This is a genomic window from Klebsiella spallanzanii, from assembly GCF_902158555.1.
Taxonomy (GTDB): domain Bacteria; phylum Pseudomonadota; class Gammaproteobacteria; order Enterobacterales; family Enterobacteriaceae; genus Klebsiella; species Klebsiella spallanzanii.
Genome location: NZ_CABGGS010000043.1, coordinates 56,701 through 113,372 on the forward strand (window position 1 = coordinate 56,701; position 56,672 = coordinate 113,372).

Annotated in this window: 57 protein-coding genes (2 of these 57 only partly in view); 22 read left to right on the plus strand and 35 right to left on the minus strand. The window is 53.8% G+C overall.

What is annotated here, in order from left to right:
* The 11 genes from nusA to FN082_RS20930 form a co-directional block, all read left to right on the plus strand.
* Window positions 1-1,075: the 3' portion of a transcription termination factor NusA gene (nusA, locus tag FN082_RS20880; protein ID WP_139540680.1), read on the plus strand. Its footprint begins 413 nt before the window's first position; only the last 1,075 of its 1,488 coding nucleotides appear in the window; its start codon lies beyond the left edge, outside the window; it ends in the stop codon at window positions 1,073-1,075.
* A gap of 24 nt (window positions 1,076-1,099) precedes the next feature.
* Window positions 1,100-3,790: a translation initiation factor IF-2 gene (gene infB, locus FN082_RS20885; protein ID WP_139540679.1), complete on the plus strand. Its 2,691-nt coding sequence runs from the start codon at window positions 1,100-1,102 to the stop codon at window positions 3,788-3,790.
* 91 nt (window positions 3,791-3,881) lie between these two features.
* A complete protein-coding gene (gene rbfA / locus FN082_RS20890; protein WP_004106092.1) occupies window positions 3,882-4,283 on the plus strand; it encodes a 30S ribosome-binding factor RbfA in 402 nt (133 codons plus the stop codon).
* Window positions 4,283-5,227 (plus strand): tRNA pseudouridine(55) synthase TruB, encoded by a 945-nt coding sequence (truB, locus tag FN082_RS20895; RefSeq protein WP_142982293.1) that lies wholly within the window; start codon window positions 4,283-4,285, stop codon window positions 5,225-5,227. The genes rbfA and truB overlap by 1 nt, the downstream gene beginning before the upstream one ends.
* A gap of 147 nt (window positions 5,228-5,374) precedes the next feature.
* Window positions 5,375-5,644: a 30S ribosomal protein S15 gene (rpsO, locus tag FN082_RS20900; protein ID WP_002918244.1), complete on the plus strand. Its 270-nt coding sequence runs from the start codon at window positions 5,375-5,377 to the stop codon at window positions 5,642-5,644.
* Between the two features lie 241 nt (window positions 5,645-5,885).
* Window positions 5,886-8,024, plus strand: a complete 2,139-nt coding sequence (gene pnp, locus FN082_RS20905) for a polyribonucleotide nucleotidyltransferase (RefSeq protein ID WP_142982294.1) — start codon at window positions 5,886-5,888, stop codon at window positions 8,022-8,024.
* Between the two features lie 107 nt (window positions 8,025-8,131).
* Window positions 8,132-9,016: a lipoprotein NlpI gene (nlpI, locus tag FN082_RS20910; RefSeq protein ID WP_139540677.1), complete on the plus strand. Its 885-nt coding sequence runs from the start codon at window positions 8,132-8,134 to the stop codon at window positions 9,014-9,016.
* Between the two features lie 102 nt (window positions 9,017-9,118).
* A complete protein-coding gene (yrbN, locus tag FN082_RS20915) occupies window positions 9,119-9,199 on the plus strand; it encodes a protein YrbN (protein ID WP_085903200.1) in 81 nt (26 codons plus the stop codon).
* Window positions 9,192-11,159: a DEAD/DEAH family ATP-dependent RNA helicase gene (locus tag FN082_RS20920; RefSeq protein ID WP_139540676.1), complete on the plus strand. Its 1,968-nt coding sequence runs from the start codon at window positions 9,192-9,194 to the stop codon at window positions 11,157-11,159. Before yrbN ends, FN082_RS20920 begins: the two co-directional genes overlap by 8 nt.
* Window positions 11,160-11,303: 144 nt before the next feature.
* The gene (gene mtr / locus FN082_RS20925; RefSeq protein ID WP_139540675.1) at window positions 11,304-12,548 is read left to right on the plus strand and encodes a tryptophan permease; all 1,245 of its coding nucleotides are present in this window, start codon (window positions 11,304-11,306) and stop codon (window positions 12,546-12,548) included.
* Window positions 12,549-12,646: 98 nt separating this feature from the next.
* The gene (locus FN082_RS20930; protein ID WP_139540674.1) at window positions 12,647-13,588 is read left to right on the plus strand and encodes a LysR family transcriptional regulator; all 942 of its coding nucleotides are present in this window, start codon (window positions 12,647-12,649) and stop codon (window positions 13,586-13,588) included.
* Here FN082_RS20930 and FN082_RS20935 read toward each other — a convergent pair.
* The 15 genes from FN082_RS20935 to ubiU all read right to left on the minus strand — a co-directional run bounded on the left by FN082_RS20935 (window position 13,551) and on the right by ubiU (window position 26,820).
* Entirely contained in the window at window positions 13,551-13,982 is a 432-nt protein-coding gene (locus FN082_RS20935; protein WP_142466707.1) for a HutP family protein, read from the minus strand. The genes FN082_RS20930 and FN082_RS20935 overlap by 38 nt on opposite strands.
* Window positions 13,983-14,027: 45 nt before the next feature.
* Window positions 14,028-14,798 (minus strand): malonate transporter subunit MadM, encoded by a 771-nt coding sequence (gene madM, locus FN082_RS20940; RefSeq protein WP_139540672.1) that lies wholly within the window; start codon window positions 14,796-14,798, stop codon window positions 14,028-14,030.
* Window positions 14,798-15,193 (minus strand): malonate transporter subunit MadL, encoded by a 396-nt coding sequence (gene madL / locus FN082_RS20945; protein WP_142462620.1) that lies wholly within the window; start codon window positions 15,191-15,193, stop codon window positions 14,798-14,800. The genes madM and madL overlap by 1 nt, the downstream gene beginning before the upstream one ends.
* A gap of 265 nt (window positions 15,194-15,458) precedes the next feature.
* Window positions 15,459-15,677, minus strand: a complete 219-nt coding sequence (locus FN082_RS20950; RefSeq protein WP_139540670.1) for an acetyl-CoA carboxylase biotin carboxyl carrier protein subunit — start codon at window positions 15,675-15,677, stop codon at window positions 15,459-15,461.
* A 20-nt stretch (window positions 15,678-15,697) separates the two neighbouring features.
* Window positions 15,698-16,384, minus strand: coding sequence for a malonate decarboxylase holo-[acyl-carrier-protein] synthase (mdcG, locus tag FN082_RS20955; RefSeq protein ID WP_139540669.1), 687 nt, complete (start codon window positions 16,382-16,384; stop codon window positions 15,698-15,700).
* Complete coding sequence (locus FN082_RS20960; protein ID WP_142982295.1) at window positions 16,381-17,484, minus strand: acyl carrier protein; 1,104 nt, start codon at window positions 17,482-17,484, stop codon at window positions 16,381-16,383. Before FN082_RS20960 ends, mdcG begins: the two co-directional genes overlap by 4 nt.
* 17 nt (window positions 17,485-17,501) lie before the next feature.
* Window positions 17,502-18,383 (minus strand): biotin-independent malonate decarboxylase subunit gamma, encoded by an 882-nt coding sequence (gene mdcE / locus FN082_RS20965; protein ID WP_142982406.1) that lies wholly within the window; start codon window positions 18,381-18,383, stop codon window positions 17,502-17,504.
* The gene (locus FN082_RS20970; protein WP_139540667.1) at window positions 18,383-19,312 is read right to left on the minus strand and encodes a biotin-independent malonate decarboxylase subunit beta; all 930 of its coding nucleotides are present in this window, start codon (window positions 19,310-19,312) and stop codon (window positions 18,383-18,385) included. Before FN082_RS20970 ends, mdcE begins: the two co-directional genes overlap by 1 nt.
* Window positions 19,305-19,637 (minus strand): malonate decarboxylase acyl carrier protein, encoded by a 333-nt coding sequence (mdcC, locus tag FN082_RS20975; RefSeq protein WP_139540666.1) that lies wholly within the window; start codon window positions 19,635-19,637, stop codon window positions 19,305-19,307. Before mdcC ends, FN082_RS20970 begins: the two co-directional genes overlap by 8 nt.
* Before the next feature lie 11 nt (window positions 19,638-19,648).
* Complete coding sequence (gene mdcA, locus FN082_RS20980; protein ID WP_139540665.1) at window positions 19,649-21,316, minus strand: malonate decarboxylase subunit alpha; 1,668 nt, start codon at window positions 21,314-21,316, stop codon at window positions 19,649-19,651.
* Between the two features lie 12 nt (window positions 21,317-21,328).
* Window positions 21,329-22,537: a Na+-transporting malonate decarboxylase, carboxybiotin decarboxylase subunit gene (gene madB / locus FN082_RS20985; RefSeq protein ID WP_139540664.1), complete on the minus strand. Its 1,209-nt coding sequence runs from the start codon at window positions 22,535-22,537 to the stop codon at window positions 21,329-21,331.
* Window positions 22,538-22,692: 155 nt separating this feature from the next.
* Window positions 22,693-23,583: a triphosphoribosyl-dephospho-CoA synthase gene (locus FN082_RS20990; RefSeq protein WP_142982296.1), complete on the minus strand. Its 891-nt coding sequence runs from the start codon at window positions 23,581-23,583 to the stop codon at window positions 22,693-22,695.
* 203 nt (window positions 23,584-23,786) lie between these two features.
* A complete protein-coding gene (locus FN082_RS20995) occupies window positions 23,787-24,794 on the minus strand; it encodes a luciferase-like monooxygenase (protein WP_139540662.1) in 1,008 nt (335 codons plus the stop codon).
* 143 nt (window positions 24,795-24,937) lie between these two features.
* Complete coding sequence (locus FN082_RS21000) at window positions 24,938-25,816, minus strand: U32 family peptidase (RefSeq protein WP_139540661.1); 879 nt, start codon at window positions 25,814-25,816, stop codon at window positions 24,938-24,940.
* 8 nt (window positions 25,817-25,824) lie between these two features.
* Complete coding sequence (gene ubiU, locus FN082_RS21005; RefSeq protein WP_142982297.1) at window positions 25,825-26,820, minus strand: ubiquinone anaerobic biosynthesis protein UbiU; 996 nt, start codon at window positions 26,818-26,820, stop codon at window positions 25,825-25,827.
* 221 nt (window positions 26,821-27,041) lie between these two features.
* On the opposite strand from ubiU, the gene ubiT reads away from it, so the two are divergent.
* Window positions 27,042-27,566 (plus strand): ubiquinone anaerobic biosynthesis accessory factor UbiT, encoded by a 525-nt coding sequence (ubiT, locus tag FN082_RS21010; protein WP_139540660.1) that lies wholly within the window; start codon window positions 27,042-27,044, stop codon window positions 27,564-27,566.
* Entirely contained in the window at window positions 27,560-28,063 is a 504-nt protein-coding gene (locus FN082_RS21015) for a GNAT family N-acetyltransferase (RefSeq protein WP_139540659.1), read from the plus strand. Before ubiT ends, FN082_RS21015 begins: the two co-directional genes overlap by 7 nt.
* Here the strand turns inward: FN082_RS21015 and FN082_RS21020 are convergent.
* On the minus strand, window positions 28,050-28,343 hold the full coding sequence (locus tag FN082_RS21020; RefSeq protein WP_180349644.1) for a GIY-YIG nuclease family protein: 294 nt from the start codon (window positions 28,341-28,343) through the stop codon (window positions 28,050-28,052). The two genes, FN082_RS21015 and FN082_RS21020, sit on opposite strands and share 14 nt — an antisense overlap.
* A 46-nt stretch (window positions 28,344-28,389) precedes the next feature.
* Here FN082_RS21020 and FN082_RS21025 point away from each other — a divergent pair, with 46 nt between their 5' ends.
* From FN082_RS21025 to FN082_RS21035, 3 genes are all read left to right on the plus strand, one after another.
* Window positions 28,390-28,827, plus strand: coding sequence for a YhbP family protein (locus FN082_RS21025; protein WP_139540657.1), 438 nt, complete (start codon window positions 28,390-28,392; stop codon window positions 28,825-28,827).
* Window positions 28,828-28,917: 90 nt separating this feature from the next.
* Window positions 28,918-29,562, plus strand: a complete 645-nt coding sequence (locus FN082_RS21030; RefSeq protein ID WP_142982298.1) for an NAD(P)H-binding protein — start codon at window positions 28,918-28,920, stop codon at window positions 29,560-29,562.
* A 46-nt stretch (window positions 29,563-29,608) separates the two neighbouring features.
* Window positions 29,609-30,649 carry a permease gene (locus tag FN082_RS21035; protein WP_142982299.1) on the plus strand — a complete coding sequence of 347 codons (1,041 nt, stop codon included), beginning with the start codon at window positions 29,609-29,611 and terminating at the stop codon, window positions 30,647-30,649.
* Window positions 30,650-30,698: 49 nt separating this feature from the next.
* Here the strand turns inward: FN082_RS21035 and dolP are convergent, their stop codons facing one another.
* The 4 genes from dolP to FN082_RS21055 are packed head-to-tail and all read right to left on the minus strand — an operon-like array spanning window position 30,699 to window position 34,346.
* Window positions 30,699-31,274: a division/outer membrane stress-associated lipid-binding lipoprotein gene (dolP, locus tag FN082_RS21040; protein WP_064358306.1), complete on the minus strand. Its 576-nt coding sequence runs from the start codon at window positions 31,272-31,274 to the stop codon at window positions 30,699-30,701.
* Between the two features lie 9 nt (window positions 31,275-31,283).
* On the minus strand, window positions 31,284-31,874 hold the full coding sequence (gene diaA, locus FN082_RS21045; protein ID WP_002918211.1) for a DnaA initiator-associating protein DiaA: 591 nt from the start codon (window positions 31,872-31,874) through the stop codon (window positions 31,284-31,286).
* Between the two features lie 22 nt (window positions 31,875-31,896).
* Window positions 31,897-32,283, minus strand: a complete 387-nt coding sequence (locus FN082_RS21050) for a YraN family protein (protein WP_142982300.1) — start codon at window positions 32,281-32,283, stop codon at window positions 31,897-31,899.
* Window positions 32,241-34,346, minus strand: a complete 2,106-nt coding sequence (locus FN082_RS21055; protein WP_142982301.1) for a penicillin-binding protein activator — start codon at window positions 34,344-34,346, stop codon at window positions 32,241-32,243. The genes FN082_RS21050 and FN082_RS21055 overlap by 43 nt, the downstream gene beginning before the upstream one ends.
* A gap of 63 nt (window positions 34,347-34,409) precedes the next feature.
* Between FN082_RS21055 and rsmI the strand changes: the two genes are divergently transcribed.
* Window positions 34,410-35,270 (plus strand): 16S rRNA (cytidine(1402)-2'-O)-methyltransferase, encoded by an 861-nt coding sequence (gene rsmI, locus FN082_RS21060; protein WP_142982302.1) that lies wholly within the window; start codon window positions 34,410-34,412, stop codon window positions 35,268-35,270.
* A gap of 58 nt (window positions 35,271-35,328) precedes the next feature.
* Here the strand turns inward: rsmI and FN082_RS21065 are convergent, their stop codons facing one another.
* The 14 genes from FN082_RS21065 to FN082_RS21130 all read right to left on the minus strand — a co-directional run bounded on the left by FN082_RS21065 (window position 35,329) and on the right by FN082_RS21130 (window position 50,286).
* A complete protein-coding gene (locus FN082_RS21065) occupies window positions 35,329-36,411 on the minus strand; it encodes a fimbrial protein (RefSeq protein ID WP_142982303.1) in 1,083 nt (360 codons plus the stop codon).
* Window positions 36,412-36,422: 11 nt separating this feature from the next.
* A complete protein-coding gene (locus FN082_RS21070) occupies window positions 36,423-38,948 on the minus strand; it encodes a fimbria/pilus outer membrane usher protein (protein WP_142982304.1) in 2,526 nt (841 codons plus the stop codon).
* A gap of 56 nt (window positions 38,949-39,004) precedes the next feature.
* Window positions 39,005-39,697 carry a fimbrial biogenesis chaperone gene (locus FN082_RS21075; RefSeq protein ID WP_142462635.1) on the minus strand — a complete coding sequence of 231 codons (693 nt, stop codon included), beginning with the start codon at window positions 39,695-39,697 and terminating at the stop codon, window positions 39,005-39,007.
* Between the two features lie 61 nt (window positions 39,698-39,758).
* Window positions 39,759-40,328: a fimbrial protein gene (locus FN082_RS21080; RefSeq protein ID WP_142982305.1), complete on the minus strand. Its 570-nt coding sequence runs from the start codon at window positions 40,326-40,328 to the stop codon at window positions 39,759-39,761.
* A gap of 319 nt (window positions 40,329-40,647) precedes the next feature.
* Window positions 40,648-41,421, minus strand: a complete 774-nt coding sequence (locus FN082_RS21085; protein WP_142982306.1) for a DeoR/GlpR family DNA-binding transcription regulator — start codon at window positions 41,419-41,421, stop codon at window positions 40,648-40,650.
* Between the two features lie 114 nt (window positions 41,422-41,535).
* Window positions 41,536-42,579, minus strand: a complete 1,044-nt coding sequence (gene gatD, locus FN082_RS21090) for a galactitol-1-phosphate 5-dehydrogenase (RefSeq protein ID WP_142982307.1) — start codon at window positions 42,577-42,579, stop codon at window positions 41,536-41,538.
* Between the two features lie 45 nt (window positions 42,580-42,624).
* Complete coding sequence (locus tag FN082_RS21095) at window positions 42,625-43,998, minus strand: galactitol-specific PTS transporter subunit IIC (RefSeq protein ID WP_139540649.1); 1,374 nt, start codon at window positions 43,996-43,998, stop codon at window positions 42,625-42,627.
* 5 nt (window positions 43,999-44,003) lie between these two features.
* Window positions 44,004-44,288, minus strand: coding sequence for a PTS galactitol transporter subunit IIB (gene gatB, locus FN082_RS21100; RefSeq protein ID WP_112213604.1), 285 nt, complete (start codon window positions 44,286-44,288; stop codon window positions 44,004-44,006).
* Window positions 44,289-44,314: 26 nt separating this feature from the next.
* Window positions 44,315-44,782 (minus strand): PTS galactitol transporter subunit IIA, encoded by a 468-nt coding sequence (gene gatA / locus FN082_RS21105; RefSeq protein WP_139540648.1) that lies wholly within the window; start codon window positions 44,780-44,782, stop codon window positions 44,315-44,317.
* Between the two features lie 14 nt (window positions 44,783-44,796).
* Window positions 44,797-46,068 (minus strand): tagatose-bisphosphate aldolase subunit GatZ, encoded by a 1,272-nt coding sequence (gatZ, locus tag FN082_RS21110; RefSeq protein WP_142982308.1) that lies wholly within the window; start codon window positions 46,066-46,068, stop codon window positions 44,797-44,799.
* 176 nt (window positions 46,069-46,244) lie between these two features.
* A complete protein-coding gene (locus tag FN082_RS21115; RefSeq protein WP_139540646.1) occupies window positions 46,245-47,060 on the minus strand; it encodes an HPr family phosphocarrier protein in 816 nt (271 codons plus the stop codon).
* Between the two features lie 10 nt (window positions 47,061-47,070).
* Window positions 47,071-48,483 carry a PTS fructose transporter subunit IIC gene (locus FN082_RS21120; protein ID WP_139540645.1) on the minus strand — a complete coding sequence of 471 codons (1,413 nt, stop codon included), beginning with the start codon at window positions 48,481-48,483 and terminating at the stop codon, window positions 47,071-47,073.
* A 10-nt stretch (window positions 48,484-48,493) separates the two neighbouring features.
* Window positions 48,494-49,408, minus strand: coding sequence for a 1-phosphofructokinase (gene pfkB / locus FN082_RS21125; RefSeq protein ID WP_139540644.1), 915 nt, complete (start codon window positions 49,406-49,408; stop codon window positions 48,494-48,496).
* Window positions 49,409-49,431: 23 nt separating this feature from the next.
* Window positions 49,432-50,286, minus strand: coding sequence for a tagatose bisphosphate family class II aldolase (locus FN082_RS21130; RefSeq protein ID WP_139540643.1), 855 nt, complete (start codon window positions 50,284-50,286; stop codon window positions 49,432-49,434).
* Window positions 50,287-50,638: 352 nt separating this feature from the next.
* On the opposite strand from FN082_RS21130, the gene FN082_RS21135 reads away from it, so the two are divergent.
* Both FN082_RS21135 and FN082_RS21140 read left to right on the plus strand, forming a co-directional pair.
* A complete protein-coding gene (locus FN082_RS21135; RefSeq protein WP_180349637.1) occupies window positions 50,639-51,433 on the plus strand; it encodes a DeoR/GlpR family DNA-binding transcription regulator in 795 nt (264 codons plus the stop codon).
* Between the two features lie 10 nt (window positions 51,434-51,443).
* The gene (locus FN082_RS21140) at window positions 51,444-52,391 is read left to right on the plus strand and encodes a sugar kinase (protein ID WP_139540641.1); all 948 of its coding nucleotides are present in this window, start codon (window positions 51,444-51,446) and stop codon (window positions 52,389-52,391) included.
* Window positions 52,392-52,442: 51 nt separating this feature from the next.
* On the opposite strand, the gene garD is transcribed toward FN082_RS21140, so the two are convergent.
* On the minus strand, window positions 52,443-54,014 hold the full coding sequence (gene garD / locus FN082_RS21145; RefSeq protein WP_139540640.1) for a galactarate dehydratase: 1,572 nt from the start codon (window positions 54,012-54,014) through the stop codon (window positions 52,443-52,445).
* Window positions 54,015-54,406: 392 nt separating this feature from the next.
* Between garD and FN082_RS21150 the strand changes: the two genes are divergently transcribed.
* The 3 genes in view from FN082_RS21150 to garR are tightly spaced (at most 28 nt apart) and all read left to right on the plus strand, a layout consistent with a single transcriptional unit that may run on beyond the window.
* Window positions 54,407-55,741: an MFS transporter gene (locus FN082_RS21150; protein WP_139540639.1), complete on the plus strand. Its 1,335-nt coding sequence runs from the start codon at window positions 54,407-54,409 to the stop codon at window positions 55,739-55,741.
* A 28-nt stretch (window positions 55,742-55,769) separates the two neighbouring features.
* Window positions 55,770-56,540, plus strand: a complete 771-nt coding sequence (gene garL / locus FN082_RS21155; RefSeq protein WP_139540638.1) for a 2-dehydro-3-deoxyglucarate aldolase — start codon at window positions 55,770-55,772, stop codon at window positions 56,538-56,540.
* Window positions 56,541-56,568: 28 nt separating this feature from the next.
* Window positions 56,569-56,672, plus strand: partial view of a 2-hydroxy-3-oxopropionate reductase gene (gene garR, locus FN082_RS21160; protein WP_142982309.1) — the 5' portion only. The gene runs 787 nt beyond the window's last position; 104 of the gene's 891 nt are visible here — the first part of the coding sequence; it begins with the start codon at window positions 56,569-56,571; its stop codon lies beyond the right edge, outside the window.

Below are 56,672 nucleotides of genomic sequence, written 5' to 3' on the forward strand. Positions count from 1 at the left end.
CACGGGCGTAGTGAAGAAAGTGAACCGCGACAACATTACGTTGGATCTGGGCAACAATGCTGAAGCCGTGATCCTGCGCGAAGACATGCTGCCGCGTGAAAACTTCCGTCCGGGTGACCGTATCCGCGGCGTACTGTACGCAGTTCGTCCGGAAGCGCGTGGCGCACAGCTGTTCGTGACTCGCTCCAAGCCGGAAATGCTGGTTGAACTGTTCCGCATTGAAGTACCGGAAATTGGCGAAGAAGTTCTCGAAATTAAAGCAGCGGCTCGCGATCCTGGCTCTCGTGCCAAAATCGCAGTGAAAACCAACGACAAGCGTATCGACCCGGTTGGCGCTTGCGTCGGCATGCGCGGCGCGCGCGTTCAGGCAGTCTCTACTGAACTGGGCGGCGAGCGTATCGATATCGTGCTGTGGGACGATAACCCGGCGCAGTTCGTGATTAACGCCATGGCTCCGGCTGATGTCGCATCTATCGTGGTAGATGAAGATAAACACACCATGGATATCGCGGTAGAAGCGGGTAACCTGGCGCAGGCGATTGGCCGTAACGGTCAGAACGTCCGCCTGGCATCTCAACTGAGCGGTTGGGAACTCAACGTGATGACCGTTGATGACCTCCAGGCTAAGCATCAGGCTGAAGCCCATGCAGCGATCGATACCTTCACTAAATATCTTGATATTGATGAAGATTTCGCCACACTGCTGGTTGAGGAAGGTTTCGCCACTCTGGAAGAACTGGCCTATGTGCCAATGAAAGAACTGCTGGAAATTGACGGTCTGGATGAAGCGACCGTTGAAGCACTTCGTGAGCGTGCGAAAAACGCGCTGACCACGCTGGCGCTGGCCAAAGAAGAAAGCCTGGGAGATAGCAAACCTGCCGACGATCTGTTGAATCTGGAAGGTTTGGATCGCGACCTGGCATTCACTCTGGCCGCCCGTGGTGTTTGTACGCTGGAAGATCTCGCCGAGCAAGGCATTGATGATCTGGCTGATATCGAAGGCTTGACCGACGAGAAAGCCGGAGAACTTATCATGGCCGCTCGTAATATTTGTTGGTTCGGCGACGAAGCGTAATAAACTGTAGCAGGAAGGAACAGCATGACAGATGTGACCATTAAAGCGCTGGCCTCAGAGATTCAGACCTCTGTGGATCGCCTGATACAGCAGTTTGCTGATGCAGGGATCCGCAAATCGGCTGATGATTCTGTGACCGCGCAAGAGAAGCAAACTTTGTTGACGCACCTGAACCGTGAACACGGCTCAGCGCCCGACAAGCTGACGCTGCAGCGCAAAACGCGCAGCACGTTAAATATTCCAGGTACCGGTGGAAAGAGTAAATCGGTACAAATCGAAGTCCGCAAGAAACGCACCTTTGTGAAACGCGATCCGCAAGAGGCTGAGCGCCTTGCCGCGGAAGAGCAGGCGCAGCGTGAAGCGGAAGAGCAAGCCCGTCGTGAGGCAGAAGAATCAGCCAAACGCGAGGCGCAATTAAAAGCTGAACGTGAGGCCGCAGAACAAGCTAAACGTGAACTCGCTGATAAAGCGAAACGTGAAGCCGCGGAAAAAGACAAAGTGAGCAATCAACAAACCGACGATATGACCAAAACCGCCCAGGCTGAAAAGATCCGCCGCGAGAACGAAGCTGCGGAGCTGAAGCGCAAATCGGAAGAAGAAGCACGCCGCAAACTTGAAGAAGAAGCGCGCCGTGTAGCGGAAGAAGCACGCCGTATGGCTCAAGAAAATGAAAAAAACTGGACTGAAGCGCCAGAAACCCCAGAAGAAACCACTGACTATCACGTAACGACTTCTCAGCATGCTCGCCAGGCTGAAGATGATAACGATCGTGAAGTTGAAGGCGGCCGTGGTCGTGGACGTAACGCTAAAGCGGCTCGTCCGGCGAAGAAAGGCAACAAACACGCTGAATCGAAAGCCGATCGTGAAGAAGCCCGTGCGGCCGTTCGCGGCGGTAAAGGCGGTAAACATCGTAAAGGTTCTGCACTGCAGCAAGGCTTCCAGAAGCCAGCTCAGGCCGTTAACCGTGATGTTATCATCGGCGAAACCATCACCGTTGGCGATCTGGCTAACAAGATGGCTGTCAAAGGCTCTCAGGTCATCAAAGCGATGATGAAGCTGGGCGCAATGGCGACCATCAACCAGGTCATCGACCAGGAAACCGCACAGCTGGTTGCCGAAGAGATGGGCCACAAGGTTATCCTGCGTCGTGAAAACGAGCTGGAAGAAGCGGTAATGAGCGACCGTGATACCGGCGCTGCGGCTGAACCGCGCGCACCGGTTGTGACCATCATGGGCCACGTTGACCACGGTAAAACCTCTCTGCTGGACTACATTCGTTCAACGAAAGTGGCCTCTGGCGAAGCGGGCGGCATTACTCAGCACATCGGTGCGTACCACGTTGAAACTGACAACGGTATGATCACCTTCCTGGATACCCCGGGCCACGCCGCGTTTACCTCTATGCGTGCTCGCGGTGCTCAGGCAACGGATATCGTGGTTCTGGTTGTTGCAGCAGACGACGGCGTGATGCCTCAGACCATCGAAGCTATCCAGCACGCGAAAGCGGCGGGTGTGCCGGTTGTGGTTGCAGTGAACAAAATCGATAAGCCTGAAGCCGATCCGGATCGCGTTAAGAACGAGCTGTCCCAGTACGGCATTCTGCCGGAAGAATGGGGCGGTGAGAGCCAGTTCGTCCACGTTTCTGCAAAAGCAGGTACCGGTATTGACGACCTGCTGGATGCAATCCTGCTGCAGGCTGAAGTTCTGGAACTGAAAGCGGTTCGTAACGGTATGGCGAGCGGCGCGGTTATCGAATCCTTCCTGGATAAAGGTCGAGGTCCGGTTGCTACCGTTCTGGTACGCGAAGGTACGCTGCATAAAGGCGACATCGTACTGTGTGGTTTCGAGTATGGTCGCGTTCGTGCGATGCGTAACGAACTGGGTCAGGAAGTTCTGGAAGCGGGTCCATCTATTCCCGTTGAAATCCTCGGTCTGTCAGGCGTACCGGCTGCCGGTGACGAAGTTACCGTTGTCCGTGACGAGAAGAAAGCGCGTGAAGTTGCGCTGTATCGTCAGGGTAAATTCCGTGAAGTTAAACTGGCTCGTCAGCAGAAATCTAAACTTGAGAACATGTTCGCTAATATGACTGAAGGCGAAGTTCACGAAGTGAACATCGTCCTCAAAGCGGACGTGCAGGGTTCTGTGGAAGCGATCTCCGACTCCTTGCTGAAACTGTCTACTGACGAAGTGAAAGTGAAGATTATCGGTTCCGGCGTAGGTGGTATCACCGAAACTGACGCAACCCTGGCCGCCGCCTCCAACGCGATTCTGGTTGGCTTTAACGTACGTGCCGATGCATCCGCGCGTAAAGTTATCGATGCAGAAAGCCTGGATCTGCGCTACTACTCCGTCATTTACCATCTGATCGACGAAGTGAAAGCAGCAATGAGCGGCATGCTGTCTCCGGAACTGAAACAGCAGATCATCGGTCTGGCTGAAGTTCGTGATGTGTTCAAATCACCGAAATTCGGTGCGATCGCGGGCTGTATGGTTACCGAAGGTACGATTAAGCGTCACAACCCAATCCGCGTACTGCGCGACAACGTGGTTATCTACGAAGGCGAGCTGGAATCCCTGCGTCGCTTCAAAGATGACGTTAACGAAGTCCGTAACGGCATGGAATGTGGTATCGGCGTTAAGAACTACAACGACGTTCGCGTTGGCGATATGATCGAAGTGTTCGAAATTATCGAGATTCAACGTACCATCGATTAATTGCTTAGTAGGCCGGGGAAGCGCAGCGCCACCCGGTGATACAAAATTAAAGGGGGCCGCGTGGCCCCCTTATTTGTCTGGAGAATTTATTATGGCGAAAGAATTTGGTCGCCCGCAGCGCGTGGCCCAGGAGATGCAAAAAGAGATCGCAATCATCCTGCAGCGTGAAATTAAAGATCCGCGTCTGGGCATGATGACGACCGTTTCCGGTGTCGAAATGTCCCGCGATCTGGCTTATGCCAAAGTGTTCGTTACCTTCCTGAACGACAAAGATGAAGCCGCTGTGAAAGCGGGCATCAAGGCATTGCAGGAAGCGTCCGGTTTTATCCGCTCGCTGCTGGGTAAAGCAATGCGCCTGCGTATCGTGCCGGAGCTGACTTTCTTCTACGATAATTCGCTGGTAGAAGGGATGCGCATGTCGAACCTGGTGACCAGCGTGGTGAAACATGACGATGAGCGTCGTGTTAACCCGGACGACAGCAAGGAGGACTAATGAGTCGTCCTCGTCGTCGCGGCCGCGATGTGCATGGCGTTCTGCTGCTGGATAAACCGCAAGGTGCATCCAGCAACGACGTGTTGCAGAAAGTAAAACGTATTTATAACGCTAACCGGGCAGGTCACACCGGTGCGCTGGATCCGCTGGCAACGGGCATGTTGCCGATTTGTCTGGGAGAAGCGACTAAGTTTTCCCAGTATCTGCTGGATTCTGACAAACGCTACCGCGTGATTGCGAAACTCGGCCAGCGTACGGATACCTCTGATGCTGACGGGCAGGTAGTGGAAGAACGTCCGCTGGCATTTAGCCCGGAGCAGCTTGCTGCGGCGCTCGACAGCTTCCGTGGGGAAACCCAGCAGGTGCCGTCGATGTATTCGGCGCTGAAATACCAAGGGAAAAAGCTGTACGAATACGCCCGCCAGGGAATTGACGTGCCGCGTGAAGCCCGGCCAATCACGGTCTATGAATTGCTGTTTATCCGCTATGAAGGCGATGAACTTGAGCTGGAAATCCACTGCTCGAAAGGCACCTATATTCGTACGATTATCGATGACTTAGGTGAGAAGCTGGGCTGTGGAGCGCACGTGATTTTCCTGCGCCGTCTGGCTGTCAGTAAATATCCCGTTGAACGTATGGTGACGCTTGAGCAACTTCAGGCGCTGGTTGAGCAAGCGAATGTACGGGATATCCCGGCCGCGCAGCTGCTGGACCCATTGTTGATGCCTATGGATAGCCCGGCGTCAGATTATCCGCTGGTTAATATTCCGGAAACCTCGGCGGTCTACTTTAAAAACGGCAATCCGGTTCGTACCTCGGGAGCACCGCGACAAGGACTGGTCCGCGTCACTGAGGGCGAAGAAGGGAAGTTTCTTGGGATGGGGGAAATTGACGATGAAGGCCGCGTGGCTCCTCGTCGCCTGGTGGTTGAATACCCTGCCTGAGTGCTTTTCTTGCGATAAATGGCTGCTGCGAGTAGAATATCGCCGCTTAATGCCCGCCAAAGTGTTTTAACATTTTCGGGCGTTATATCAGGGGTTGCTGAATTAGAGATCGGCACCCTTTCTTTCTTTTAATTTTGGAGTTCGAAAATGTCTCTAAGCGTTGAAGCTAAAGCAAAAATCGTTTCTGAGTTCGGTCGTGGCGAAAACGACAGCGGTTCTACTGAAGTTCAGGTTGCACTGCTGACTGCACAGATCAACCACCTGCAAGGTCACTTTGCAGAGCACAAAAAAGATCACCACAGCCGTCGTGGTCTGCTGCGCATGGTTTCTCAGCGTCGTAAACTGCTCGACTACCTGAAACGTAAAGATGTTGCACGTTACTCTGCGCTGATCGAGCGTCTGGGTCTGCGTCGCTAATTCTGCGAGTTTCAGAAGAAGGGGCCTCACGGCCCCTTTTTTCGACCGGGCGGCAGCAATTCACTAAAAACTCATGTATTGTTGCTATTGATGATCTTCGTGCAGAGGTTCGCGCGGCTAATGAGAGGCTTGACTCGCAAGGGCGGGTAAAGGTTGTCATTAGTCGCGAGGATGCAGAAGATCGGGTCATAAGATGTCTTATCGTGGATTTGACATCATCTATAGATAAAAGGATAGAATTTTGCTTAATCCGATCGTTCGTAAATTCCAGTACGGCCAACATACCGTAACGCTGGAGACTGGCATGATGGCGCGCCAGGCAACCGCCGCTGTTATGGTTAGCATGGATGACACTGCGGTATTCGTTACCGTTGTTGGTCAGAAAAAAGCGAAGCCAGGCCAGGATTTCTTCCCGCTGACCGTTAACTATCAGGAGCGTACCTACGCAGCTGGTAAAATCCCGGGTGGTTTCTTCCGTCGCGAAGGCCGTCCTAGCGAAGGCGAAACTCTGATCGCGCGTCTGATTGACCGTCCGGTTCGTCCGCTGTTCCCGGAAGGTTTCGTGAACGAAGTTCAGGTTATTGCTACCGTCGTTTCCGTTAACCCGCAGGTTAACCCGGATATCGTCGCGATGATCGGTGCTTCCGCAGCGCTGTCTCTGTCCGGCATTCCGTTCAACGGCCCAATCGGTGCCGCTCGCGTCGGTTATATCAATGACCAGTACGTACTGAACCCGACCCAGGAAGAGCTGAAATCCAGCAAACTGGACCTGGTTGTAGCAGGTACCGAAGCTGCAGTACTGATGGTTGAATCTGAAGCTGAACTGCTGAGCGAAGACCAGATGCTGGGCGCAGTCGTGTTCGGTCACGACCAGCAGCAGGTTGTTATTCAGAACATCAACGACCTGGTGAAAGAAGCCGGTAAACCGCGTTGGGACTGGCAGCCGGAAGTGGTTGATGCCGCGCTGAACGCGCGCGTTGCTGCGCTGGCTGAATCCCGCCTGAGTGACGCTTACCGCATCACCGACAAACAGGAGCGTTATGCTCAGGTTGATGTGATCAAATCTGAAACCATCGCGACGCTGGTTGCGGAAGATGATGCTCTGGATGCTAACGAACTGGGCGAAATCCTGCACGCCATCGAGAAAAACGTGGTGCGTAGCCGCGTACTGGCTGGTGAGCCGCGTATCGATGGTCGTGAAAAAGATATGATTCGTGGTCTGGACGTTCGTACTGGCGTTCTGCCGCGTACCCACGGTTCCGCTCTGTTTACCCGTGGCGAAACTCAGGCGCTGGTTACCGCGACTTTGGGTACCGCACGCGACGCGCAGAACATCGATGAACTGATGGGCGAGCGTACTGACTCCTTCCTGTTCCACTACAACTTCCCTCCGTACTCCGTAGGTGAAACTGGAATGGTTGGTTCTCCGAAACGTCGTGAAATTGGTCACGGTCGCCTGGCTAAGCGTGGCGTTCTGGCCGTTATGCCGACTATCGAAGAGTTCCCGTATACCGTTCGCGTGGTTTCTGAAATCACCGAATCTAACGGTTCTTCTTCAATGGCTTCCGTCTGCGGTGCTTCTTTAGCGCTGATGGACGCAGGTGTGCCGGTGAAAGCTGCCGTTGCGGGTATCGCAATGGGTCTGGTGAAAGAAGGCGACAACTTCGTCGTTCTGTCTGATATTTTGGGCGATGAAGATCACCTGGGCGATATGGACTTCAAAGTCGCGGGCTCCCGCGAAGGTATCTCTGCGCTGCAGATGGATATCAAAATTGAAGGTATCACCAAAGAGATTATGCAGGTTGCTCTGAACCAGGCTAAAGGTGCGCGTCTGCATATTCTGGGCGTGATGGAACAGGCAATCAACGCGCCGCGCGGCGATATCTCTGAGTTCGCACCGCGTATCCACACCATTAAGATCAGCCCGGACAAGATTAAAGACGTTATCGGTAAAGGCGGCTCCGTGATTCGTGCGCTGACCGAAGAAACGGGCACTACTATCGAAATCGAAGATGACGGTACCGTTAAGATTGCAGCAACCGATGGCGACAAAGCGCAGCACGCGATTCGTCGTATCGAAGAGATCACCGCTGAGATTGAAGTGGGTCGCATCTATAACGGTAAAGTGACCCGTATCGTTGACTTTGGTGCGTTTGTTGCCATCGGCGGCGGTAAAGAGGGACTGGTTCACATCTCTCAAATCGCCGACAAGCGCGTTGAGAAAGTGACTGACTATCTGCAGATGGGTCAGGAAGTGCCGGTTAAGGTTCTGGAAGTTGACCGTCAGGGCCGTGTCCGTCTGAGCATCAAAGAAGCAACTGAACAAACTCAGCCTGCGGCTGCGCCGGAAGCTCCGGCTGCCGAACAGCAGGGCGAGTAAGGTTGCCGTTTGCCCTCCGCATTGCGGAGGGCGCATTACGGGCAGGACGCCCTGTTTGCAGCCGGGGAACTGGACGTTCATCCAATCGTTGTCTTCGGGAGTGGGAAATGAAGCCTTTTTTGCGCTGGTGTTTCGTGGCGACAGCTCTCACGCTGGCAGGATGCAGCAACTCTGCCTGGCGTAAGGACGCAGTCCTCGCGGTGCCATTGCAACCGACTTTGCAGCAGGAAGTGATTCTGGCGCGCATGGAACAAATTCTTGCCAGTCGGGCTTTAACCGATGACGAACGCGCACAGCTTTTATATGAGCGCGGAGTGTTGTATGATAGTCTCGGTCTGAGGGCATTAGCGCGAAATGATTTTTCACAAGCGCTGGCAATCCGACCAGATATGCCTGAAGTATTCAATTACTTAGGCATTTATTTAACGCAGGCAGGCAATTTTGATGCTGCCTATGAAGCGTTTGATTCTGTACTTGAGCTTGATCCAACTTACAACTACGCGCACTTAAATCGCGGCATCGCTCTGTATTACGGTGGTCGTGCTAAGTTAGCGCAAGATGATCTGCTGGCGTTTTATCAAGACGATCCCAATGATCCTTTCCGTAGCCTGTGGCTTTATCTCGCTGAGCGTAAGCTCGATGAGAAGCAGGCGCTTGAAGCGCTAAGGCAGCGCTTAAACAAGTCGGATAAAGAACAATGGGGATGGAACATTGTCGGGTTCTACCTTGGCGACATTAGCGAAAAAGAGCTGATGGACCGTCTGAAGGCAGACACAACGGATAACACCTCGCTCGCTGAGCATCTCAGTGAAACCAACTTCTATTTAGGTAAGTACTACCTAAGTCTGGGGGACAAGGACAGCGCTACGGCACTGTTCAAACTGGCGGTCGCAAACAACGTTCATAACTACGTTGAGCACCGATACGCATTGTTGGAATTATCGCTCTTGGGCCAGGAGCAAGATGACCTGGCAGAATCGGACCAGCAATAGCTGACGAACACATCAGCCCATTTTTTTGATTGCCATCACCTTTGCGGGTGAGGGCGTTGTTGTTCGTTAATACACCTACTTTGAGCCGGTTCACACTTTTCAATGAAAATTACTGTAAATTTTCACGATGAGTTATGTAGACTGGCCGCCATTAATTTTGAGGCACACGTACTACATGGCTGAATTCGAAACCACTTTTGCAGATCTGGGCCTGAAGGCTCCTATCCTTGAAGCGCTTAACGATCTGGGTTACGAAAAACCATCTCCGATCCAGGCTGAGTGCATTCCGCATCTGCTGGGCGGCCGCGACGTTCTGGGTATGGCCCAGACCGGTAGCGGTAAAACCGCAGCGTTCTCTTTACCGCTGCTGAACAACATCGATCCTGAGCTGAGAGCACCGCAGATTCTGGTGCTGGCGCCGACCCGCGAACTGGCGGTACAGGTTGCTGAAGCAATGACGGATTTTTCTAAACATATGCGCGGCGTAAACGTGGTTGCCCTGTACGGCGGCCAGCGTTATGACGTGCAGCTGCGCGCGCTGCGCCAGGGGCCGCAAATCGTTGTCGGTACCCCGGGTCGTCTGCTGGACCACCTGAAACGCGGCACGCTGGATCTCTCTAAACTGAGCGGTCTGGTTCTGGATGAAGCTGACGAAATGCTGCGCATGGGCTTTATCGAAGACGTAGAAACGATTATGGCGCAGATCCCGGAAGGTCATCAGACCGCTCTGTTCTCTGCCACCATGCCGGAAGCGATTCGTCGTATTACCCGCCGCTTTATGAAAGAGCCGCAGGAAGTTCGCATCCAGTCCAGCGTCACTACTCGCCCGGACATCAGCCAGAGCTATTGGACTGCTTACGGTATGCGTAAAAACGAAGCGCTGGTGCGTTTCCTGGAAGCGGAAGATTTTGATGCGGCGATTATCTTCGTTCGTACCAAAAACGCGACCCTGGAAGTGGCTGAGGCGCTGGAGCGTAGCGGCTACAACAGCGCCGCGCTGAACGGCGACATGAACCAGTCCCTGCGTGAGCAGACTCTGGAGCGTCTGAAAGACGGTCGTCTGGATATCCTGATCGCTACCGATGTTGCGGCCCGTGGCCTGGACGTTGAGCGTATCAGCCTGGTTGTTAACTATGATATCCCGATGGATTCAGAGTCTTACGTTCACCGTATTGGCCGTACCGGTCGTGCGGGTCGTGCTGGCCGTGCGCTGCTGTTCGTTGAGAACCGCGAGCGTCGTCTGCTGCGCAACATCGAACGTACTATGAAGCTGACCATTCCTGAAGTTGAACTGCCGAACGCAGAGCTGCTGGGCAAACGTCGCCTGGAAAAATTTGCCGCGAAAGTTCAGCAGCAGCTGGAAAGCAGCGATTTGGATCAATACCGCGCACTGCTGGCGAAAATCCAGCCATCTGCTGAAGGCGAAGAGCTGGATGTTGAAACTCTGGCCGCAGCGCTGCTGAAAATGGCTCAGGGTGAACGTCCGCTGATCCTGCCGCCGGATGCGCCGATGCGTCCGAAGCGTGAGTTCCGTGACCGTGACGATCGTTTCGAGCGTCGTGGCGACCGCAACGATCGTGGCCCGCGCGGCGATCGCCCTGAACGCAGTGGCGAAGATCGTCCTAAGCGTGAGCGTCGTGACGTTGGCGATATGGAGTTGTACCGTATTGAAGTGGGTCGTGATGATGGCGTTGAAGTTCGTCACATCGTTGGCGCGATTGCTAACGAAGGCGATATCAGCAGCCGTTACATCGGTAACATTAAGCTGTTTGCTTCTCACTCCACCATCGAGCTGCCGAAAGGCATGCCGGGTGAAGTACTGCAGCACTTTACGCGTACCCGCATTCTGAACAAACCGATGAACATGCAGCTGCTGGGTGATGCTCAGCCGCGTCCTGAGCGCAGCGGCGAACGTCGCGGCGGCGGCGAGCGTCGTGAAGGCGGTCGTGGTTTCGGTGGCGGTGAGCGTCGTGAAAGCCGTGGGTTTGGCGGCGAACGTCGTGAAGGTGGTCGTGGTGATGGTCGTCGTTTCAGCGGCGAACGTCGTGACGGTGGTAACCGTGCGCCGCGCCGTGATGATGCTGGTGCTGCTCCTCGTCGTGATGATTCCGCAGGCCGTCGTCGTTTCGGTGGCGATGCGTAATTAGCGTCTTCCGCTAACGTAAAGTAAATGATACAGCCCCAGTCTATATGATTGGGGCTTTTTTTATTTCCTTTGTACTTGTGTACTGGTACAGTGCGTCACATTCATAATGAGAAAAGAATTTTTGACTGGAGATTTCGGCAAATGGCGACACTTACCACTACGGTAACCCGACCGTCTTTATTTGGCGGCGTAGTGATTATTGGCGGGACGATTATTGGGGCTGGTATGTTTTCCCTACCGGTGGTGATGTCCGGCGCATGGTTCTTCTGGTCGCTGGCGGCGCTGGTTTTCACGTGGTTCTGCATGCTGCACTCCGGGTTAATGATCCTCGAAGCGAACCTGAATTATCGAATTGGCTCCAGCTTCGATACCATCACCAAAGATCTGCTTGGTAGGGGCTGGAATGTGATCAATGGCGTATCTATCGCTTTTGTACTTTACATTCTGACTTACGCTTACATCTCTGCCAGTGGCTCGATACTGCACCATACGTTTAGCGAAATGTCACTAAACGTTCCCGCGCGGGCGGCAGGCTTTGGTTTTGCTTTGCTGGTGGCATTTATCGTCTGGTTGAGTACCAAAGCGGTGAGCCGAATGACGGCTATTGTGTTGGGTGCAAAGGTTATTACCTTCTTCCTGACCTTTGGCAGCCTGTTGGGGCACGTTCAACCGACAACTCTATTTAACGTTGCTGAACAAAACGCGTCGTATATGCCGTATTTGTTGATGACGCTACCGTTCTGTCTGGCATCGTTTGGTTACCACGGTAACGTGCCGAGCCTGATGAAGTACTACGGCAAGGATCCGCGCACTATTGTTAAATGCCTGGTTTACGGCACGTTGCTGGCGCTGGGGCTGTATGTCGTTTGGCTGCTGGTGACGATGGGTAACATTCCACGTCCGGAATTTATCGGTATTGCACAGAAGGGTGGCAATATTGATGTGCTGGTTCAGGCGCTGAGCGGTGTATTGAATAGCCGTAGTCTGGATCTGCTGTTAGTTATCTTCTCAAACTTTGCGGTTGCCAGTTCATTCCTTGGCGTCACTCTCGGCCTGTTTGACTATCTGGCAGATTTGTTCGGTTTTGACGATTCCGCGTTAGGGCGCTTTAAAACCGCGATTCTCACTTTTATGCCGCCGATGATTGGTGGCCTGCTGTGGCCGAATGGGTTCCTCTACGCAATCGGCTATGCTGGACTGGCCGCCACTATCTGGGCGGCTATTGTTCCGGCGCTGTTGGCTCGAAAATCACGTGAACGCTTTGGTAGTCCATTATTTCGCGTTTGGGGCGGCAAACCGATGATTGTTTTAGTGTTACTTTTTGGATTGGGCAACGTCATTGTACATTTCCTGTCGAGCTTTAACGTATTACCGACCTATCAATAATTGAGTTTATACCTGAGCCAGATTTAACGATCTGGCTCAAAAAATATTTTATTTATTTCTCTTACTATAAATATTGTCTTGAATAAGGGAATATTTATATGCTGAATAATGATATTACTCTGCGTAAGCTTGAGATCTTCCTTAGCTATATGGAATCGATGAATATATCGAAGACAGCAGAGCTGATGAACATCTCATCCGTTAGCGTTCATCGGGCGCTTCATTCATTAGAAGATAATTTACGTTGTACTCTGTTTACGCATAACGGCAGGAATCTTTATCCTTTACCAGGTGCATGGGTTATGCAGAAACAAGCCCGGGAAGTGATTAATTCGATGGAGCGATGTATTTATCTTACCCGCGAAGCTTCTGGATATCATTCTCAGGTTTTACGTTTAGGGCTGCTTTATTCATTGGTACTAAAGACGGCTCCGCAAATTGTTCAAGGTCTAAAAAAAAGGTGTCCCGATCTGACCGTTGAATTTATCATGAACTCTAATAAAAAATTACTAGAGGCTCTGAATGAGGGAAAGATTGATGCCGTTCTGATTTCTACTCCAGATGATTACAACTCTCAGCTATTTGAGACATGGACGATATTTTCTGATTCAATCTTTCTTGCCGTACCGGTTACAGAAGCCGATAGTTTATCGACGCCCGTCGATTTACGGCTTCTGCAGAATAAGAAGTTTATTGCCTTAAGCGAAGGGTTCGCTACCTGGCGTGGTTTCCAGGAAGCATTTCAAATTGCCGGATTTACGCCTGATATTACCGTTAGGGTGCATGATGTCTTTTCGTTAATGAGTATGGTTAATGCCGGTATGGGCTATACCCTGATCCCTGGAAGGATGAGCGGGCTTTTCAGAAGCGGCATTCGTTTGCTGCCTTTGCAGGAGCCCTACCGGATGATGCAGGAGATCTCTCTGGTGTTTCCGCGTAGCCAGGAGAACCATCCAGGCCTGCTGTCTTTGCTGGCCGAGTGCCGTATGTATGCAAGACAGCTTATGATGGAGAGAAACGATACAGAGAAAACCCCATGAGTTCATGACTCAGCCGTTGATATACCACGGTTTCACCGTAGATAGAGACGGCAAGCCATTTTGGATTGCTGACTAAGGCAATTTTGATTTTAATCCGGTCGCCACTGATGCTATTTGCTAAAGCATGGGTCAGCGCTTGGTTGCTGGCCTGACATAACGTAAAAATGGCGGATTCCTGGCGTGTAATAATCTGATGCCTAAAAGCACAGCCGATGACGCAGCGTTGTAGCTTATTTTTTATCTCATCTGATGTTCCCGTCATAAAAGCAAAACCTACCTTATGTTCAGGCTTATCGACCAATAGTTTCTGGCGAAAATTTTCTTCATCTTCCTGTATACAAAGTGAGGCCAGAAGGGCAATTTGCCCGGGTTTCATTCGCTGGAATGAATACATATCAATCCCTTGCGCCTGCCGCAACTGCGGCAGGCGTGCTTGTCATTAAAAGAAGGGGGCTAAAGAGAGATAGAGCACCGATGGCGCCAGCAGGCATCCAAGCCCGGTATAAAATGTTGCGGTCATTGCGCCGTAGGGAACCAGTTTGGGATCTGTCGCCGCTAGCCCAGCGGCAACCCCGCTGGTTGAGCCCATTAATCCGCCATAGACAATGGCGGCCGCAGGTGAATTCAAACCCGCTGCTTTCGCAACCAGCGGTGTTAAGATCATAACTGCGATGGATTTAATCACCCCCGCGGCGATGCTGAGCGCAATAACATCGGAGCTCGCGCCGAGCGCTGCGCCGGTTACCGGACCAACGATAAAGGTGACGGCCCCGCCACCAATGGTGGCCATACTGATGGCATCGGTATAGCCAAAAGCCCATGCGACAATTGCACCCAGGTAAAAAGAGAGCACGGTCGAGATAATCAATGCCAGCGCTCCAGCCATCCCGGCTTTTTTCAGTTCTTCAAGCTTTACGCCGAAGGCGGTGGAGATGATGGCGAAGTCGCGGAACATACCGCCGCCCATTAGCGCAATACCGCTGAAAATGCTGATGTCAGCAAGGCCTTTTTTACCGCCAGTCAGTTCTCCGCCAACCCATGCCAGCAGGAGTCCGGCGGCGATGGCTATAGCTGAGCTGTGGATTTTGCCACGAAGAAGATGCGTAGAGATCCAGCTTGCGGCCCAGCACACGATACCGACCACCACAAAGGCGGTAATCAACCCGTTGCTGATAAAGTTACCGGTAAGAATCTTTGTAAGCTGATCCATTATTTGCATTCCTCGCTAACGGTGGAACTTCCCCGAGTGCCGCGACTACCGATTTTACTGAGCGGTTTGATTAACAAAAAGCCAATGAAAACGGCGCCAAGGCCAGCAATAAGCGCGACCGGACCGCCTTTAAGGGCGGCAATAACGTTTTGATTTGCTGACATGGCGACGACAATTGGGATATACATCGCATTCCAGAATGCCACCCCCTGTTCCGCAGGTTTCGAGAGTAGTCCTTTATCTACCAGTTTCTGGGACGCTATCACCAGAAAGAGCATCGCAAAACCAATGCCGCCGATGTTGGCAGAAATACCTAACAGAAGTCCCAAAAGATCGCCAATGATTAAACCGGCGAACATGCACAATCCCATTAACATCAATCCGTAAATAATCATGATGTTTCTCTTTGTCTATCCATACTAAAAGCGAATAACACAAAGCGGCTTAATAAAATCCGCATTGGGGAGATAATAAAAACAAAACAGTGGCTTTTAGCATAGCGTGTTTTTATTTGCAGACATTCATAAGAACATAATCTCGCTCAGTCACTATGATTTATCATATCAGCAAGCGAGACGCTTACTGATATGACATTAACATAGAAATAATTTCACAATAGAATGTCGCATTATTTTTTAATTAAATGCGTGCTGACTCACTTTATTCTGCAATGATTTCAAATAATACCATTCCCGGATTGACGCGGTCTCCCGTATTGACTGTAAGCGTTTTTAATATCCCGCTCTCCGGTGAGGCAACGGGCATCTTCATTTTCATCGCTTCAAGAATAATGACTACCTGACCTTTCTCGATTTTTTCTCCTGCGGCGGCCTTCACTTCATCGACAACGCCCGGGACTTTTGATTTAACTTCAGACATATTAGTTTCCTTTGATATATTTAACAGAACGATGTTCTCATTAACGTCGTGACCTGTTGTCGCGTTCGTAATTGAACATCGCTCTCTCCTTTAGCCAGCAGAGTTGAACTTCCACTGAACCACTCTTTAATATTGATGGCGTATCCATCGGATAAACGAATTTCGCCATCAATACGTAACTGAAATTGCCGTTCTGTATCGCATACGCTGGTCCAGCATTTTTTAAGGTCCAGTAGCGCATCAGGGATGAGACGAATATCCAGATCGGAATGGGTATCAGTCCACTGCCATGGGGTAACGATTTCCAGTGCCACCGATCCCCATACCCCGAGCTGAATTTCCGGCCAGCACCATCCCTGAGCTAACGTATTAAATGCGCGTATCGCATCAGTGAATCCGGCAGCAGGAAGATATGCTGTTTGCTCTGGCGTTGAGGTCCGCGTTATTGCTGATAACGCTACCTTTGTGGCCAGACGCAAACGCTGCCCTTGCCAGCGTAGGGGGAAACAAAACCCTATCGGAATCAGCTCATTGCGCCGTTCACCACGACGTACAATCCCCGGCAGGGACCCGCTGAGCAGATATTCCCGCGTCTGCTGCCGAAGGGAAGCGGGAAGAGCGCTAAACGTATGATCCAACTGCACCGTAATGCCCTCCAGCGCTGAAGGCTTCAGCCAGCACAAGGTATGTCGTTGCAGGGGGATCATCGTGCTTTACACCAGGCCGGATCGTTTTTCGCCTGCTGCTGTAAATCCCGTTGGGCTTGAAGCAGCGTGTCAAACTGAGCTGTTGCCTGCGGTCCGATGATATCGACAGGCGCGACTCCCGCGGTACATTCACCGGGAGTTGTCTTCGGCCAGAGCCGGATATGCGTCGCGCCGGCTTCGGTTTTCAACTGCGTCGAAACGTGACAAATTCGCCCTTTAATACGCAAGATCGTCCGCGCTGTACGCTCAACTATTTCCCGGCTCTGCGCTGTGGTTGCCATCACCACCATGTCATATTCCGGCGTAGTACGCTGGCGCTTCCAGGTCTGGATCTTTCCCAGCGGATTACAGAGATGTCCGCCAGCCGCGACGGGAAAGCTGTCGCCGGTCGGCAAGCCGCCAACGATGATTTCTCGCCAGTCACCGCCCTGCGGGGCAGGAACCAGCGAAATATCTTCGCGTAGTGGGACGCCATCAAGCACCAGCCAGCCGAACTCCTGACAGCCATAAATATCGTGCAGCGCATAGCCCAACGAAGCCGCCAGCGGAACCAGCTCTTCATCCAGCGGCGTTCCTGCCGTTATCAGCGTTAGCTTTTTCGGCAGCCTGTCTGCCAGGTCCATCTTTAGCGCCTGCTCCAGCGTGGCGCGTAAAAATGAGGATTCTCCCACCACCACGTCCGGCGACTGCTGGCACAGGGCTATCAACAGGGCATCCCGGCAGGAGCGGGATAAAAACGACCAGCGAAGGTCGCTCTCGTCCAGCGCCTGGCGAGTAAATACGTTGACCAGCGGCGCATAGGTCACCAGCACGTTCTGCCCTGCGATAACGCCGCATTCAGCCAGAGCCCGCTTTCCAGCGGCGGCGCGCAGCGCTAATTCGCTGTGTGTGATGCCGACGATATTCTGGAAAGCGCTGCTGCCGGTAGTGAAGGTAACCAGCGCCAGGTTGAGCGGCGTATGGATCTCTTCAATAACGTGCGCAGCCGTCGGGCCCGCAATGCCTTTATCATCCAGCGTCCGGCGCGGCATCTCCTCCAGAGAAGGGATGCCAGGTTGCGCCTGGAGCAGCCATTCGAGCGTGGTGATGGAATCGTTCATCTTGCTTTCTCCCTCGATCAGCCGGGTTGATAACGCGCTGCCACTTGCTGATACTCATCGTGCATCTGCGCCAGAATCACGCCGCGCATTTTTCTGCCGCCGCGCTCTTCGCCGGAGAGGCCGCGCCCCTGCGGACCGGTAGCCTGAATACCCGCATCCTGTTTTTGCCGACGTACTTCAGCGATATGTCGAACAACGGTCTCTTTCATTGCCGGAATTGTTTTCACCAGTTCTTCTACGCCGCCAAGCTGCCAGAAGAACTCCGGGCCTGCTGCAAAGACCGGATTGCTGCGGGAAAGCTCGCTCAGCCGCTCCACGTCCTGACGGGTGATACGCGCAATACTGCTTAGCGGCATCACGTGGATCATGGTGCCAAATTCCGAGGTCAGGCTGAGAATATGGTCGGCCTGCAGGCCGTGGCACAGAAACGCGCCGCTAATGGCGCGGCCAATGACCATGGCGATAATCGGGTGCCCGGCATGGCGCGCTTCGGCCAGTGCCAACTGGTACGCGCCGGTGGCCTTATTCATGCCGATAATCTCTTCCTGCTTGCCTGGCCCGTTGCCTGGGGTATCGACAATCAGCACCAGCGGGCGTTTTTCGCCAGCGGGCTTGTCTTTATCCAGCGCGATTGTGCGGTAGACCGCCAGCGCCATTTTGTAGCCCTCTTCCAGGCCGATCACGCCCGCGTAGACTACCGGGAAACGCGGGTTGAAGGTCATGGCGTCGTTGGCGATCACCGTGCAGATTTCACCGTTGATGCGTGCACTGCCGACTACTGCTCCAGGGCCGTAGTCATCGCAGGGCAGATTAAGCCCCGTAAGGGCGTTTTCGGCGAAGCTGCCTTCATCGACAATCAGGTCGATGGCGGCGCGCCCCTGGCCCAGTAAATTTTCCATCATGCTTCCTCCACGGACAGGCGTTGGACATTGTTCAGGAAGGTTTCCAGATCCATATCAACCAGCGATTGCGGGGCTAAATTTCCCGCAGCAGCCCAGACGTCGCGTGCATCGGTCGGCTCAAGCTCGTTGATTTTCTGGGTCAGCGCTATCTGCGCGCGGACTTTCGCCTCGCTGCCGATTCGGCGCATGGCTTCAATCTCTGGCCACGGCAGGTCGGCGATTAGCGAAGCCTGCTGGTGGAAAGCATCCAGTGAGTCGGCAATCAGATAGTTGCAGTCGCCAACGATGTATTTGTGCTTACCGCCGGTAGTGCGGAACACCAGCGCCCGGTCCGAAGCGTCGAATTCGCTGCGGCCCATCTCCTGCTCAATAACTTCCGGTCCGGTTAACCCGAGACGGCCTGATTCGCTCATCACGATCAGATCGGTCGCGGCGGCGACAAAGCCCATACCGCCGAAGCAGCCGATTTTGCTGCCTATTAACGCGATGACCGGTACGCGGCCGCGCAGGGTTTGCAGCATGTCCATGCACTCAGCGTGCGCCAGTAGACCGGCGTTGGCTTCGTGCAGGCGTACGCCGCCGGTTTCAAAGGAGATAAGCACGATGGGGCGGTGCGCCGGATCGTTGGTTTGCGCGGCTAGTTCATCGGCCAGCATCAGTGCGCCGACCATTTTCGCCCCGCCGACCTCGCCGACGGAACCGCCGATAAAACGGCCTTCCTGGGAGATAATGATTGCCGGATGCTGGCCAAGCAGCCCGATGCCGGTGACGACGCCATCGTCAAACTCTACCGCTTCACCCAGCACCGGCAGATGCGGACTAACCCTTTTTGCCACCGGGCCAATCAGCTCGGTAAACGTGCCTTTATCCACCAGCCCTTCGGCGCGAGCGCGGGCGCTGGCCTCCAGAAAACGCAGATCATTCATGATGGTTTTCTCCCGGCATGGCCTGTTGCAATGCTTGCTGAAGTCTTAACGCCACCACGGCAGGCGTGGCGTTGTTATCGTTGATGCTGACCTGCATATCGCCCACCGGTCCGTTGTCCAGGAAGCGGGTGAGGACGATTTCCCAGATAGCATCGAACCCGGTTACCGGCGTACAAATGCTGATGTCGATTCCACCGGCCAGGTCTTTAGGTTCAAGCAACACTTCCAGATCGCCGGAGCCTACGATGCCGCAGTGGACGGTTTGCGGCAGGGACGTACGGTCGATTCTGCCGCTGAAATGATGTGATATTTGATGTAGAGCCATTTGCTATTCCCTTACCAGTTACGGAATCGAGCGGGTGGGTTGTACAGTCCGCCGGACCAGTCGACCAGGTCGCGGATACTCTTCGCCGCCAGCATCTGGCGGTTGGCGCGGCGTCTGTCGATGCCCAAATCTTCCGGTGTTTGCACAATACCGGCTTCGCGCAGCGCCTGGGTCTGCGCCGGGTCGGCGGCAAGGCCGATATCGGTGTAGCCCGCGACGGCGCGAATGGCCGCCATCCGCTGCTCCAGTCCTTCGCAACGGTGCAGGTGGGCGATACCCTCTTCGGTGAGTACGTGAGTGACGTCATCGGCGTAAACCATTACCGGCGGCAGGGCGAGACCGGCTTTTTCCGCCAGCTTCCAGGCGTCCAGTTTGTCGACGAAGGCAGGCTGGCGTTTCTCGCGGAAGGTCTCCTGCATCTGGACGACCAGGCGCTTGCCGCGCGGCATATCGCCAATGAGCTGCTGCTGAGTGGCGTTGAACTCTTCACCGCACTTGAGCCAGGACTGAGTAACGTGGCGGCGTCCTTTGGCATCGCAGCCCATATTCGGCGCGCCGCCAAAGCCGGAAACGCGGCTGGCGGTGGCGGTGCTGCTGTTGCCGTATTTGTCGATTTGCAGCGTGCCGCCGATAAACATATCCAGCGCATAGTGCCCGGCGGCCTGGGCAAAGGCGCGGTTAGAACGCAGAGTGCCGTCCTGGCCGATGTAAAATACGTCCGGGCGTTCAGCGACGTATTTTTCCATCCCCAGCTCGCCGCCGAAGCAGTGAACGGACTGGATCCAACCGCTCTCGATCGCCGGGATCAGCGTTGGATGAGGATTCAATACCATATGGGTACAGACTTTGCCCTTCAGCCCCAGTTCTTCGCCATAGGTTGGCAGCAGTAGTTCAATAGCCGAGGTAAAGAAGCCGATGCCGTGGTTGATACGCTCAACGCCGTATTCGGCATAGATACCTTTCAGCGCCATCATTGCCATCAGCACGTGGGTATCGGTTATTAGCGCGGGATCGCGGGTAAACAGCGGTTCAACGTAGAACGGACGAGGCGCTTCAATCACCGCGTTTACCCAGTCGCCGGGGATATCGACGCGCGGCACTTTATCGACGATCTTGTTGACCTGGGCGATAACGATCCCCTGGCGGAAGTGGGTCGCTTCGGCGATCACCGGCGTATCTTCGGTGTTGAATCCGGTATACAGGTTGCCGTCTTTATCGGCCTCAAAGGCGGTGATCAGCGACACCCGCGGGGTGAGATCGACAAAGTAGCGGCTAAATAGCTCCAGATAGGTGTGGATCGCGCCGAGCTTGATCTTACCCTGCTGGATAAGCTGCGCCAGGCGGCCATCCTGCGGCCCGGCGTAGGCGAAATCGAGCTTTTCGGCGATGCCTTTCTCGAACAGGTCGAGGTGCGTGCTGAGCGGTACGGACGACTGCACCATATGCAGGCCGGAGATTTTCTCCGGGTCGACTTTGCACAGACACTCGGCGAGAAAATCCGCCTGCTTTTGGTTGTTACCTTCAATGTTGACGCGATCGGCGCTACGGATCACCGCCTCCAGCGCGGCGACGGTATCTTTGGCGTCAATGATCTTCCCATCACGGAAATACGGGGCCAGAAGATTCAGGCGCTGTACCGTATCATCCTTAAGTTGATGCCAGTTGTGCTCTTTAAGCATGTGATGACTCCCTTATTTCAACAGGAATAACGTGGAGATAAAGATCCCGGTGGCGATAGCCGAGACGATCAGACCACTGACGCCTGCGCCCATCGCCAGCGGCAGAATGACGGCGTACGGGTTTTCGTGGCTAACTTCTTTCTGGGCGATTTTGGCGGTGGTGGGCAGGCAGGAAACGCCCGCGATACCGATCGCCGGGTTATAGCGCCCTTTTGAGATAAGCCAGATAAACCAGCCGCCAAGCAGTGCGCCAACGGCAGAGATAGCCAGCGCGCCGATACCCAGGATCAGGATGATGCCGACTTTTGGATCAAGAATGGTTTGTGCTTCGCACAGCGTACCCAACAGGAGGCCGAGAAACAGCGTCGCGGTGTAAGTCAGGGTAGATTCAAGGAGTTTCTGGAATGGCTCGATCTCTGCTTCTTTAATGGCGATCCCAAGGAAGAATGAGAGGATCAGTGGCGCAGCGACCGGCAGCAGCAGACACAGCAGCAGGCAGGCGCAAACGGTGAAGATGAATTTTGCCTTTTTCGATACCGTCGGATATTCAATATCCACTTCCATTCCGCGATATTTTTTGGGCACCATCAGGCGTACCAGGTACGGGTAGCCCGCATAGGTAAGGCTCAGGTACAGGTAGGCAATAATGGCAATAGGGACAAACAGATTCGGCGCGAGGATCAGTGAGGCAAACAGCACCATGGGGCCGTCGGCGCCGCCGATAGTCGCAATCGAGGCGGCTTCATTGGCCGGTAGGCCAAAGACTTCAATGCCCAGCAGCAGCGCGGCAAAGGTGCCCGCTTCGGCAAACAGCGCCACCACGATGCTGGCCCAGGGGCGGAGCAGAATAAAGCTGATGTCGCTCATCGCGCCGATGCCAAAGAAAACGATGCAGGCGATCAGGCCATTGCTAAAGGTTAAGTTGTAAACCGGCTGCAGAAAGTTAATCTGCATAATATTAACCAGGTCAGTTGGGTCACTGACCATCGGATCGAGAATCAAGGTTCCGGTTTGCCCGTCTGCGAGAAAAAGCACCCCAGCATTGACGGCAATCATACCTAAACCCATTGGTACCATGATCAGCGGTTCGAGTTTACGGCGAAACCCCATCCATGCCAGAACAAAGCCCAGAATGATTAATAGTATTCGCGCGATCGCTATTTTGGGGTCTTCAATAAAAAAGGTACCAATGCCCGAAAAGAGCTTAACAAAGATATCCATAAAATATATTCCTGATAACGCAAAAGTAGGGATGTGTTAATCGTCGGTGATGTTTAGCTTATTCATTAGTCTATTAACGCCGACAATTATCCCGACAACGGCAAACGAAATGACAATCGTCATGCCATAAGTTAATAATGTGTATAAATAAATACTCATATTTCTTCCTTTGTAGGATCCTCGTACTGTTGATAACAAAGAAAATACATGGCCAGGCTCAACGCTAATAAATCTGCCGACCCTCCGGGGCTAACCCATTTATCCAGACACCATGTATTAAATTCGCTAAGCTCATGTTCTATGCCTGGGTGGCTCATCCCTCCCAAACATACCAGGCGTTGCGCGCGCTGTTTCATTTCACCCAGCGCGCTGTGGCCAGCGCGTGAAAGTACGGTGGTATCATCACAATGGGCCATCAGCGCAAGCAGCGTATGAATCAGCGCTTCACGCCAGCCAAATCCCAGCGAGAGCGCCTGGCGCAGAGCGGGAAGTCCAATATTACAGACCAGCGGGAAGCCTTGTTCCGCCTCGCCGCGTACGCCCGTAATACCAAATTCCAGATACAGTTTTTCGCCATGCGTTTGCGCTGAACGATGAGCGAGTGCGGCGAAATCATTGTGGCAAAGATCGAGGCAAATTCCGGCAACGCACTGGCTTAATGATTCGCTGGAAAGCGGTTTTCCGCGGCCCAGAAGCCAGCCTGCTGCCGCCGATAAAATAGCTCCGGCAAAGAGAATACCGCGCTGGGTATTCACCTGATGGGTTGATTGCAGTAGCCTGCTCTCGTATTGAATGCCGATAAGACGTACTTTAGGAAATAAATCAGCCAGTGAGCCCTGGTGATATTCTCCAACCTGCGCACAGGCATGGAAGCAGGGGGCAATGGCCGAAGTACTGGTAATAAAAAGCCAGATATCCATATCGTCATGCGCACCTTGAGAATTTGGTGTCACCAGACCTGGTTTCGGCCAGGCGCAGACTTCCATTAATAGTGCCTTTAATAAGCACTCACCGATCCTTATTGTATTGACGGTTGGTTGGCCCATGGCGATTCTCTTTCTGCGCGTTCATTTATGAAAAATAAAACAAGAGAGAAAATAACATCGCTATTTTTAGAGAACAATTACGTCTGGGGTAACGTAATTACGCTTAACGTAACAAGAGGAGGGAAAAGCAACGATAAGAATGAGGGCGCTCACAGATTGTCATTTACGGCAAAAAAAATGCGGCGAAAATGCCGCATTGCTCACTATCCGAGAAGCTCTTCTTTCACCTGCATCGCCAAATCAAATGAATGCAGGCGCGCCTGATTATCGAAGATTTGGCCGTTGACCATGATTTCATCTGCCTGGGTTTCCCGCAGAATGGATTCCAGCCCGTGGCGGATTTTGGCTTTATCACCCACCAGCGACATGCTCAGCGCCTGCTGGACGCCATACTGTTCAGAGGCAGACCATAGCTGATGCATATTTTGTACCGGTGGCGGCAGCTGTCCTGCCTCGCCGCGGCGTAGTTTAACAAATGCCTGCTGCATTGAGGTAAACAGGAACTCCGCATCCCGGTCGCTATCGGCGGCAATGATGTTAATACACACCATAGCGTATGGCTTCTCTAACCGTTCTGACGGCTGGAAGTGGGTGCGATAGAGGTGCAGTGCCTGGAATAGCATATCCGGCGCGAAGTGTGAGGCGAAGGCAAACGGCAGGCCAAGCTGCGCCGCCAGCTGCGCACTGTACAGGCTGGAGCCGAGCAGCCAGACCGGGATTTTCTCGCCATAGCCGGGAACCGGGCGCACATGTGGGTTTGGGTCACGCGCGTCGAACCAATCTACCAGTTCCGCGACATCGCGCGGGAAGTTATCGACATCTCCGCTCATGTGGCGACGAAGAGCGCGCATGGTGGGCTGATCGCTCCCCGGTGCGCGGCCAAGGCCAAGATCGATTCGCCCAGGATAAAGCGTATTGAGCGTACCGAACTGCTCGGCAATCACCAGTGGGGAATGATTGGGCAGCATCACGCCGCCGGAACCCAGATGCAGAGTGGTGGTATTCGCGGCAAGATAGCCAATCAGCACTGAAGTCGCAGCGCTGGCGATACCGACCATATTATGGTGCTCTGCCAGCCAGTAGCGGTGATAGCCGCGTTTTTCCGCCAGCAGCGCCAGGTCTAAAGAGTGCGAGAAGGCTTCCTTCGCGGAAGATCCTTGCGGGATCGGCGCCAGATCGAGCACCGAGAACGAAACAGATTTGTCAGTCATAAAGGCTCACTTTGCTACAGCATAGTCATCAGATTGAAGGTCTTCTTCCAGCCTGGCGCATTCGCGATGCGCCAGCCAGAAAAGCTGCATCTTTAATAATGCATTAAAATCTGAGCACTGTTGTTAACAAAGTGAGCGGTATATCAGCTCTGTAATTCCAGCCCGGCGAGCCGCCGCCAGTAGCCGTTGCAGTCGCTATTTGCCGTCAACGGCAGCGGCGCTGCACCGTTTTCATTGGCGCGGAAGGCGTCCAGCATCGCGAATGTCTCGTTGCCCAGCGGCGACAGGCGAACCATATCGACCAGCCCGTTCATGGTGCTTAGCTCATTTCCGAGATTGTAGATGTAGCCGCTCATGGTCTGAATGCCGTTGAGGACGAACACCTGCTGATTTTCCTGCGAGAGCACGTCGCGCCCGTTGGGGTATTTGATGCAGCAGGTTTCGCACTCGTCTTTTGGCCGGTCTTCCGAGCGGGCGGTAAAGCAGCGGGCGGAGTAGGCCAGCGGCAGATGGCCGTAGCTCAGGACCTCCACCTCGAACTGGTTACGAATGCCCAGTTCGTCGCACTGGGTCAGTAAATTCGCCAGCCAGTCGCGGGAAAGCTCAACCGGCATGCACCAGCGCACCATGCCCTGTTTGAGCAGCAAACGCAGGGTGACGGCGTTATAGCAGTTGAGCGCATGACCGGCGACGAACGGCAGCTTGCGTTCAGCACACATATTGACGACGCCGAGATCGCTGGCTTCAATCAGAAATTCGCCGTTGTCGACATAGCGCTTCAGTTCGCCCAGTTCAGAGGACGCCTGCACCAGCGCGAGGGTGGAAAGCACCACCTGTTTACCGCTTCCCGCCAGCGCTTTTGCCATCTCGATCCAGTCGCCGACTTTGGTAGCACGACGTTTGCTGCACACCGCTTCGCCGAGATAAATCGTATCTGCGCTGCAGTTTGCCGCCTGCTGGTAAAAATCTTCCAGCGTCTCTTTTGGCCAGTAATAAAGCACAGGCCCTAATGAATATTTCATTGCTGTTCTCACTGCCATTTACGGTGATAGGCGCCAAGGGTGGTCTGCGTCCCTTCGGACATTGAGCCAAGAGTTTCCATCCACGCAGACTGCGGTACGAAGTTTTGCGGATCGGCTTTGCAGCGATCGATCGCCTGACGCCATACTTTCGCCACCTGAGTGACGTACGCCGGGCTGCGCTGACGGCCCTCAATTTTCACCGACGCAATATTGGCTGCCATCAGCTCCGGCAACAGTTCCAGCGTGTTCAGGCTGGTAGGCTCTTCCAGCGCGTGATAGCGCTCGCCATCTACCAGGTAACGGCCTTTGCACAGCGTCGGATAACCGGCGTTTTCGCCATCCTGATAACGGTCAATCAGCACTTCATTAAGGCGTGATTCCAGCCCCTGCGGCGTTTGCTGCCAGCGGACGAAACGCGCAGGCGAGCAGGCACCGACGGTATTCGGCGATTCACCGGTCAAGTATGAAGAGAGATAGCAGCGGCCTTCCGCCATGATGCACAGGCTGCCGAAGGCGAAGACCTCCAGCGGCACCGGCGTGGTGCGCGCCAGCTGTTTAACCTGATGAATCGACAGCACGCGCGGCAACACCACGCGAGCAACGTCAAAATTGCGATGATAAAAACGAACCGCCTCTTCATTGGTCGCTGATGCCTGGACGGAAACGTGGCGCTCAATATGCGGATAGCGCTCGGCGGCATATTCCAGCATCGCGATATCGGCGAGGATTAGCGCATCGGCCCCCAGTTGGGCTGCCATGTCGACCGCGCGCTGCCAGCGGGCATAACCATCAGGATGAGCAAAGGTGTTGATGGCGATATGCAGCTTGCGGCGGTGCTGGTGCACAAAGCTGACCGCTTCCTGTAGTTTCTTTTCGGTGAAATTAAGGCCGGCAAAGTGGCGGGCGTTAGTGTCATCTTTCAGCCCGATATAGACGGCATCGGCACCGTTTTCGATGGCCGCCTTAAGCGCCGGAAGGTTACCGGCTGGGCAGAGCAGCTCCATAATTTTTCCTGAAAAACGCGGCCTGTCAGGGACGCTGGATGGTTAATGAGCTGGGATTTTAGTTAACCTTCTGGTGACAATTTTTGATTTGAGGCAGTTAAAAGCGTATTGGCGGGATCAATACCAGGTACTCGACATCGTGATTTTGTTGATTTACGCCGCTATGTCGTTTATTTGATATGGCACAATAGAGGAACTATTGCATTCATGGAGTAAAGCTTGTGTTGGATAAACTGCGTTCCAAACTGGTTCAATTTGGCCCGTCAATGATGAGCGTGCCGGTTAAGTTGGCGCCTTTTGCCCTCAAGCGCCAGGTGCTGGAACAAGTATTAAGCTGGCAGTTTCGCCAGGCGCTGGCGGATGGGGAACTGGATTTTCTTGAGGGGCGCTGGTTAAGTATTAATGTGCGTGATATTGGCCTGCTGTGGTATACCTCAGTTGTGGATGGCCGCTTAGTGGTGAGCTCTGAGGCTGAAGCCGACGTCAGCTTTAGCGCTGATGCCAGCGACTTGCTGATGATTGCGGCGCGCAAGCAGGATCCGGATACGCTGTTCTTCCAGCGTCGCCTGGTTATCGAAGGCGATACCGAGCTGGGACTGTATGTAAAAAACCTGATGGATGCCATTGAGCTGGAGCAGATGCCTAAGGCGCTGCGTATTATGCTGCTGCAGCTGGCGGACTTTGTTGAAGCTGGCCTGAAAGGCCCGCAGAAACCTGAACAGACATCGGTAGGTGAGGCATGCTGATTCGAGTAGAGATTGGAATTGATGCACCGGGAATCGACGCGTTGTTGCGTCGCACCTTCGGCAGCGATGCGGAAGCCGATCTGGTGCACAGCCTACGTGAAGATGGCCTGATCACGCTGGGCGTGGTGGCGACGGATGACGAAGGCCAGGTTGTTGGCTATGTCGCTTTTAGCCCGGTTGCTGTTGAAGGTGAAGAACTACAGTGGGTCGGGCTGGCTCCGCTGGCGGTAGATGAAAGCTACCGCGGTCAGGGGATCGGGCGTCAGTTGGTCTATGAAGGGCTGGATTCGTTGAATGAATTTGGCTACGCCGCGGTTGTCACCCTTGGCGACCCGTCGCTGTATGGTCGTCTGGGCTTTGAACCTGCGGCGCATTTTGACCTGCGCTGCCGCTGGCCGGATACCGCCGAGACTTTCCAGGTCCATCGCCTGGCCGATGATGCGCTGGAAGGTGTGCACGGTTTAGTCGAGTATAGCGACCACTTCAATCGCTTCTGAGACCCTCCAGTAGAGTCTCAAACGAACCATCTCCGGCAACGAGGCGCTCTTTCTGGCGCTTCGTTAACTGCTTAATACGATACTCCAGCTTTAGCGCTAGTGAGTGTTCACCAACTTTTCGACTGAAAGCCAGCTGAAGCTCTCCTTTTCCCCGCAACGCTTTCGCTCCCTTGCCATCCTGGTGCTGGCAAAAACGGCGAGAAACATCGGTGGTAATCCCGGTATAGAGCCGATTATCGGCGGTACGAATCAGATAGAGAAACCAGCACACGGTACACAGGTCGCTATGTTAAGGTGTGAGCACCATAACATACTGGAGAGTAAAGATGGATACGCTCGCCGCTATCAGCCGCTGGCTGGGCAAGCAGCATGTCGTGACCTGGTGCGTCAGCCGCGATGACGAGCTGTGGTGCGCCAATGCCTTTTACGTTTTTGACCCGGAAACGGTCGCTTTTTATCTGCTCAGCGATGAAAAAACGCGCCATGGTCAAATGACCGGGGAACGCGCCAAAGTGGCTGGAACCGTTAACGGTCAGCCGAAAACCGTGGCGCTGATCCGCGGTGTACAGTTTAAAGGTGAAATTCGCCGCTTAGTGGGCGATGAAGCCGCGGCGATGCGCAAGCGCTACGTTAGCCGCTTCCCGGTTGCCCGCATGCTATCGGCGCCCGTCTGGGAAATTCGTCCCGATGAGCTTAAGTTCACCGACAACACGCTCGGCTTCGGTAAAAAGCTCCACTGGCTGCGTGATTCTCCAGGCCAGTAATCTCCGCTTTGACGTGCAGATCCCTCCGTTTACGACATACTTTTGCTAAGCCGTCCGCTGTTGAATGACAGCTTAGCTGAAGGAGGAATAATGACTCAGGTACTTATAACAGGGGCTACCGGGCTGGTTGGTGGGCACTTACTTCTAATGTTGATTCAGGAGCCGCGAATCACCGCGATAACTGCGCCAACCCGTCGTCCGCTAGCCGATGTGCAAGGAATTCTCAATCCGCACGATCCGCAATTAAGCGATGCGCTGGCGCAGGTTTTCGATCCGGTGGATATCGTTTTTTGCTGCCTGGGAACGACGCTGCGCGATGCGGGTAGTAAAGAGGCATTTATTCACGCTGATTATACACTGGTGGTCGATACGGCATTGACCGGTTTGCGCCTGGGGGCTAAGCATATGCTGGTGGTCAGCGCGATGGGGGCGGACCCGCACTCAATGTTTTTCTACAATCGCGTTAAGGGTGAAATGGAGCAGGCACTGCGTGCCCAGGCATGGCAGCGGCTGACCTTTGCCCGGCCCTCGATGTTGCTTGGGGAGCGCCAGAAGAAACGGGGTAATGAGGTCGTGCTGGCTCCGCTGTTTCGCCTGCTGCCGGGCAACTGGAAATCCATCGAGGCCCGCGACGTCGCGCGAGCGATGCTGACTGAAGCCCTCGCACCTTCGCAAGAAGGCATCACGGTACTGTCGTCGGCAAAACTACGTGAAATCGCTGCCCGCGAGGCGTAGTATTCAGCGCTTCAATTTATAAGCACACTTCTTGCTGGGGAATGCTATGGCTGGTCAGTCTTCTTCTCAGGCGGCATCACCGTTTCAATGGTGGAAGCCCGCGCTCTTTTTTCTCGTCGTTATCATCGGCCTGTGGTTCGTCAAATGGCAGCCTTACTATGGCAAAGCATTCACTGCCGCTGAGACGCACAGTATCGGTAAATCTATTCTGGCCGACGGCGATGCCAATCCGTTAACCGCAGCCTGGAACTATGCGCTGGTCTATTTTCTGGCGGTCTGGAAAGCGGCGGTATTGGGCGTGTTGCTTGGCTCGTTGATTCAGGTTTTGATTCCTCGCAACTGGCTGTTGCGTACGCTGGGGCAGTCGCGCTTTCGCGGTACGCTGCTGGGCGCGGTTTTCTCACTGCCAGGCATGATGTGTACCTGCTGTGCCGCGCCGGTGGCGGCGGGCATGCGTAAGCAGCAGGTCTCGATGGGCGGCGCGCTGGCATTCTGGCTGGGTAACCCGCTGCTCAATCCGGCGACCCTGGTATTTATGGGCTTTGTGCTGGGCTGGCAGTTTGCATTGATTCGGTTAGTCGCCGGGCTGGTGACGGTGCTGGTGGTGGCAACGCTGGTTCAGAAGTGGGTAAAAGAGGCGGCGACGCAGCCCTCGAAGGTACCTGAGTTGTCGATGGAAACGACGCAAGGTGGTTTTTTCAGCCGCTGGCTGCGTGCACTGTGGACGCTGTTCTGGAATACCATCCCGGTCTATATCCTGGCGGTGCTGGTGCTGGGAGCCGCCCGGGTGTGGCTATTCCCGCATGCCAATGGCGTGGTGGATAACACGCTGTTCTGGGTGATTGCCATGGCGATTGCGGGCTGCCTGTTTGTTATTCCGACGGCGGCGGAGATCCCTATCGTTCAGACCATGATGCTGGCGGGAATGGGCGTCGCGCCCGCGCTGGCGCTGCTCATCACGCTGCCTGCGGTTAGCGTACCGTCGCTGATTATGTTGCGCAAAGCGTTTCCGGCGAAAGCGCTGTGGCTGACCGGCGGACTGGTGGTGCTATGCGGCGCGGTGGTTGGGGGCGTCGCTTTATTCTGATGATCTTCCCGGGGGGCGGCGCGATGCGCCTGCCCGGGATATATCGCGTTTATTTGATATAGGTAAACGCGGTGGTGACACGAGACACGCCGCTTACCCGGCTGGCGATATCCGCCGCTGCGCGCCCTTCACGGTCGGTGACCAGACCCATCAGGAACACTTCGCTGTTTTCCGTGGTGACTTTCACATTGGAAGATTTCACCTGGTCGGTACCCAGCAGCTGGGAGCGGACTTTGGTGGTAATCCAGGTGTCTGAAGAGGCGGTACCTAAGCCGATGGGCTGGCCCTGGCGTACTTCGTTAAATACCTCCGTCGTGCCTTCTACGCCCATTGCGATTTGCTTCGCGCGCGCGGAAAGATCCGACGTTGGTGATTGCCCGGTCAGCAGAACTTTACCCTGGTACGCGGTAACGTTGATGCGGGCCTGTTTCTTAATCTGTTCATCTTTCGACAGGGCGCTGTTGACGCGTAGCTCCAGCGTGCTGTCATCAACCTGAGTCCCCACCGTACGTGGGTCGGTGGCGGCTTTAGTGCCGACAGCTGCCGTTCCGACTACCGCTGCAGCAACGCATCCCTGAAGCAGTAGCGCAGAAAGCAGAATGGCGAGGGGCGAGAGAGCCTTCATGTGTTCTCCTTAATCGTCCTGGTGTGGAAAAAGCGTGTTATCGATTAAATCGCACAGACAATTGACGGTGAGCATGTGCATTTCCTGAATTCGCGCACTGCGATGCGAAGGAATGCGGATTTCGACGTCCTGCTGCCCTAACAGGCCAGCCAGTTCACCGCCGTCATAACCGGTTAACGCCACGATAGTCATATCGCGGGTGACTGCCGCTTCCACGGCTTTCACGATATCCCGGCTATTGCCGCGCGTAGAAATCGCCAGCAGTACATCGCCAGCGTGTCCCAACGCACGTACCTGTTTGGCATAAATTTCGTCATGCAGGCGATCGTTGGCAATTGCGGTTAAGACCACATTATCGGTATTTAGTGCAATGGCGGGTAAACCAGGGCGCTCTGTTTCAAAACGATTGATCATGCTGGCAGCAAAATGCTGTGCGTTGGCGGCGGAGGTGCCATTACCACAACAGAGGATTTTGTTACCGTTCAGCAGCGACTGGACGAGCGTCATAGCCGCACGGGAGATGGCGTCCGGGAGTGCTTCCGCTGCTGCAATTTGGGTTTGAATGCTTTCGGTGAAGCAGGCTTTGATTCTGTCGAGCACGGGATCCCTTAATTCACATACGCTATTCGCCAAAGGCGTTTTTTAGCCATTGGATGTCGTTTCCGGTGAAGGCTACCACATCGAAACGGCAATCCACAGTCTCAAAACTCCCATTATGTCGGGAGAGCCACAGACGCGCGGCTTTGAGCAGTTTTTGTTGCTTTTGCAGCGTGACGCTGGTGGCGGCATCGCCGTAGTTTGCGCTGCGACGATAGCGCACCTCGACAAAGACGGTGACGCTACCATCGCGCATAATGAGGTCAATTTCGCCGCCGCGTTCATGAACGTTAGCGGCGATAAAACGCAGACCCTGACTCTCCAGCCAGCGGCGGGCCTGGGCTTCCCAGGCGTCGCCGGTCTGTTTACTTAGTTGGCTGCGACGATTTGTCCACCCTGGTACTTGAGCCATGACAGTTTCCTGTTGATCACGCACTCCGGCGTGGCCGTGAGATCGCCGGTATTACCGTTCAGCTCAAAGCCGGAAACCTGACGCATTTGCGAGAAATGATTAGCCAGTGACCAGGCGTCGGCACCCATGGCGTACAGGCGCGCCAGCGAGTAGTCGTTGCGAACAGCGGCTAACGCCTGTTGTTGCAGCGCCGGGTTGCTGCCTGCCAGCATCGGGATCTCACTGTATTGTAAGCCTTCCATCTCCAGACGGAAATCCGGGCCGGAGGTACCCTGGGCGCTGCGGGAGCTGGCGTACAGCGTTACGCCGTTCTGGCTGCCGTTACGCAGGGCGATCATTGGCTTGATGTAAGCGATTTGATCCGGTGTCGCCAGAATATACGCGGCATCGACGCCACCGGTGCTGCTGACGGGCACGTCGCTCGGGCTACCCAGGGTGCTGCCCTGCGATGATGGCAGAGTAGAAACCGGAGTACCGCTTAACGAGATACCGCTGTTGACGCTGCCGCGCAGTTCGGCGGTTGAACCTAAACGCTGTTGCAGTACCGTACCGCCGCCCAGCTTCAGCCACTCGTTGGCAAAGGCGCTAACCACCCGATCGCCTAATGCGCCGCGCGGAACCAGCAGCAGCGGGGTCTGCTTGCCCTGATCGTGAATATGATGCGCGGCATCGCGGGCTTCATCTTCCGGTGAGAGCGCGAAATAGCAGATATTAGCCCGGCTTTCGACTTTCTCCGGCTGGTTCAGCGCCAGGACGTTTAGCGAGGTGTTGCTCTTGATGACATCTTCGACGTTATCTTTCAGCAGTGGACCAACAACAATGGTTGCGCCGTCCTGCTGTACCTGGGCCAGCAGCTGGCTCATTGGTTGAGTGGTGGTGTCGTAGATTTTCAGCTCGGCGGAAGGGTTCGCCGGTGTGGCGGTAACCGCTTGAGTCTGCGGAGCCGTCGTCGCCGGTTGGCTGGTCGCTTCTGCGGCAGCATCAGTGGTTTGAGGCGTCGGGGCCTGGACTGCCGTCGGTGCGGTAACCGGAGCGGTAGTTTGTACCTGGTCGGCTGCCGGGGCCTGTACCGGAGTTTGTGCGTTATTGGTGGTGGTGAGGTCAGTCACTTCCGCCTGCGACGGACTTACCACGGCGCTATCGGCAACATTGGCTGCCTGAGCGACCTGTGCGGGTACTGCGCTTCCTGCGACGGCAGGTGCACCGTTTTTCGCCGCTTCAAAGCCTTGCTGAATTGTGCGACCAAATATCGCCGCCTGGCCGTTGAGCGGCAGCAGCAGGGCGATTTTATTGGTTGATGCGGCCTGGTAATTTTGCATATTAACTAGCTGAGTCGGCAGCATTTTCGCGCCTGGGTTTTGCGGGTAGCGGGTCTGCCAGTCTTTAACGCCCGCTTTGAGCATTGTTGGATCGTTGCGATTGTCAAACCACATACGCTGCAGATCCAGCCAGCCTTGCAGCACGTTTTCGTCGGCGTTAATCACCAGCGCGTTGGCTTGCTCTCGGGTCATCGCGGTGAGCGCTTTCCAGGTCGCGTCGATATTCTTCTGCTTTTGCGCAGCCTGACTCAGCAGCGACTGTTGGGCAATCAGGGCCCGCAGCAGGTTCAACGAGGGTTGACCCTGGCTGGCGTCGATTTGCGCCTGCCAGTAGCGCGGCAGCTGATTTTGCTCAAGGCCTGCTGGGTTGAGTTTACTCAGCAGCGCCTGCGCGCCCTGGAAATCGTTCTGCGCCAGCTTTACTTCAACCGCCAGCAGCGATTGTTCGCGGCTTTGCGTACTGTTGAGGTTCGACGGCAGTTGATTGAACAGGTCGATAGCCTGTGGTTTCTTACCTTCCTGCAGCAGTGCACGAATGGCGAGTAATTGCCAGTTGGTCTTGCTATCATTCGTGCTTTGCTGCATCTGTTGCAGGTAGTAACTGGAGTCAGCCTGTGCCGTACCCTGTAAATACGCCGTGCTTTGGTCTGGAGTGTGGGTACCGCAGCCAGCAAAGATCAGCGCGGCCAGCAGTACGGGCAGACAACGCACGGGTTTAGAACGAAGAAATGTTGACGGTACCATATGTGTCCAGTGATATTTTTTTGGCTCAATGCTCAATATTAAATCGGCAATACGGACGAAACAATGAAACAACACGAATCAGCAGATAATTCTCAGGGACAGCTCTATATTGTGCCCACTCCGATAGGGAATCTGTCTGATATCACGCAACGCGCGCTGGAAGTGTTGCAAGCCGTTGATTTAGTTGCAGCGGAAGACACCCGCCATACCGGTTTGCTGTTGCAACATTTTGCGATTAACGCCCGTTTATTTGCGCTTCATGACCATAATGAGCAGCAAAAGGCTGAAACGCTGGTGGCGAAGTTGAAAGAAGGGCAAAACATCGCGCTGGTTTCCGATGCCGGAACGCCGTTGATTAACGATCCTGGCTACCATCTGGTGCGCGTTTGCCGTGAAGCTAATATCCGCGTAGTACCGCTGCCAGGCCCCTGCGCGGCGATTGCGGCGCTGAGTGCTGCCGGGCTGCCTTCGGATCGTTTTTGCTATGAAGGTTTTCTGCCCGCTAAGTCAAAAGGGCGTCGCGATACGCTCAAGGCGCTGGAAGAAGAGCCGCGTACGATTATCTTTTATGAATCAACGCATCGTCTGCTGGAAAGCCTGGAAGATATCTGTACCGTACTGGGCGAATCCCGCTACGTGGTGCTGGCGCGCGAGCTGACCAAAACCTGGGAATCTATCCACGGCGCGCCGATTGGCGAGCTGCTGGCGTGGGTGAAAGAGGACGAGAACCGCCGTAAAGGCGAGATGGTGCTGATCGTTGAAGGCTTTAAAGCGCAGGAAGAGGCGCTGCCAGCGATTGCGCTGCGTACGCTGGCCCTGCTGCAGGCTGAACTGCCGTTGAAGAAAGCCGCCGCCCTGACCGCAGAAATTCACGGTGTGAAGAAAAACGCGCTGTATAAATATGCCCTGGAGCAGCAGGGGTAATATCAGCGACCAGCTGCCTTTCCCTGGCGAGCGCCGGGAAAGGCGGGTTTGGCAGCCTTTACCTTACCGTTGCGGTGAGCGTCGCCGTACCGTGGAACGGCCCGGGCTGCAGGACCCCGCCAACCAGGTTGTATGGCGTCGCCTTCACCCGGATAGTTCCTGCAGCTGATTTTTCTAAAGAGATAATTCCGTTATTAAAAGGGATATTGCCCCCACCTATGTTCATCTGAATACCAATATCTGCGACATTATCTGATTCCCGGCGGCGGGCGGCTAACATATACTGACTGACGACGTCATCACCCTGAACAGTCAGACTGAGCGCGTCATCTTTTCCAAACAATGACGTATCTCCGCAATCGTAGGTAATATCAAACTCCACTGGAGTATATCCATCCGGCATATGGTCTTTGGTAGTGAACTTTGAGGCGCTGATTTGCCCAAGGTCGACCCGAATCACATCGCCTTCGTTGATTTTACAGCTTTGCGGAACGGTAATGCTGCCCTGGAGGTAGATATTGGCAACATCTTTGTAGACGAATTTTGCATAGCCAACAGTACTGCTCCATGCCGATTGTAGGGTAGCAATATGCGTGCTGGGGATCTCCATCCGGCCTAAAAAAGCCTTCGTGACGCGAAACGTTATACTGACGTTACTGCCCACGGTAAATGCTCCCGCGCGTTTATCATCAGGGTCCGCGCTGCATACGCTATTGTCGCTTGAGGCACCATATACACCTGTTGACTTGATCGGTGAGTTCACATCTGTGGGGACCGTGAGCGCCGATACGCCGGGGACATCGGTAATAACCGTTTTGATATCCAGGTTATTGTTTAATTGTCGGTATCCGCCATAGCTGCTCGCTGCTAGCGGGGTGGTTGTGGAATAAAAGAGGTTTACCCTGGTAGCTGCAGGGCAGTCACAAGCCATCTTATAGCTGCCGCCCGATGTGGTGCCGGAGGTCAGGTCTATAAACGCTCCCTCCACATTTTGCTCTTTCGTCCAGTCACTGGAGAAGCTGGTCGTAAAATTGGCCAATCCCCCCTCGGCTTCACAGCCGCCCATCGCCGCACGCGCTGGCATCGCGGCAAATAGCGCGAGGGCGATGCCGCCGGTGATAATATAAATCGCGTTTTTCATGGTTTTATTCCTTAGCGGCATGGTGTCGTGGCGCGAATAACGGAGGCCGCGCGCTGGCTGTTTTCGGGCAGGCTAAACGTAAACCGGCACTGCTGGTTCTCTTCATTGCCCCAGCGAACGCTCCATGTCTGCGGTTGTTCGTTCACGCCGGTGAGATAGAGCACGCCGCCTTCATCAACAATGCTTTGCTGCTGCTGGCTTTCGCTGCTGGCCATTGCGCCAAACGGTAGCGGCTTACCGTTTCTATCGGTTAACGCTAGCAGGACTCGCTGGCCCACCCTGGCGCTAAACTGTGCGGTAACGGCGGCTCCCTGGCTAGGCACCACTAGCTTCATGGTCTGGGTAACGTCAACATCGTCCGGCATCATGGTGGTATCCAGATAAATGCGGTTTTCCTGGTAAGACGTCAGATAGGGGATCACGGCATAGCCGAAGTAATCGGTGGCGATTCCGGGATAATTTTTGACACGTATACCTGAGGCTCCATCTGCATCAATAAGCGCAAAGGCGTTGCCCAGCGGCTGCGACAGAGTGACACCATGGCTGTGGGCCACAATGCCGCCGGACAGGCCATAGCTCATCTGACGGTTATCGGAGCTGTAATCGTAACCCGCGTTGAAGGTGCCGTAGGCGGAACGATAGCTGCCGTAAAGGCTGCTACCGTTGTTGTCGTTATTCTCGCTCTGACGCTGTTTCAGGGTGTAGCTCAGACGACGATCCTCAAGTAAAGAACCGTTGATCCCCACCTCATGCTGGGTCGATTGATCCTTCTGGCTGGTGATGCGCCAGTTGGCGGTTGCGTGCGGAAGCCAGCGGTCCAGCGGCACGCTGAGGCTGATGGACAGCGAACGGTCGCTATCGCGATCGGCGTAATCAGTAAACTGGCCGCTGACGTTATAACTGACTCCCCACAGGTTGCCGTTGAGGCCAATCGACAGGTTTTTGTCCTTTTGCCCCTTGTCCCAATACTCCTGTTGCGAACCGGAAGCGTAAAAGCTAACGCCGGTAAACAGGTTCTGGTTAATGCTGAACTGGATTTCGCTACTCTGGCGATCGCCAGCGTCAATATCCTGCTGGTTAGCATCTGAAAAGGTGAAGTAACCGCTGCTGGTATAGCGGTAATAGCCCAGGGTTAAATTGGTGCCGGTCTCAGGGATATCTTTAATGTACTGGGTGCGCCAGCTATAGCCGGAATCGCTGTCGCCGTCATCAAAGCGGGTATCCGCCCGACCGATATCCATCGACAGAGCGCCCAATTCTCCCAGCGTTCCGCCGATTCCCACCGTCAGCGCCTGGTAATCCTCAGACCCCGTTACGCCGCCATATAGCGTAAAGGTGTTACTCAGGCCGTAAATCGCCGTCGTTTCAATAAACTCCGGCTCTTTGCTGTCCTCAGAGCTTGCCGCCCGGAAGCGCCCGGCGGTGACGCTATATTTGAGATGCCCCGGGCGCTGCATCATCGGCAGCGAGGAAAATGGCTGCACAAAGTGGCGCGTGGTGCCGTCGGCCTCTTCAATCGTGACGTCTAAATCACCGCTAGATGATGAAGGATAGAGATCGTTAATCTCAAATGCGCCTGCGGGTACGGTGCTTTGGTAAATGGTGTAGCCGTTCTGACGCACCGTGACGATGGCGCTGGAGTTGGCAATCCCGCGGATCGTTGGCGCAAAGCCGCGTTGGCTATTGGGCAGCATGCTGTCGTCGGAATAGAGTCGCGCGCCGGTAAACTGGTAGCTGGAAAACACGCTGCCGTCGGTCGCGCTTTCGCCCATCACCAGCTGCGACTTCAGGCTTTTGATATCCCGCTGCATCCAGGTGTTGATGCTATCCCACTGCGAAGTATCGCTATTGTGCGTCCAGGTGGAGTAGTTACGTAGCCGCCAGGGGCCAAGGTTGGCACCGTTCTGCATATTGAGATACTGGCGTTTGTTACGATCGCCGCCGTCATACTGACTATCCGATCCCGTAAAGCTATAGTTGGTAAACAGCACCGGCATACCATCATCCCAGCGGGAAGGGTCAACATAGCCCCTGGCATCGCGGTAAAGCATAATTTGCGGCACGCTCATATTTAGCCTGCCGTGGTTAACATCCAGTTCGCTGCTGCTATTTGGCACCGTTTGCGCGAGGTCCGTGACGATTGCGGTATCGTCCAGGTTAGCCAGCGTTGGAATTTCATCGACTTTAAAGCCCAGCTCACGCAGTTGTCCGACGGTGAACTGAGGGATGAGCTGGTGGTTTTCTCCGGCGATAAAAGGGATTTTTCTCTGTGCTAGTTTTTTCTTATTAATAATGATATCAACAATATACTCCCCGGGAAGCTGGGCGTTGTCCTGAGAGAAGGTCGATAGATCCACTGCCTGCTGGCCGCTTTTGCTGGTTTCCAACAGCGAAGAGTCAAAATAAAAATCATCAGCCTGCGCGGAATGACATACCAGGCTGCTGCCAGCAAGCATAATCGGCAAAGCGAACTTGACCCTGTAAGAAAGGCGCTTAAGCGCCAGAAAATCTTTTTTCCTTGTCGTGTTGCTCTGCATTCCCTGATTGCCCGTATCCGTTATTTATTGTTATTTACGTCATGCCAGCGTAAGTATTATTGCAATACCTGAGTTTCTTTTGCCGTGGTGCCGCCGTAATCATTGATTGCGGCCCACTGAATAGAATTACCTGATGTGGCGGGTAGCGGAATTTGTTTGTGCTCGCCGGGAGCGATATAGTCAACTTTATCGGTCAAATCTGTTTTACCCAACGCGATACCAGCAAAAACAACGTAATAGGCTGATGGATTATAGACATCTAATGCATTATTCGTGCGCTTATATTGTATAGATTTCCATGCATCCTGAGCGTTACCTTTCAGATGTGCCGGGCGATAAAAAAGTTTTATTCTGGTTTTAAATACCAATGTTAAAGCATTGGTTTTACCCGCCTCACTTTTAGATTGTGCTGGAATTGCCCGCACGTTAACGTAAAAGAGCGACTCTTTATCTTCTGGTAAACTGCCATCGGTTTTAATAATACGTAATGAGGAGTCGTCTCCGGCATTCAGGCGAAATAGCGGCGGGGTCATAATAAACGGCCCGCGAACTGTCCCTTGTGGATTATCAATCCACGATTGCAATAAGTAGGGCATTTTGCTGCTGTGGTTGGCAACGGGTAGGGCGGCCTCTTTTTTACTGGCGTTGTAAATCACCCGCGTGGTTTGCAGAACGATCCCTCCGGCCAGGCTTTGGCTGGCCCATCCTCCAAGTAACAATGCCAATGCTGCCAGGGTTTTTACTTTCATTCTGCTGCTCCAATAAAAAGGTTTTACCCACCGGCAGGTGGGTAAAAGTACAACGAGAGAATTAACGATAATCGATGGTGACGTCGACGGAAGCGTTAGCTTCTCCGGCAGTAATCGCCGATGCTTCTGCGGTAGAAACGTAGTAAGCCTGCAGATTTACATCCGTTTGTTCACCTGTAATGTCAAAATAGACCGGGGTGTCATTCAGTTTATTTAGCGCTAACTGGGTGCCATCCGAAGCACGGTCGATACGAATACCAACGCCAGTGGCTGGCGTGCCTGAGCCCGTTACCGCGACCAGATCGTTATTAGTACCGGTAGTACCGCTGCTACGCGTTTCCAGCCATAGCTGGAAGGATGCGCTGGTGGTACCGTCAACGTGTTTCCAGGCTTCAGTCGGGCAGTTGGTTAACGGAATGGTGAACGGGGTAGTCGGTGATTTATCACCTACTGTTTTAAACTGAGTATTAGAATAATGACCCAACTCAACGTTCACTGTATCGCCGTTAGCGAATTCACAGGTATTCGTTGTTATTTCACCAGTGAATTCAATGGTTCCATCGCTCGCCCAAGCGCTTCCTGCAGATATTGCCAGTAAACCAACTGCAACAGATTTTGCAATTATGTTCATTTTTAACCTCATCCATGTATTATTTTGATAATTGTTTTTATGGTGATTTAATTTTTTACATAAATCACCATGATTAAGATTATATGCTTATTTTTAAGACTTGATGATCTTGTGAGGCTTTTTTTAGGATTGTATTTATAGCGAATAGGTGTAAAGTTAGTTATTCTTAATTTACCTTTAAATAAGGCGCATTAAAATTTTTGCGGTGAATTGATTAATGCTTAATTATTCTATAAAAATATTTTTGTAAATCAAATTTTATTATTTATAATATAATCAGGTGACAAAAAGGCAGATGTTTTAATATCTGCCTTTTTACTTATACGATTTGTAATTCAATTGGAATGTTTTTTAACTCAGAGAGATATTCACTGCTAATACCATCATCGGTAATGACGCAGTTGATCTTCTCCATTGGCAGGACCTGATTAAATCCGCGACGGTTAAATTTGCTGGCATCCAGCACGGCAACCACTTTATGCGCGGCGGCGGCCATAACGCCGCTGATGGAGTAACCTTCATTAAAGGTGGTGATGCCGTTGGTGGTGTCGATACCGTCAGCGCCGACGAACATCAGATCGGCGCTGATGCCCTGTAGCGAGCGTTCGGCGATAGTCCCGTGCATGGAGTGGGTTTTATGGCGAACGGTGCCGCCGCAAACCACCAGGGTAATATCCTTATTTTCCGATAACGTAAAGGCCGCAGGCAGACTGTTGGTAATCACCGTGATATTGGTCATACGTACCAGTTCCTCGGCAATCAGCAGGGTGGTGCTGCCGCTATCAAGGATCACCGTCATCCCTTCGCTAATCATCGTCGCTGCGGCCTGGGCAATCCGTTTTTTAGGGTCGCTGGCCAGCTGATAGCGGTCCTCAAGTACAACTTCCTGGCTATCCCCTTCGGTCAAATTGCTGCCCGCTCTGGCCGCGCCGCCGTGAAAGCGGGTGAGTAACCCCTTCTCTTCCAGCAAGCGTAGATCGGCCCGGATGGTGACTTCGGAGATACCAAAGAGATTCGAAAGGTCCAGCACCAATACGCTACCTTGCGCATTGACCATTTCGACGATTTTGTTCCTTCGCTCAAATGAGTTCATATTGCTTTGCCTGATTATTAACTAATCTCAGTGTAATCGAAGGGTAACGAAAGTTGAACGATAATTTTCGAAAGGTTATGTGAGCCAGCTCTGATTGCTGGCTCAGGCGATCGGTCAAGAGAGTTTAAGCAGGATTTTCCCCTGCATCGGCGCGCCGTTGAGCGCCTGGACTTCGCGGGCAAAGCTTTCTGCATCGCCGATGTGGGCGATGAGTGGAGCAAGCTGAATACGTTTTTCTGTCAGCAGGCGTACTGCCGTTTGCCACTCTTCCCCAGGCCACGGGCCGGAGTAGTTCATCCAACTGCCGACGATAGTCAGCTCTTTACGTAAAATCTGGCCGAAGGTGGCGGAGGGCAGGGTCAAATCATGGTGCAGCGTGCCAACCAGCGCCAGCTGCGCGCGCGGCCCGGCGACGTCAATGCCCAGCGCCACGGTTTGTGGCGTACCCGCAGTTTCAAGCACCAACTGGTCGAACTGAATCTCTTCCAGCGCCGCCTGAATCTCTTTACCGCTCATCTCTCTGCTATTGAAGACGTGGGTTGCGCCGAGCGTTTTTGCCAGTTCCAGCTTCTGCGGATTGATATCAATTGCCGTAATGCTTTTGGCGCCCAGTTCGCGGGCGCACTGCAGCGCCAGCAGGCCGATGGTGCCAGCGCCAATAATAATGACGTTTTTCCCTTTGCATCCCTCTGCAAGATGGAAGGCGTGCAGGCCAACGGTGATCGGCTCGATAAACGCCCCGTCGTCAATCGGCATCTGGTCCGGCAGGCGGAACAGGTTGGCGCGTTTGACGACGACGTATTGCGCATTCCCGCCTTCGCTACGCGAACCGACGAACTGGTACTGTTTGCACAGCGAGAAATATTCACGCTGGCACTGTGGGCAGTGAAAGCAGGGGAGCAGGGGCACGCAGGCTACCGCATCGCCCGGCTGCAGGTCGGTCACCGCGGAGCCGTAGGATTCAACATAGCCGCTGAACTCGTGGCCCAGCGTGATGGGGTAGTAGTGTGCGCCTTTGGCGAAAATGCGCGGAATATCAGAACCGCACAATCCGGAGCTGACAACTTTTACCAGGACATCGTTTTCCGATTGCAGAGTGGGTATTGGGCGTTCTTCAACGCGCACTGTCCCCTCAGCATGGATTACCACTGATTGCATAAAATTCTCCAGAAATGTCCGGGGGAGCGAATGCTCCCCCTGAGATTAAGAAACGGTTGGGCTTTGTTGCGCGAGGGCGGCTTTCTCTGCGGCTGCAAAGTTGCGCGCCCGACGCCACGTCAGCAGCACGCCGACAACATAGATGACGCCAATAACCGCAAAACCGACCACGTTTTGCCAGGTAAAGAGCTGGATGAGCAGCCAGGTAATCGGCGAGCCGCCCTGGTCCATGGAGGCGACCAGACCGCCCGCTTTCAGGGCCCCGGCGTTAGCCGCTAGCTGGGTATGCAGGCCGATGGTCTGCGTCGCTATCCATAGCGTGATCCCCATCAGGATGATCCCCGAAATCAATGTACGGAACAGGTTCCCCTGATGCACCGCAACCGCCATTGCCACGAAGAAACCGATGGTGGCGAGATCGCCAAACGGCAGGACCTGGTTGCCCGGCACCACGACCGCGATAAGAATACTCAGCGGGATAAAGATCAGGCTGGCGGAGACGACCGAGGTATGGCCAAGCAGCAGCGCCGGGTCGAGACCAATCAGGAAGTCCTGACCGCCGAATTTTGCCTGCAGACGTTTACGCGCCTGTTTAGCAATCGGGTTCAGGCCGTCCATGATCGGTTTGATGACGCGCGGCATCAACAGCATCACCGCACCGGTTTTCACCGCCAGCTGCAGAATGCCTTTCAGGTCGTAGCCTGCCAGTGCGCCGATGACCAGACCCATCACGAAGCCAACGGTGACCGGTTCACCGAACGGGCCGAAGCGTTTCTGAATATCGTCAGCGCTGAAGTGAATGCGGTTCAGACCGGGAATTTTTTCGATAATCGTATCGACCAGCACCGCTATCGGCCCTAAATATGCCGAGCTACCGTGCGGAATGGCGATACCGTCAAGACCGAAAAAGTCGCGAGTATCCTTCGCAAACCAGTCGCCGAGCTTGTAGACGAAAGCCGCATGCACGACCACGCCAAGAATACCAATCCAGTAAGAGCCGGTGGCAATGTGCAGCATCGCGCCGGTAAAGGTCATGTGCCAGATGTTCCAGATATCGACGTTCACGACGCGAGTCATCCGGGTCACCAGCATGAAGATGTTGACCGCGATAGCGATGGGGATCGCCACCAGCGCGATTTGCGACGCCCAGGTCATCGGTGACGACCCCGGCCAGCCAATATCAATCACGTGCAGGTTAATCTGGAAATGCTCAGCCATCGCTTTCGCGGCCGGGCCGATAGAGTCGAGCATCAGGCCGATGACCAGGCCGATACCGACGAACCCAATCCCGATATGCAGGCCTGATTTAAAGCAGTCCCCGAGCTTCATCCCCAACAGTTTGGAGAAGATAATGATCACAATCGGCAGCATCACCGTCGGACCAAGATCGAGGATATAACGCATGATTTCGCTAAACATGGACGTTACTCCGCAAGGATGTTCAGGATTTTTTGCTGCAGTTCTTCAATGCCTACGCCGGAAATGAACGGCATGCCGTGAACAACCGGAATGTCGCCGAAAGTTCTGTCGACCCGGGCAGTCGTGCAAATCAGGTGCGCACCGTCCATATAGGTTTCGATTTCATTGACGCGACACTGCACCAGGTCCAGCTCAATGTTGTGGTCTGCGCACAGGTCTTTGATCTCTTCTGCGGCCATGGTAGAGGTGGCGACAGCGCCGCCACAGGCTACGATTACTTTACGTTTCATAGGGTACCCCTTTTATTATCAGTCTGTTATATGGCCTGAGCGTTGGGCTCTGACTCAAGGATAGAGTGCCGAAACAGCTCGGGCAGTTGCTCTTCTGAGGCAGCCAGTAATGCTTCAAGCGTGGTCGGATTCTGTAGCTCACTAAATAACCGACGCAGCAGCTTTAGCTGTGCAGTCGGATTTTCAACAATCAGCGCGATGATTAACGAAACGTTGATATCTCCGTCGTCATCAGCACGCTGAAAAGGGACCGGATTGTCCGGGCGAATCAGATAGATAGCTGGAGACTTCGCATGTACCGCCTCACAGTGAGGGATCGCGACCGCATGCTGCTCCAGCGCAATGCCGGTTGGGAAAGTCGCTTCTCGTTCGAGCAGCGCCAGCGGATAGCTGTCATGCACGACGCCGCGTGCCAGCATCTCTTCGCCAATGTGCTCCAGCGCCTGCTGGCTGGTGCTAAAATGAATGCCGGTACGAACAAATAGTTGACTCATAAATCCTCTTTACTTCAGGCGATTTCAGATGAACAGCCGTAACGGTAAGCACGCAGCACATCCTGAATTTTGTCGAGGATGAGGTCGTGCGGTACGGCGGCGAGTTCGTTTAACGACAGTCGTTCAAACTGCACAGGCATATATTGGCTGATAAGGCCCAGTGGCAGTTTGGTTTCAGTCAGGTTTGCAATTAACTTTTCGACGCTCTGGCGAATACGTGGGTGCGGCCAGTAGTAGCGAATGCGGTCGGACAGGCTGAAGTGGATATCCACCATTGCCTGGCTCCAGGTCGGGCGGTAGTACTTCTTCCAGTAGCCCGGTTCGTTAAGCATCACTTCATCAATGACTTCCATCACGTGGCTGCGGGATTCCGGTGCTACCAGCTCATTTTCCATCTGCGCGAGGGCGAAAATAGCTTCGCGCAGCGCGAAGGTCAGCGCCGGGCCAACTTTCAGGATGGCGTAGTGGTCGCGGACCAACGCACGATAGGCCTGGCGGGACTGGTAGTCAGTCGAGTGCGCTTCGTAGACCATTGGCGTGCCTTCAATCCATGCGGACAGCGCTTTAGCGGCTTCCGGCTGGTAATGGATAATTTGCGTATGGTCGAACTCAACGCCAGGCTGTACCACGATAGCAATGACGCGCTCCAGCGCAGCATCCAGCCCCAGCTTGCGGAAGGCGGCTTCGTGCGTTTCCAGCGTTGCCGCCGCATCCTGCGCGCGGGTCACGTGGACGCTGCCGATGGTGCTGGCTTCGCCACCCGGTACCGGGACTTCAGTGCCAATCACGTAGGTCAGGTGGCGCTTCAGCTCATCGCTTGCCGTCTCTTCTGCGGCCTGGCACAGGCGGGCGGCGCGTTCGGCGACGACGGCCGGGTCCAGCGGCACCGGGTCGTCAGCGCAGGACATCGAAGCATCGAGATGGATTTTGCTGAAGCCGGCGGCGACGTAAGCCTTAATCAGGTCGACAGATTTTTCCATTGCTTCGGCAGCGGGCTCGCCCTGCCAGCAGTTTGGGCCAAGGTGGTCGCCGCCGAGGATGATGCGTTCTGACGGAAAACCAACGTCCTGGGCGATTTTATTCACGAAATCGCGGAAGTCCGCAGGCTGCATCCCGGTGTAGCCGCCAAACTGGTTTACCTGGTTGGAGGTCGCTTCGATAAGGACCTTATTGTTGGTATGCAGATCGAAACGCAATGCCGCTTCGATAACCAACGGATGTGCGGAACAAACTGAACAGATGCCGATGTGTTCGCCAGCTTTGTGGCGGAAAATAATATCTTTCATTTCAATCCTCCGTTTTCTTTCGAATATATTCGTTATGTTTTGTTTTGCTCGCAAATCACTTTATTTTGATTTGTGATCAACCTCGAAAAAAAGAAAGATAAAACGTAATATTTCGAAAGTTACAGATAAAAAAACGCTCTGGCGATAACGGCAGAGCGTTTTTAATTCATTGAAATTTAACTAAATATACGGGATAGCCAGCTCCGTTTGGGCTTTTCTGCAGGCTGAATGACCTGCTGCGGCTGGGCGGCAATTTCGCCTAATCCGGCATTAAAGGCCGCGCCGATAGCATCCAGCGCCTGATGGGCATCTTCCCCACTGGCCATAAAGTGCAGACGATGCCCCTGTTTTGCGCCGAGAGAAACCACGCGCATCAGGTTCTTGGCATCGACAATAGCGGAGCGCGTGTCGAGGTTTTCCACCCGAATTTGCGACTGCCACTGTTTCACCGCCTTCACCAGCACCGCGCTTGGCCGCGCGTGCAAGCCGTGGGGGTTGCGTAAGGTAAACGTCGCCTCTTCGTCGAACACCGGGGGAGCTTCAATTTCTTCCCCTTCAGCGGGCAAAATATTACCCGCCAGAATTTCCAGCACCGCTTGCGGGTTTTCGGCGCGCGATAGCGCTTCAGGCACGCGGTCATCGCTCAGGGCGTGGGTCAGCTGGCGCAGAATATCGAGGTGTTCGTTATCCTGGGCGGCGATACCGACGATCAAATAAGCCGTTTGTTCTTCCCCCCAATCCACCCCCTGAGGGCAGGCCAGCACTTTCACGCCGGTTTGCAGCACCGCGTCACGACTCTGCGGCGTACCGTGGGGAATGGCGATACCGTTACCGAGGTAGGTGCTAATTTGCCCTTCGCGCTCGCGCATGCCGTTCAGATAAGCGGGCGTGGTATGCCCGGCTTCGGTTAAGCTCCCAACGACGCGTTGCAGCGCTTCATCTTTCGTTTTGACCTCGCGGTCGAAATGGATATCTGCGCAAGTCAGTTGCATAAAAAATTCCTTATTTGATGGCTCCGGCAAGCGCCGTCGCTTCCTGGGTGCGTTTCTGCCAAAGCCTCCAGCATCCCAGCATGACCGCGCCGCAGGCGGAACCGGCGAGAATACACAGTACCCACATCAGCGGTTTACTCACCAGCGGCAGGATCAGGAAACCGCCGTGCGGAGCGGGAACCTGGATTTGCAGGCTATAGCTCAGTACCGCTGAGATGGATGAGGCGATCATCATCATGGGGATGACGCGTAAAGGGTCTTTCGCGGCGAAAGGAATAGCGCCTTCGGTAATATGGGTACAGCCGAGGATATAGTTGACCATCCCGGCGGCACGTTCTTCTTCGCTGAAGCCTTTCGGGAAGAAGGTCGTCGCCAGAGCGATAACCAGCGGCGGAGTAATACAGGCGGCGGAAACTCCGGCCATAAAGAAGTAGTTGCCCTGACCAAGCAGCAGCGTTCCGGTGACGTAGGCCGCTTTATTGACCGGACCGCCGAAGTCGAAGGAGCACATTGCGCCGACCACAATACCCAGCAGAATTGGATTCGCTTCCTGTAACGAGCTCAGCCAGTTCATCATCGCGTTATTGATAGCGGCGACAGGTTGCCCCAACAGCACCATCATCACGCCAATCACCAGCACGCCGACCAGCGGCATAATAAAGATCGACTTCAGCCCCTCATACTGGCGCGGCAGGCCGTTGAGCATATTGCGGATGAGCAGCATAAAGTAACCGGCGGCGAAACCAGCGATGATCCCGCCGAGAAAGCCCGCGCCGGTCGCGTTGGCCAGCAGTCCGCCGACGAAGCCAGCTACCATGCCGGGACGTCCGGAAATCGACCAGGCAATATAGGCGGTGAAAATTGGCACCATGATTGAGAAGGCTTGCTGGCCCACTTTCATCAGCGTGGCGGCAATAACGTTATATTGCGGCGAGTTTGGATCGGCGGAGTAGATGCCCCACAGGAAGGAGATGGCAATCAGGATCCCCCCGGCGACAACAAACGGCAGCATGTTAGAAACGCCGCTCATCAGGTGCTTATAAACCTGGCGACCGAATGATTCCTGCTCGTATTTCTCCGTTGACTCCTGCGTGGAGGTCATACCCTGACGACGCGTCGCCTGGCCGCTGATAATTTTATTAATTAAATCGGCTGGATGATGAATGGCCTCTTTAACGGGAACTTCTATGACCGGAAGGCCATTGAATCGCTCAGCGTTAACGTCTTTATCGGCGGCAATAATGACGCCATAAATATCTTTTAAATCTTCTGGCGTAATAACATTTTCAACGCCGGAAGCGCCGTTGGTTTCGACTTTAATGTCGACATTTAATTTCTTTGCTGCAGTTTTTAAGGCTTCTTCAGCCATAAAAGTATGCGCAATACCGGTAGGGCAGCCGGTAACTGCAATGACTTTTTTCATAATCGGACCTTTATAATTGGACGACCTGAATCTGCTGTAATAATTCTTCTGTGCGTTGTAATTTTCCTAATCCGGCAGAACCGGCAACGTCGGCGCCGGTAGCGCTGGCTAATGCCAGGGCGTGGGTGACGTCTTCTTCGTTAAGCCATTTACTGAGAAAAGCACCCAGTGCTGCGTCACCCGCGCAGGCGGAGCTGACCAACTCAATTCTGGGTGCGGAGCAGAACCACACGCCTTCTCCGTCAGAAAAGTAGAGCCCTTTAGCCCCCATTGTCAGCAGTACGTTGCGAGCGCCGAGCTGGTGCAGCGTATGCATTGCTTCTCGCACCTGCTGGTGGTTACTGACGTCGAGACTGAAGATTTCCCGCAGCTCGTCATCGTTAGGCTTGATCAGCAATGGCCGCAATTCCAGCAGCTGGCGCAGGGCCGGATGGCTGATATCGAGAATAATTTCGCAGCCTTTCTGCTGGCATAATTCAATAATCTCGCCATAGAAACGACTTTCAATTCCCGGTGGCAGGCTGCCGCTGATGACTAAATAATCCCCGGCACAAACGCATTCCAGGTGATGAATAACCTGCTGTTTACAGTCATCATCAATTTTTGCACCGGGGTTCAGCAGCTTATATTCATCGGCACCGTCATTAATAAAAATATTAATTCTGGTTGGCTCGGATACCCATGCTGGCGTGACTTTAATTTTCTGCTGACGTAACTCTTCCACAATATAACGGCCAGTGAAACCACCGAAAATGCCCATAACGTGAGTGGGTTGCTGATAGTGATTTAATATCAGCGAGACGTTCACTCCTTTACCATTCGGGCAATATTCCGTGTGCCGGGTTCGGTTCACTGCCGACGGCTTCAGCGGATCGCAAAAGATATTCATATCGATTGCGGTATTGAGTGTCAGGGTATGGATCACGACATTGCTCCTTCGATCCGAAATTACAGTTGCCCTTCACAGCCGCAAACGTGAATGACTTTGCGTACCACATCTTTCATCGCCGCTTTAGCCGGTTTCATGTAGTGGCGCGGATCGTTAGCCTCTGGATTTTCATCGAAGTACTGTTTCAGGGCGTCGGAGAAGGCGATTTTCAGCTCGGTGGCAACGTTGACTTTGCACACGCCCAGCGAGATTGCCCGGCGGATATCGCTATCCGGGAGACCTGATGCGCCGTGCAGTACCAGCGGAACGTCAACGCGATCGCGAATGGCGGCGAGGCGGTCAAAATCGAGTTTTGGTTCCGCTGCATACATACCGTGTGCGGTACCAATAGCGACCGCCAGCGAGTCGATCCCGGTACGAGCGACAAATTCGCGTGCCTGTTCCGGGTTGGTATACAACGCGTCTTTCGCATCGACAACCAGGTCATCTTCCACGCCGCCCAGACGGCCCAGCTCGGCTTCTACGCTGGCATCATAGCGATGGCTCAGTTCAACCACGCTCTTGACTAATGCGACGTTCTCTTCAAAAGGCGAGTGCGAACCGTCGATCATGACCGAACGGATCCCGGCCTGCACCTTACGCGTGATATCGGTCAGATCTTCATGGTGATCGAGGTGTACCGCTAGCGGGAGATCCCAAATCTTAGCCAGATCTCGAGCGATCGCCACTACGTTACCAGTTCCCGCATAGCTATAAGTACCTGGTGTGCCAGCAAGGATCAGAGGAGAACGTAGTTCTGCAGCGGTTTCTACCACCACCTGCATCGTTTCCAGGTTGTGGATATTAAACGCCGGAACCGCATAGCCGAGGTGCTGGGCTTTCAACAGCATATTTTTACTGGAGATAATGTACATTCGTACTCCTCATCTTTCACGTTGTAAGTTGTTTCTTGGTTATAGTCTTCATTTTGAAAGTAATGTAGCGATCGCTTCGATGAATTGTTGTGATCAAGCGCACACAACAGCGATGTTATTTTAAAAATGAAAGTTATAGAATCTTGTTTGTTTTCTTTTTTAAAAGTATCTTAATTGCGGATTGTTTTTTTAATGTATTGAATTAAATCATTTTAATTTTTTAATAAGAGCATCTTGACGGCGTGGCGTTTGACAATGCTGCGGGGAAATTTAAAAATGAAAGTTATTCTGGGAGATAATAAGAAGGCACAACACTGTGGCAAAACCGTCAACAAGCCTGCTGAAAAGGCGCTTGGACATCGCTGAGATCGTGCGTAAGAACGGAGAGATTAAAGTCGACGATCTGGCTGAAATGCTGGCCGTTTCCGGGGTGACGATTCGTAATGACCTGAATTACCTCGAACAGCAGGGCTACCTGAAGCGCTCTTTTGGCGGCGCAATATACACGTCTCAGGCAGGGGCTCCGGTCGCCCCGGCCCAGGAGACTTCCGTGGCGACGGATAAGGCACTGGAGACTGAAATGGCTCGCCAGATCGCCGCACAGATCGAAGATAGCGAGACGCTTTTTCTGGGGCAGGGATCGATCCTACGCAAAGTGATCCCCTTTCTTGCGGGTTATGACGAACTCTGCCTGCTATTAAACGATTTGGCGCATGTTCCGCTGGCGCAGGAGTTTCTGAATGGCGAAACCGTGCTGCTCGGGGGCGTGCTGGGGGGAAATGGCAAAATAGTGGAAGGCGACCTGGCGCTGAGCGCGCTGGGCCATTATCGCCCCTCACGAGCGCTGGTTGCCGTCGACCATATTGCTGAAGATGGCACCTTAAGCGTCAGACAAGAAGCCAACGCCCGCTTGCTGAGCGAAGCGGTGGCTCAAAGTGAGCGGGTCATTGCGGTAGTCGCCAATCGTCCGGTATATGGCGACAAGCGTTACGCAATTGGTGATTTACGGCAGATTAGCGGCATAGTCACGCCGCAGGTCGTTGCCGCGGAATATCATGCCCGCCTTCTCGCCGCTGGACTGACGAATAGCTATACCAATAATGAGTGCCTGACATGGCTCAACCCTGCTTTGCAAAAGGCAAAGTAAAGGAGCGATGATGAACGTGACCATTTGCACCATCGGCGAACTACTGGTGGAGTTTCTGGCAAAAGAAGAAAACCAGGGTTTTTCTCGCCCGGGAGAGTTTTGGGGGCCATATCCCAGCGGTGCTCCGGCAATTTTTGCCGACCAGGTGGCAAAGCTGGGGTTTGGTTCGGTGCTTTTCAGCTGCGTCGGTAACGATGCTTTTGGTGAAATGAACATTGCGCGGTTGGAAAGCGACGGTGTGAACGTTAATGGGATCGCCATACTGCAAAAGGCGACTACCGGCAGCGCTTTCGTCAGCTACCGCAGCCAGGCGCAGCGTGATTTTATTTTTAATATGCCGAATAGCGCCTGCGGCCTGTTAACCGCCGACCATATTGATGAACGCCTGCTTGAACAGTGCAATCATTTTCACATTATGGGTTCTTCGCTGTTTTCGTTCCGCATGATCGATGCGATGCGCAAAGCGATTGAAAACATTAAAGCGCGTAACGGTACGGTTTCGTTCGATCCGAATATCCGTAAAGAGATGCTCAATATCCCTGAAATGTCGCAGGCATTTGAATATATTCTTGATTACACGGATATTTTCCTGCCAAGCGACGGTGAGCTGGATTACTTTGGCCTCAACCCGGGGCGCGATGAGCAAGTGCTGGTGGATAAACTGTTAAAGCGCGGCGTCAAGCACGTGGTGATTAAACGCGGCCCGCGCGGCGCGAGCTATTTCAGCGCTCAGAAAACGCATCATGTTGCGGGTTTTAATGTTCCGGTTGTTGACCCAACGGGGGCGGGCGACTGTTTCGGTGCAACCTTTGTCAGCTTGTTCCTGTCCGGCGCATCGCCACAGGAAGCGTTGAAATGGGCCAATGCCAGCGGTTCTCTGGCGATTGCTCAGCGCGGACCCATGGAAGGGACGTCGACGAAAGCGCAGATAGAGGCGTTTCTTAAGGCTTATAAGTAAGAACGGTATCCCGCTCGAAATATAACGAGCGGGATAAATAATATCAGCAGATCACGTCACCGGCGCTGGGTTAAACACCGCGAGCTGATTGTGCAGGCCCCATTGATCGGAGAACGTCTTCTTGCGGCCGCTGGCGACATCAAGAATAAATTCAAACAGCTTCAGACCCACGTCTTCGATAGTCTCTTCACCGGTGGCGATGGTTCCCGCGTTGATATCCATTAAGTCATACCAGCGGTTTGCCAACTCGGTACGCGTCGCCATCTTAATAACCGGCACCGCGACCAGGCCATACGGCGTACCGCGACCGGTGGTAAATACCTGCACCGTGATCCCGGAAGCCACCTGCTGGGTGCCGCAGACAAAATCGCTGGCCGGCGTGGCGGCGTAAATCAGACCGCGTTTGGTTGGACGTTGTCCCGGAGAGAGGACTTCGGCAATCGCGCTCTTCCCGGATTTCGCGATTGAACCCAGCGCTTTCTCCACTACGTTCGCCAGACCGCCTTTTTTGTTGCCGGGAGAGGGGTTGGCGCTGCGGTCAGTTTTGCCCATATCGAGATAGTTATCGTACCAGGCCATCTCCTCCAGCAGACGTTTGCCGACTTCTTCATTGATGGCGCGCGGTGTCAGCAGATGGATCGCATCGCGCACTTCGGTGACTTCGGAGAACATCACGGTTGCGCCGCAGCGAACCAGTAGATCGGACGCGTAGCCCACCGCCGGGTTGGCCGTTACGCCAGAAAACGCATCGCTGCCGCCGCACTGCATGCCGACAACCAGTTCGGAGGCCGGGCAGGTTTCACGCTGGCGCTGGTTCAGTTTCTCCAGATGACGCTCGGCAACCTGCAGAATGTCGTCAACCATTGATTTAAAACCGACGTGCTTTTCATCCTGCAGGCTAACGATGCTGGCGCTATCCACCGGGATGCTTTTCACATCATCGGTACCTTCCAGCAGGCGTTCCGGCTGAAGTTTTTCACAGCCGAGGCCGATGACCATCACCTCGCCGCCGAAGTTCGGGTTGAGCGCCAGGTTGTGAATGGTGCGGATGGGGACGACCGCCGCCGGAGCGTTAATCGCCACGCCGCAGCCGTAAAGGTGGTTCAGACCGACGACGCCATCAACGTTTGGATATTTCGGCAGCAGATCGCGTTCGATAATTTTAACGACGTAATCCACGACACCCGCCACGCAGTGCACGCTGGTGCTAATGCCGAGTAAATTTTTGGTTCCGACGCTACCGTCGGCGTTGCGATACCCTTCGAAGGTGTAGCCTTCCAGCGGCGGCAGCGGCGCAGGGACTTTGGTTGCCAGCGGTAGCGTATGCAGCGGCGGCGCTTTCGGTAGTTCGACCAGCGATTCGTCAATCCAGCTACCCTGTGGGATATCGCGTACCGCGTAGCCAATCACTTCGCCATAGCGGATGATTTCACCGTGTGCGGGAATATCAACCAGCGCGACTTTATGGCCTTGCGGGATATGTTCAACGAGCGTGAGTCCGTCAGGGAAACGCGTTCCGGCTTTTAAACCTCGATCGTTAACAATAATCGCCACGTTATCCGTTTCGTGCACTTTTATATAAAACGCCGTGGGCGATTCTTGTCTAATTTCAATGTCAGCCATTGTCCAGTATTCTCCAGCAAGGTGCGAATAATAAAATAAAACGGTTATTCAATTTCTGATGTTCAGATTTGTGGAATAAAGAATGTCAGGTGTTTGGATTTGAAAATGTGATCTAAATCACTCATTGCTGCGAGAGAGAACCGGCTAAAGCAGGAAATCACTGGAACTGTGGATCAGCGCCCACTGATTATTGCATTTGCACAATAAAAACGATAATTGAACGTTATTTACAGGTTATGTGCACAGTGTTCAACGGTCGCAAGCTGATTATACTGAGTCATGCTTGCAATGCGCCGGATGAGTAATCAATACCACCTGATATTGATTTCTGAATAATTAAGAATCACACCAAAATAAATAATGGAAGGTGTGTTGTACCTGAGGAATATTAAATGAGTCTGGATGCAACGATAGAACAGAAAAAGGGTATGCCAACCCGATATTTAATTCTACTGATAATTTTCATTGTTACTGCCGTTAACTATGCTGACCGTGCGACGCTGTCTATTGCTGGCACAGAAGTCGCGAAAGAGCTACAGCTGAGTGCGGTATCCATGGGCTACATTTTCTCTGCTTTCGGCTGGGCGTATTTGCTGATGCAGATCCCCGGCGGCTGGCTGCTCGATAAGTTTGGATCGAAGAAAGTTTATACCTACAGCCTGTTTTTCTGGTCGCTGTTTACTTTCCTGCAGGGCTTCGTGGATATGTTCCCGCTGGCCTGGGCCGGAGTTTCGATGTTCTGCATGCGTTTTATGCTGGGCTTTTCCGAAGCGCCTTCTTTCCCGGCAAACGCCCGTATCGTTGCGGCCTGGTTCCCAACGAAAGAGCGCGGCACCGCATCCGCTATCTTTAACTCCGCACAGTATTTCTCCCTGGCGCTGTTTTCACCGCTGCTGGGCTGGCTGACCTTTGCCTGGGGCTGGGAACACGTCTTTACCGTAATGGGCGTGATTGGCTTTGTTCTGACCGGCATGTGGGTGAAGTTTGTCCATAACCCGACCGATCATCCGCGTATGACTAAAGAAGAGCTGAAGTTTATTGCAGATAACGGCGCCGTTGTCGATATGGACCATAAAAAGCCGGGCAGCGATGCGGCGAAAGGTCCGAAACTGGATTACATCAAGCAGCTGCTGAGCAGCCGTATGATGCTAGGCATCTTCTTCGGACAGTACTTCTTAAACACGATCACCTGGTTCTTCCTGACCTGGTTCCCGATTTATCTGGTTCAGGATAAAGGGATGTCGATTCTGAAGGTGGGAATGGTGGCGTCTATTCCTGCACTGTGCGGTTTTGCCGGCGGCGTGCTGGGCGGGCTGTTCTCCGATTATCTGATTCGCCGCGGCTGTACGCTGACCTTTGCGCGTAAACTGCCTATCGTGCTGGGCATGCTGCTGGCATCAACGATTATTCTGTGCAACTACACCGACAACACGGCGCTGGTCGTTGCGCTGATGGCGCTGGCGTTCTTCGGTAAAGGGTTTGGCGCACTGGGGTGGCCGGTTATCTCCGACGTAGCGCCGAAAGAGATTGTGGGACTGTGCGGTGGCCTGTTCAACGTGTTTGGCAACGTGGCCTCTATCGTCACCCCGCTGGTGATTGGCTATATCGTTAGCGAACTGCACTCCTTTAATGGCGCACTGATTTTTGTAGGCTGTTCCGCACTGATGATGATGGTTTGCTACCTCTTTGTGGTAGGTGATATCAAACGTCTGGAACTGCAGAAATAATTAACGGTTAAGTGACAAGGTATAAGTGATGAACAACGATATCTTCCCGAACAAATTTAAGGCGGCCCTGGCGGCGCATCAGGTTCAGATTGGCTGCTGGTCCGCGCTGGCCAGCCCAATCAGCACCGAAGTTTTAGGTCTGGCAGGTTTCGACTGGCTGGTACTGGACGGCGAACATGCGCCGAACGATATCTCCACCTTTATCCCGCAGCTAATGGCGCTGAAAGGTAGCACCAGCGCACCGGTAGTGCGCGTACCGACCAACGAGCCGGTTATCATTAAGCGTCTTCTGGATATCGGTTTCTATAACTTTCTGATCCCGTTCGTCGAGACCGAAGAGCAAGCGGTTAATGCAGTGGCTTCAACTCGCTATCCGCCTGAAGGTATCCGCGGCGTATCCGTATCGCACCGCGCCAATATGTTTGGCACCGTGCCGGATTACTTCGCGCAGTCGAACAAAAATATCACCATCCTCGTGCAGATCGAAAGCCAACAGGGCGTGGATAACGTGGATGCGATTGCCGCAACCGCGGGCGTCGACGGTATTTTTGTTGGTCCAAGTGACCTGGCCGCTGCGTTAGGCCACCTGGGTAATGCTTCCCATCCGGAAGTACAGAAAGCTATCCAACACATTTTTGCGAGCGCGAAAAAGCACGGTAAGCCGAGCGGTATTCTGGCGCCGGTTGAAGCGGATGCGCGTCGCTATCTGGAATGGGGCGCGACCTTTGTCGCCGTTGGCAGCGACCTGGGCGTATTCCGCTCTGGCACGCAGAAACTGGCTGATTCCTTTAAGAAATAACCACCACCGAAACTAGAGAGATAAAGACATGACAATGAAAGTTGGTTTTATTGGCCTCGGTATCATGGGTAAACCAATGAGTAAAAACCTCCTCAAGGCAGGTTACTCGTTGGTGGTTGCTGACCGTAACCA

What these genes read in the sequence shown, in the direction of transcription:
- FN082_RS21065 (WP_142982303.1), bottom strand. Translation starts at nt 36,411, where the DNA reads ATGAAAAACGCGATTTATATTATCACCGGCGGCATCGCCCTCGCGCTA.
- FN082_RS21085 (WP_142982306.1), bottom strand. Translation starts at nt 41,421, where the DNA reads ATGAACTCATTTGAGCGAAGGAACAAAATCGTCGAAATGGTCAATGCG.
- FN082_RS21050 (WP_142982300.1), bottom strand. Translation starts at nt 32,283, where the DNA reads ATGGCTCAAGTACCAGGGTGGACAAATCGTCGCAGCCAACTAAGTAAA.
- FN082_RS20995 (WP_139540662.1), bottom strand. Translation starts at nt 24,794, where the DNA reads ATGACTGACAAATCTGTTTCGTTCTCGGTGCTCGATCTGGCGCCGATC.
- rsmI (WP_142982302.1), top strand. Translation starts at nt 34,410, where the DNA reads ATGAAACAACACGAATCAGCAGATAATTCTCAGGGACAGCTCTATATT.
- truB (WP_142982293.1), top strand. Translation starts at nt 4,283, where the DNA reads ATGAGTCGTCCTCGTCGTCGCGGCCGCGATGTGCATGGCGTTCTGCTG.
- mdcG (WP_139540669.1), bottom strand. Translation starts at nt 16,384, where the DNA reads ATGATCCCCCTGCAACGACATACCTTGTGCTGGCTGAAGCCTTCAGCG.
- mdcE (WP_142982406.1), bottom strand. Translation starts at nt 18,383, where the DNA reads ATGGAAAATTTACTGGGCCAGGGGCGCGCCGCCATCGACCTGATTGTC.
- FN082_RS21130 (WP_139540643.1), bottom strand. Translation starts at nt 50,286, where the DNA reads ATGTACATTATCTCCAGTAAAAATATGCTGTTGAAAGCCCAGCACCTC.
- madB (WP_139540664.1), bottom strand. Translation starts at nt 22,537, where the DNA reads ATGGATATCTTTGTTAAGCTCTTTTCGGGCATTGGTACCTTTTTTATT.
- FN082_RS20930 (WP_139540674.1), top strand. Translation starts at nt 12,647, where the DNA reads ATGCTGAATAATGATATTACTCTGCGTAAGCTTGAGATCTTCCTTAGC.
- FN082_RS20990 (WP_142982296.1), bottom strand. Translation starts at nt 23,583, where the DNA reads ATGGGCCAACCAACCGTCAATACAATAAGGATCGGTGAGTGCTTATTA.
- madL (WP_142462620.1), bottom strand. Translation starts at nt 15,193, where the DNA reads ATGATTATTTACGGATTGATGTTAATGGGATTGTGCATGTTCGCCGGT.
- FN082_RS21030 (WP_142982298.1), top strand. Translation starts at nt 28,918, where the DNA reads ATGACTCAGGTACTTATAACAGGGGCTACCGGGCTGGTTGGTGGGCAC.
- FN082_RS21055 (WP_142982301.1), bottom strand. Translation starts at nt 34,346, where the DNA reads ATGGTACCGTCAACATTTCTTCGTTCTAAACCCGTGCGTTGTCTGCCC.
- nlpI (WP_139540677.1), top strand. Translation starts at nt 8,132, where the DNA reads ATGAAGCCTTTTTTGCGCTGGTGTTTCGTGGCGACAGCTCTCACGCTG.
- mdcC (WP_139540666.1), bottom strand. Translation starts at nt 19,637, where the DNA reads ATGGCTCTACATCAAATATCACATCATTTCAGCGGCAGAATCGACCGT.
- FN082_RS21000 (WP_139540661.1), bottom strand. Translation starts at nt 25,816, where the DNA reads ATGAAATATTCATTAGGGCCTGTGCTTTATTACTGGCCAAAAGAGACG.
- FN082_RS20970 (WP_139540667.1), bottom strand. Translation starts at nt 19,312, where the DNA reads ATGAATGATCTGCGTTTTCTGGAGGCCAGCGCCCGCGCTCGCGCCGAA.
- FN082_RS21095 (WP_139540649.1), bottom strand. Translation starts at nt 43,998, where the DNA reads ATGTTTAGCGAAATCATGCGTTATATCCTCGATCTTGGTCCGACGGTG.
- infB (WP_139540679.1), top strand. Translation starts at nt 1,100, where the DNA reads ATGACAGATGTGACCATTAAAGCGCTGGCCTCAGAGATTCAGACCTCT.
- FN082_RS20935 (WP_142466707.1), bottom strand. Translation starts at nt 13,982, where the DNA reads ATGTATTCATTCCAGCGAATGAAACCCGGGCAAATTGCCCTTCTGGCC.
- rbfA (WP_004106092.1), top strand. Translation starts at nt 3,882, where the DNA reads ATGGCGAAAGAATTTGGTCGCCCGCAGCGCGTGGCCCAGGAGATGCAA.
- gatA (WP_139540648.1), bottom strand. Translation starts at nt 44,782, where the DNA reads ATGAGTCAACTATTTGTTCGTACCGGCATTCATTTTAGCACCAGCCAG.
- garL (WP_139540638.1), top strand. Translation starts at nt 55,770, where the DNA reads ATGAACAACGATATCTTCCCGAACAAATTTAAGGCGGCCCTGGCGGCG.
- FN082_RS21015 (WP_139540659.1), top strand. Translation starts at nt 27,560, where the DNA reads ATGCTGATTCGAGTAGAGATTGGAATTGATGCACCGGGAATCGACGCG.
- gatB (WP_112213604.1), bottom strand. Translation starts at nt 44,288, where the DNA reads ATGAAACGTAAAGTAATCGTAGCCTGTGGCGGCGCTGTCGCCACCTCT.
- FN082_RS21070 (WP_142982304.1), bottom strand. Translation starts at nt 38,948, where the DNA reads ATGCAGAGCAACACGACAAGGAAAAAAGATTTTCTGGCGCTTAAGCGC.
- FN082_RS21120 (WP_139540645.1), bottom strand. Translation starts at nt 48,483, where the DNA reads ATGAAAAAAGTCATTGCAGTTACCGGCTGCCCTACCGGTATTGCGCAT.
- gatD (WP_142982307.1), bottom strand. Translation starts at nt 42,579, where the DNA reads ATGCAATCAGTGGTAATCCATGCTGAGGGGACAGTGCGCGTTGAAGAA.
- FN082_RS21035 (WP_142982299.1), top strand. Translation starts at nt 29,609, where the DNA reads ATGGCTGGTCAGTCTTCTTCTCAGGCGGCATCACCGTTTCAATGGTGG.
- FN082_RS20920 (WP_139540676.1), top strand. Translation starts at nt 9,192, where the DNA reads ATGGCTGAATTCGAAACCACTTTTGCAGATCTGGGCCTGAAGGCTCCT.
- FN082_RS21025 (WP_139540657.1), top strand. Translation starts at nt 28,390, where the DNA reads ATGGATACGCTCGCCGCTATCAGCCGCTGGCTGGGCAAGCAGCATGTC.
- FN082_RS20950 (WP_139540670.1), bottom strand. Translation starts at nt 15,677, where the DNA reads ATGTCTGAAGTTAAATCAAAAGTCCCGGGCGTTGTCGATGAAGTGAAG.
- FN082_RS21075 (WP_142462635.1), bottom strand. Translation starts at nt 39,697, where the DNA reads ATGAAAGTAAAAACCCTGGCAGCATTGGCATTGTTACTTGGAGGATGG.
- FN082_RS20960 (WP_142982295.1), bottom strand. Translation starts at nt 17,484, where the DNA reads ATGAACGATTCCATCACCACGCTCGAATGGCTGCTCCAGGCGCAACCT.
- FN082_RS21140 (WP_139540641.1), top strand. Translation starts at nt 51,444, where the DNA reads ATGAACGTGACCATTTGCACCATCGGCGAACTACTGGTGGAGTTTCTG.
- FN082_RS21150 (WP_139540639.1), top strand. Translation starts at nt 54,407, where the DNA reads ATGAGTCTGGATGCAACGATAGAACAGAAAAAGGGTATGCCAACCCGA.
- yrbN (WP_085903200.1), top strand. Translation starts at nt 9,119, where the DNA reads ATGAAAATTACTGTAAATTTTCACGATGAGTTATGTAGACTGGCCGCC.
- dolP (WP_064358306.1), bottom strand. Translation starts at nt 31,274, where the DNA reads ATGAAGGCTCTCTCGCCCCTCGCCATTCTGCTTTCTGCGCTACTGCTT.
- gatZ (WP_142982308.1), bottom strand. Translation starts at nt 46,068, where the DNA reads ATGAAAGATATTATTTTCCGCCACAAAGCTGGCGAACACATCGGCATC.
- ubiU (WP_142982297.1), bottom strand. Translation starts at nt 26,820, where the DNA reads ATGGAGCTGCTCTGCCCAGCCGGTAACCTTCCGGCGCTTAAGGCGGCC.
- mdcA (WP_139540665.1), bottom strand. Translation starts at nt 21,316, where the DNA reads ATGCTTAAAGAGCACAACTGGCATCAACTTAAGGATGATACGGTACAG.
- rpsO (WP_002918244.1), top strand. Translation starts at nt 5,375, where the DNA reads ATGTCTCTAAGCGTTGAAGCTAAAGCAAAAATCGTTTCTGAGTTCGGT.
- garD (WP_139540640.1), bottom strand. Translation starts at nt 54,014, where the DNA reads ATGGCTGACATTGAAATTAGACAAGAATCGCCCACGGCGTTTTATATA.
- madM (WP_139540672.1), bottom strand. Translation starts at nt 14,798, where the DNA reads ATGGATCAGCTTACAAAGATTCTTACCGGTAACTTTATCAGCAACGGG.
- mtr (WP_139540675.1), top strand. Translation starts at nt 11,304, where the DNA reads ATGGCGACACTTACCACTACGGTAACCCGACCGTCTTTATTTGGCGGC.
- FN082_RS21080 (WP_142982305.1), bottom strand. Translation starts at nt 40,328, where the DNA reads ATGAACATAATTGCAAAATCTGTTGCAGTTGGTTTACTGGCAATATCT.
- FN082_RS21115 (WP_139540646.1), bottom strand. Translation starts at nt 47,060, where the DNA reads ATGCAACTGACTTGCGCAGATATCCATTTCGACCGCGAGGTCAAAACG.